Genomic DNA, 55,221 nt, shown 5'->3' on the forward strand with positions numbered 1-55,221 from the left:
ATCGTCCCCGGCGCCGCGGCCGTTCCCGGCGCACCCCCGGACCCGGGCCCGGGCCTCCGGGTTCGGGACGGGGCCGCCGGGTTCGTGGCCGGGCCGGGGATTTGAGACACTGGTGACCATGCGCCCCATCGGATCCTCCACCACGTCCCGCCCGTCCGACCCCGGGACCGGCAGCCGCACGACCCTCTGGGGCACGGTGATCGGCCTGGCCGTGCTCGTGGTGATCTTCGTGGTGGCGCTGCTGCAGGCCGCGAACGCCAACTCCTGGCTCGGCTGGGCGCTCGCGGGCATCGCGCTCGGGTGGCTGCTGCTCGCCACCTGGGTGGTGCTCATGGTCCGCAGGGCCGCCCGCTTCGGCCGCCGCCAGGTCGAGGAGGCCCAGGAGCAGCTGCGGACCGGCGCCGGACGGGCCCCCGCCGCCGCCCCGTCCGGCGCCACCCGCTCCCTGCGGGACGAGAAGCTCTCCCACAGCTTCCAGATCGTCCTCGTCCAGTCGAAGGTGATCAAGCAGGAGCTCGCCGGGCTGCCCGCCGAGGGCGTGGACCGCGAGGCCCTGGACCGGGCGCTGGACACGATCGACATCACCGCCGGCAACGGGATGAGCATGCTGCGCCAGGAGCCGCTCAGCGGCACCGTCGTCGACTGACCCGCGGCCCGCCCGCCCCCGCACCCCCGAACACGCCCCCCGTCCCGAAGGCCAGGTGTCCCTGCATGTCCCGCCCCGAGAACGTCCTGCGCGTCGCCACCGTCAACGTCAACGGCATCCGCGCCGCCTACAAGCGCGGCATGGCCGACTGGCTCGCCGGGCGCGACGTCGACATCCTGTGCCTGCAGGAGGTCCGGGCCCCGGACAAGGTCGTCCGGGAGCTGCTCGACGAGCAGGCCTGGGACGTCCACCACGCCGAGGCGGCGGACAAGGGCCGGGCGGGCGTGGCGGTCGCGACCCGCCGCGACGCCCGCGCCGGGGCGCTGCTGCCGGTGGCCCGGCGCGACTCCATCGGCCACGAGCACTTCGCGGCCTCGGGGCGGTGGGTCGAGACCGACCACGCCCTCGCCGACGGCGGCACGCTCACCGTGGTCTCCGCCTACGTGCACTCCGGGGAGGTCGGCACGGTCCGCCAGGACGACAAGTACCGGTTCCTCGACGTCATGACCGAGCGGCTGCCCGAGCTGGCCCGCACCCGGGAGCACGTCCTCGTGGTCGGCGACCTCAACGTGGGGCACACCGAGCTCGACATCAAGAACTGGAAGGGCAACGTCAAGAACGCCGGGTTCCTGCCCGAGGAGCGGGCCTACTTCGACCGCTTCTTCGGGGAGCACGGGTACAAGGACGTCGCCCGGGAGCTGGCCGGGCCCGTCCCGGGCCCGTACACGTGGTGGTCCTACCGCGGCAAGGCCTTCGACACCGACGCGGGGTGGCGCATCGACTACCACATGGCCACCCCGGGGCTGGCGGCCGCCGCCGTCTCCGCCGTGGTCGACCGCGCCCCCAGCTACGACACCCGCTTCTCCGACCACGCGCCCGTGGTGGTCGACTACCAGCTCTGACCCGCCCCACCCTCCCGCGCCCATCCGGCCCGACCGAAGGACCCCACACCGTGACCGCTGACCCCGCGCCGTTCGACGTCCGTTCCGCCTCCGGCAGGCCCCGAGTCGTGTCGGGGGTGCAGCCCTCGGCGGACTCCCTGCACCTGGGCAACTACGTGGGCGCGGTGCGCAACTGGGTGGACATGCAGGACGACAACGAGTGCGTGTTCTTCGTCGCGGACCTGCACGCCGTGACCACGGACCAGGACCCTGCGACCCTGGCCCAGCGCACCCGCGTCACGGCCGCCCAGTACATCGCGGCGGGCATCGACCCGGAGCGCTCCACGCTGCTCGTGCAGTCCCACGTCCCGGAGCACGCCCAGCTCGCGTGGGCGCTGAACTGCATCACCGGCTTCGGGGAGGCGTCCCGGATGACCCAGTTCAAGGACAAGTCCGCCAAGCAGGGCGCCGAGAACGCGACCGTGGGCCTGTTCGCCTACCCGGTGCTGATGGCCGCGGACATCCTGATCTACCAGGCGCACCAGGTCCCGGTCGGCGAGGACCAGCGCCAGCACCTCGAGCTGACCCGCAACCTCGCGCAGCGCTTCAACGCCCGCTACGGGGACACCTTCGTCGTCCCCGAGACCAAGATCCTCGCTGAGTCGGCGAAGGTCTACGACCTGCAGAACCCCACGGCCAAGATGTCCAAGTCCGCGGCCGCGGAGAACGGGCTCCTCCGGCTGCTGGACCCCGCGAAGCAGAACGCCAAGAAGATCAGGTCCGCCGTCACCGACGACGGCACCGAGATCCGCTTCGACCGCGAGGCCAAGCCCGGGATCTCCAATCTGCTCACCATCTACTCCGCGCTCACGGGCCGCCCGGTGGACGAGATCGTCGCGGAGTACGAGGGCCGGATGTACGGGCACCTCAAGGTCGGCCTGGCGGAGGTGGTCACCGAGACGCTCGAGCCCATCCGCACCCGTGCCCTCGAGCTGCTGGACGACCCCGCCGAGCTGGACCGCATCCTGGCCCGCGGCGCCGAGAAGGGCCGGGAGCTCAGCGTGGCGACCCTCGGCGCGGTCTACGACCGGATGGGCTTCCTGAGCCGGGCCGGGGGGCTGGGCTAGGCTGGGACCCGTCCTGTGAGGAGTTGACGTGATCCCGACGCACCAGTCTCCGACCATCCGCCCCGGCCAGGTCTACGCGGGCGTGGTCATCGAGCTGCCCGAGCCCGTGGGGCGGGAGCTGCAGGACTGGCGCGCGTCCTTCGGGGACCCGGCCTCCTACGCCGTGCCGGCGCACATCACCCTGATGATCGCCCCGCAGGCGGCGCACTGGGACGAGGTCGTCGAGCGGGTGCGGTCCGTGGCCCGGCACTGGCGGCCCTTCCGCCTGGAGATCAATGGCACGGGCACGTTCCGGCCGGTGAGCCCGGTGGTCTACCTGCGCGTCCTCGAGGGCGCGCAGCAGTGCCGCGCGCTGCACGAGGCCCTGCACGAGGAGCAGCTGGTCTCGGCGTCCCCCTTCGAGTTCCACCCGCACGTCACCATCGCCCAGGCCGTGGGGGAGGACGACCTCGACCGCGCCCAGGAGATGCTGCGGACCTACCGCGCCGGCTTCCTCGTGGACCGGATCGGCCTCTACGAGCTCGACGGCCACGGCGTCTGGCGGATCCGCGAGGAGTTCCCCTTCGCCGGCGCCGACCGCGACGCGCGCTGAACCGCCGGCCATGAGCACCCGCACGGGGCCCCGCACGGGCCCGGCGCCGCAGATGCCGCCTCGAGCGGCCGACCGACACGGGCTGCGCCGGGAGGCACTGCGCCAGGAGGCGCTGCTGCGCGAGCGGCGCGCCGCCGGCGCCGGTCCGGCGGCCCTGGCGGGCTCCGCGCTCGTGGTCGTGCTCTCCCGCTTCTTCACGCACCTGCCGGTGCGCGTGGTGATGCACTACCTCTTCCACGGCGGTCCCCTCATGGCGGCCGGGCTGTCCTTCGTGCTGATCTTCGCGTCCACCTCCCTGCTGGTCGGCGGCTTCGCCACGATCGGCATCTTCCTGGGCAACGACCCCGAGGTCCGCGACGCCGTGGTGCGCGCCGTCACCGAGCGGGTGCCGGGGCTGCTCGACACCGGCAGCGGGGGAGTGGTCCCCCTCGACCTGCTGGAGGACGCCCGCCCCTTCACCCTGGCCACGCTGATCGGCGCCGCCGTGCTGCTCTTCTCGGGCTGGCGCTGGGTCTCCGGGGTGCGCCTGGCGTTCCGCCGGATCTTCGAGGTGCCCCCGGCGCAGGGCATGCCCATCGCGGCCGTGCCGCGCGACCTCCTGGGCCTGCTCGTGCTCGGGGTGCTGCTGGCGCTGTCGGCCGTGGCCAACGGCGCCGCCTCGGGGCTGCTGGGCTTCCTGCTCGACGCCGCCGGCGAGCTGGGCTGGGGCCGGGGCCCCGAGTGGCTGCGCACCGGGCTGACCTGGGCGCTGAGCACCCTCGTGGTGGTCGTCCTGGACGCCCTGTTCGCCCTCGAGCTCGTCCGGGGGGTGGCCGGCCTCCGGCTGACCCGCCGGGCGCTGCTGGCCACGGTGCTCGCCGCGGCCGCCGGCAACTTCGCCCTGCGCTACGCCGGGGGAGCCCTGATCTCCGGGGCCACCGCGAACCCCTATCTGCTGTCCGTGGCCCTGGTGGTCGGGGTGCTCGTGTGGTTCTACCTGTTCAGCCAGGTCCTGCTCTTCGCCGCGGCGCTCGGGGCGATCGTGCAGGCGGACCAGCACGGCGGCCGGGTGCACCCCTCGGGGGAGGCGGTGGCCGTCACCGTGCTCCCGATGAGCTCGGTGCCCGGCCCCGGCCGCTGACTCCCTGCCGCCCCCCCCGAGGACGCCCGACGGCGCCCCGGAGGCATCCTGGGCAACCTTGGGGCGCCTGGAAGCACCACGGACGACGGCGGCCCGCCCCGTCGTCGGGGCGGGCCGCCGTCGGGGCCGTCGGGTCGCTCACATGGAGCGGCTGAGGATGGCGTTCTTGACCTCGGAGATGGCCTTGGTGACCTGGATGCCGCGGGGGCAGGCCTCGGTGCAGTTGAAGGTCGTGCGGCAGCGCCACACGCCCTCCTTGTCGTTGAGGATCTCCAGGCGCAGGTCCCCGGCGTCGTCGCGGGAGTCGAAGATGAACCGGTGCGCGTTGACGATCGCGGCCGGGCCGAAGTACTGGCCGTCGGTCCAGAACACCGGGCAGGACGACGTGCACGCGGCGCAGAGGATGCACTTGGTGGTGTCGTCGAAGCGCGCCCGGTCCTCCGGGGACTGGTAGCGCTCCATGGTCGGCTCGTTGCCGCCGGCCACCAGGAAGGGCATGATCTCGCGGTAGGACTGGAAGAACGGCTCCATGTCCACGATCAGGTCCTTCTCGCACGGCAGGCCCTTGATGGGCTCCACGGTGACGGGCTTGGACAGGTCCAGGTCCTTGAGCAGCACCTTGCAGGCGAGGCGGTTCTGGCCGTTGATGCGCATGGCGTCGGAGCCGCACACGCCGTGGGCGCAGGAGCGGCGGAAGACCAGCGTGCCGTCGATCTCCCACTTGACCTTGTGCAGGGCGTCCAGCACGCGGTCCGTGCCGTACATGGTGAGCTTGAACTCGTCCCAGCGCACCTCGTCGGAGACCTCCGGGTTGTACCGGCGGACCCGCAGGGTGAGGTCGAACGTGGGGATCTCCTGGTTGGCCTGCTGCTCCTCGGGCAGGTCCACCTGCGAGGCGGGCTCACCGCCCTCGGCGTTCGCGGCGGCGGGGTCCACGGCCGGGGCCGCGGCCTCGTTGCGCTCGTCGACGGACCCGGCGTCCGCGTCGGTCTTGTAGCCCGCGCGGTCGTCCTGGTCGTGGCCCGGCGCGCGGCCGTGCTCGGGGGCCCGGTCCTGCGGGTCGGCGTTGCGCCCGTCCTCGGGGCGGTCGGGAGTGTGTGCGGTGGACATCAGTACTTACGCTCCATGGGCTCGTAGCGGGTGAAGATGACGGGCTTCGTCTCCTGCCGGATGCCCCCGGTGGGGGAGGAGGGGTCGAGGTAGACCATCGAGTGCTTCATGAAGTTCTCGTCGTCGCGCTCCGGGAAGTCCTCCCGGAAGTGCCCGCCGCGGGACTCGTTGCGGTGCAGGGCCGCGACGGTCATGACCTTCGCGAGCTGCAGCAGGAAGCCGAGCTCCACGGCCTCGAGCAGGTCCAGGTTGAAGCGCTTGCCCTGGTCCTGGATCGAGATGTTCGCGTAGCGGGCCTCGAGGGCGGCGATGTCGTCCAGCGCCGTCTGCAGGGTCTCCGCGGTGCGGAACACCTGGACGTTGAGGTCCATGGTGTCCTGCAGGTCCTTGCGGATCGCGGCGACCTTCTCGGTGCCGGTGCCGTTGCGGGCGTTGTCGAGCAGCGCCACGGTGCTGTCCAGGGCGGTGTCCGGGACGGGCACGAACTCGGCCTGCTGCGCGTACTCGGCCGCGTAGATCCCGGCCCGCTTGCCGAAGACGTTGATGTCCAGCAGCGAGTTGGTGCCCAGGCGGTTGGAGCCGTGCACGGACACGCAGGCGACCTCGCCGGCGGCGTACAGGCCGGGGACCACGGTCTCGTTGTCCTGCAGCACCTCGGCCTTGATGTTGGTCGGGATCCCGCCCATCGCGTAGTGGCACGTGGGGAACACCGGGACCGGCTCGGTGTAGGGCTCCACGCCCAGGTAGGTGCGGGCGAACTCCGTGATGTCGGGCAGCTTCGCGTCGATGTGCGCCGGCTCCAGGTGCGTGAGGTCGAGCAGGACGTAGTCCTTGTTCGGCCCGGCGCCGCGGCCCTCGCGCACCTCGTTGGCCATGGAGCGGGCCACGATGTCACGGGGGGCGAGGTCCTTGATGGTGGGGGCGTAGCGCTCCATGAACCGCTCGCCGTCCGCGTTGCGCAGGATCCCGCCCTCGCCGCGGGCGGCCTCGGAGACGAGGATGCCCAGCCCGGCCAGGCCGGTCGGGTGGAACTGGATGAACTCCATGTCCTCGAGCGGCAGCCCGTTGCGGAACGCGATGGCCATGCCGTCGCCGGTGAGGGTGTGCGCGTTGGAGGTGGTCTTGAACACCTTGCCGGCCCCGCCGGAGGCGAAGACCACGGACTTCGCCTGGAAGACGTGCAGCTCGCCGGTGGCCAGCTCGTAGGAGACCACGCCCGCGACGCGCCGCTGGCCGTCGACCTCGGTCATGACCAGGTCCAGGACGTAGTACTCGTTGAAGAACTCCACGTTGTGCTTGATGCAGTTCTGGTAGAGCGTCTGCAGGATCATGTGCCCGGTGCGGTCCGCGGCGTAGCAGGCCCGGCGCACGGGCGCCTTGCCGTGGTCGCGGGTGTGGCCGCCGAAGCGGCGCTGGTCGATCTTGCCCTCGGGGGTGCGGTTGAAGGGCAGCCCCATCTTCTCCAGGTCCAGGACCGCGTCGATGGCCTCCTTGGCCATGACCTCCGCGGCGTCCTGGTCGACGAGGTAGTCACCACCCTTGATGGTGTCGAACGTGTGCCACTCCCAGTTGTCCTCCTCGACGTTGGCGAGTGCTGCGCACATGCCGCCCTGCGCCGCGCCGGTGTGGGAGCGGGTGGGGTACAGCTTGGTCAGTACGGCAGTACGAGAGCGCTGGCCGGCCTCGATGGCGGCGCGCATACCGGCACCACCGGCACCGATGATGACCACGTCGTACTTGTGAACCTGCATACCGGTTGTTCTTTCTGTTGGATGTTCAGTCAGATGTTCTCGGGCCCGGTCGCCTGCGGCCGGACGGCACGTGACGGCCCGCCGGGGAGCGGGCCGTCATGCGAGGGGTCTCAGCCCGCGGTGCAGAAGGACGCCAGCAGGGCCGGGTCCGCGCCGGTGGGGCAGGGCTCGAAGGTGAAGATCACCAGGGTGCCCAGCAGGATCACGAAGGCGGAGGTGGTGAAGAGGAAGACCTTCAGCCAGAACCGGGTGCGGTCCTTCTCGGCGTAGTCGTCGATGATCACGCGCAGGCCGTTGGTGCCGTGCAGCATCGCGAGCCACAGCAGGAGCATGTCGAAGACCTGCCAGAACGGGCTGGCCCACTTGCCGGCGACGAACGCGAAGTCCACCGCCTCGACCCCGCCCTCGGGGGAGACCAGGTTCACCCACAGGTGGACGAAGACCAGCACGAGCAGGACCACGCCGGAGAAGCGCATGAACAGCCACGCGAACATCTCGAAGTTGTTGCGCCGGGAGGAGGAGCGGTTGTACTTGACGCCGTTGACCTCGAGGTCCTTGCTCCGGGGGACCGAGATGCGTGCCTTGAGCGGAGTGCTCATTGTTTAACCCCCGAAGATGGAGAGGTGGAAGATGTTGGACAGGTGCCGGGCCAGGAACGGGACCATCACCACGAGCCACAGCCCGAGGACGCCCCAGAGCATCTGCTTCTGGTAGCGGGTGCCCTTCGACCAGAAGTCCACGAGGATGATGCGCAGGCCGTTGAAGGCGTGGAAGACGATGGCCGCCACCAGGCCGGCCTCGCCGAGGCCCATGACCGGGTTCTTGTAGGTCTCCATGACCGCGTTGTAGGCCTCGGGCGAGACCCGCACGAGCGCGGTGTCCAGGACGTGGACCAGAAGAAAGAAGAAGATGGCCACGCCGGTGATGCGGTGGGCGACCCAGGACCACTGGCCATGGGCCTGGCCGCGGTACAAGGTGCCCTTGGATGTCTTCGCCACTGAAAAACCTCCCTGAGTCGCTCGCCGTCGTGCGCTCTTGAAAACCGGGAATTCGCACTGCGCACGACGTGAGCGGAGCCCTCCGGCTCTGTGTCGGATGTTGCGCGAGTTCCTTTCCACGATACCAGCACGGGAGACGTTTACTGACAGCCTGTCCCCCGCCAGGACACGGATCTCGCCGTGGGCGGACGTGGTTTTCCGTGCCGCCCGGCTCGGCGTCGTATGGTGATGCGTGTGACCTCTCCCCTCGCGCACTTCCACCCCTTCATCCCGGCCGGAGGGGTCGGCTCCCGGCTCTGGCCGCTCTCCCGGGCCGACGCCCCGAAGTTCCTGCTGGACCTCACCGGGTCCGGCTCGTCGCTGCTGCGGGCTACCTACGACCGGCTGGCCGGGCTCAGCGGCGGCCGCGTCATGGTCGTCACCGGGCGCACCCACGCCCCCGCGGTCTGCCGGCAGCTGCCGGAGCTCTCCCCGGGCGACCTCGTGCTGGAGCCGTCCCCCAAGGACTCGGCGGCGGCCATCGGCCTCGCCTGCATGCTCATCGCGGCCCAGGACCCGGACGCCATCGTCGGCTCCTTCGCGGCGGACCACGTCATCGAGCCCGCCGAGGCGTTCCAGGACGTGGTCCGGGAGGCCGTGGCGGCCGCGGCCTCGGGGCGGATCGTGACCATCGGCATCCCGCCGAGCTCCCCGGCCACCGGCTTCGGCTACATCCGCGCCGGCGCGCAGCTGGGGCTGCCGGACGCCCCGCACGCCCTGCAGGTCGAGCAGTTCGTGGAGAAGCCGGACGAGACCACCGCGCGCGCCTACGTGCACAGCGGCAACTACACGTGGAACGCCGGCATGTTCGTGGCCCCCGCCTCCCTGCTGCTGCGCCACCTCGCCGCCAGCGAGCCCGCGCTGCACGCCGGGCTGGCCGAGATCGCCGGCGCGTGGGGCACGCCCGCGCAGGACGCGGTGGTCGACCGGGTCTGGCCCGGGCTGCCGAAGACGGCCATCGACTACGCCGTGGCCGAGCCCGCGGCGGCGGCCGGGGACGTGGCCATGGTGCCCGCGACCTTCACCTGGGACGACGTGGGGGACTTCGCCGCGATCAGCCGGCTCAACCACGTCGGCCCGCACGGGGACCCGCACGTGACCGTGCTGGGCGACAACAGCCGGGTGCTCGCCGACAGCTCCACCGGCATCGTCGTCTCCGACACCGGCCGGATGATCGCGCTGATCGGCGTGGAGGACATCGTCGTCGTCGACACCCCCGACGCGCTGCTGGTGACCACCCAGGAGCACGCCCAGCGGGTCAAGGACGCCGTGGCCTCGCTGAAGCAGAGCGGCAACACGGACGTGCTGTGAGCGTCCCGGGCCGCGCGCGGCCGGGAGTACCCTGGACAGATGCCTGACGCGCCATCCCCTGCCGCGGCCGTGGAGGCCGGCCTCCCGCCGGCCATCGGCCCCCTCCTCAAGCGGTACCTGCCGGACCTGATCGCCTTCCGGCGGGACCTGCACCGGCACCCGGAGCTGTCCTACCAGGAGTTCCGCACCACGGACCGGATCGTCGCCGCCCTGGAGGGCATGGGCCTGAGCCCCGTGCGGCTGGCCGACACCGGGTGCTACGTGGACATCGGGCACGGGCCCCTGGCCGTGGGCCTGCGCGCGGACATCGACGCGCTGCCCATCCAGGAGGCCACCGGCCTGGACTGCTCCTCCGTCAACGACGGCGTGGCCCACTCCTGCGGCCACGACATCCACGCGACCGTGATGGTGGGCGTGGCCCGGGTGCTCGCGGACCTGCACCGCACCGCGCACATCGCCGGCACCGTGCGGATCGTCTTCCAGCCCGCCGAGGAGCAGCTGCCCGGCGGCGCCCTCACGGTGATCCGCCAGGGCGTGCTCGAGGGCGTGCCGCGGATGTTCGCCCTGCACTGCGAGCCCAAGGTCGACGTGGGGCAGGTCGGGACCCGGATCGGGGCGATCACCTCCGCCTCGGACACCGTGCGGATCGAGTTCACCGGCCGCGGCGGGCACACCTCCCGCCCGCACCTGACGCAGGACCTCGTCTACGCGATGGCCCAGATCGCCGTGAACGTCCCCGCCGTGCTCTCCCGCCGGATCGACGTCCGCTCCGGGGTCGCGGTGGTCTGGGGACAGATGCACGCCGGGGTGGCGCCCAACGCGATCCCCGCCACGGGGTTCATGTCCGGGACCATGCGCTGCCTCGACGCCGACGCCTGGCACCGCGCCGGCACCCTGCTCGACGAGGTCGTGCACCAGGTCGCGGCGCCCTACGGGGTGGACGTGCAGCTGGAGCACATCCGCGGCGTGCCGCCCGTGGTGAACGGGGAGGTCGAGACCACCCTCATCGAGAACGCCGCGCGCGCGGAGCTCGGCGAGGACGCCGTGGTGCTGGTGCACCAGTCGATGGGCGGGGAGGACTTCGCGTGGTTCCTGCAGGAGGTTCCCGGGGCCATGATGCGCCTGGGCACCCGGACCCGGGGCGGGCACACCTACGACCTGCACCAGTCGGACTACGTGGCGGACGAGGCGGCCATCGGCTGCGGCGTCCAGGTCATGGCCAACACCGCCCTGCGGGCCGTCCGGCTGCACTCCCGGGAATCGCGCCCCGACGTCACGACCAATTAACGCCGGCCTCCGTCCACCGCGTTTACCCGTGGGTAGAATGACACCACGTCACGCCACCCCGCGTGGACGGGACCCGTTGCCCGCGGCCGGGTCACGCCTGTCTCCTGGAGGAACCATGACCTTCTCACCCCGGACGTCCCGAGGATCCCGCCCGCTCTCCGCCGCCGCGCTGCTCGGCGTCTCCGCCCTGGTCCTCGCCGGCTGCGGGGCCGCGCCCGAGGAGGGCGGGGAGGCGCAGGAGCAGGCCACCGACTTCACGGGCTGCATCGTCTCCGACTCGGGGGGCTTCCAGGACCGCTCGTTCAACCAGAACTCCTACGAGGGCCTGCAGGCCGCGCAGGAGTCCATGGGCATCGAGGTGCAGCAGGCCGAGTCCCAGGCCGAGACCGACTTCGTGCCCAACCTCAACTCCATGGTCCAGCAGGGCTGCGACCTGACCGTCTCCGTCGGCTTCCTCCTCGCCGACGCCACCCGCGAGGCCGCCGAGGCCAACCCGGAGTCGAACTTCGCGATCGTGGACGACGCCTCGATCGAGCTCGACAACGTCAAGCCGCTGGTCTACAACACGGCCGAGGCCGCGTTCCTCGCCGGCTACGTCGCCGCCGGCACCACCCAGACCGGCAAGGTCGCCGCCTACGGCGGCATGGACATCCCCACGGTGACGGTGTTCATGGACGGCTTCGCCGACGGCGTCGCCCACTACAACGAGACCAAGGGCGAGAACGTCGAGCTGCTGGGCTGGGACAAGGACGCCCAGGACGGCACCTTCGTCAACAGCTTCACCGACACCTCCGCGGCGAAGACCACCACGCAGAACTTCATCAACGAGGGCGCCGACATCGTCATGCCCGTGGCGGGCCAGGCGGCGCTGGGCACCCTCGACGCCGTGGTCGCCGCCAACGACGGCGGCGACGAGGTCCGCTTCGTGTGGGTCGACGCCGACGGCTACGAGACCCTGGACCAGGGCCAGCAGTACCAGCTCACCTCGGTGCTCAAGCAGATGAGCACCTCCGTGCAGGACGTCGTCGAGACGGCGGCGGAGGGCCAGTTCAGCAACGAGCCCTACATCGGCACCCTGGAGAACGACGGGGTGGGCATCGCGCCCTACCACGACCAGGAGGAGGCCGTGGGCGAGGAGCTCGCCGCCGAGGTCGAGCAGCTCAGGCAGGACATCATCGACGGCACCGTCACCGTCGAGTCCGAGAACTCGCCGCAGGCCTGATCCCGGACGTCGGCGACCACCGCACCCACCGCCGCCAGCCCGGCCCCCGGCCGCAGCTGGCGGCGGTGGCGTGCCCGCCCGGGGCCGCGCACGGCCCAGGAGGAGGACCACCATGAAGCTCGAGCTGCAGTCCATCACCAAGCGGTTCGGCGCCTTCGCGGCCAACGAGGACATCGACCTCGTCGTCGAGCCCGGGCAGATCCACTGCCTGCTCGGGGAGAACGGGGCCGGGAAGTCGACCCTGATGAACGTCCTGTACGGGCTCTACCGGCCCACCGCGGGGCGCATCCTCGTGGACGGGACCGAGGTGTCCTTCAAGGGCCCCGGCGACGCCATGGCCGCCGGCATCGGCATGGTGCACCAGCACTTCATGCTCGTGCCCGTGTTCACGGTCGCCGAGAACGTCGCCCTGGGGGCGGAGAGCACGAGGGGCGCGGCCCTGGACCTGGAGACCACCCGCCGCCGGATCCGGGAGATCTCCGACCGCTACGGCTTCCACGTGGACCCGGACGCCGTCGTCGAGGACCTGCCCGTGGGCGTCCAGCAGCGCGTCGAGATCATCAAGGCCCTCGTGCGGGAGGCCCAGGTGCTCATCCTCGACGAGCCCACCGCCGTGCTCACCCCGCGCGAGACCGACGAGCTGCTCGAGATCATGCGCCAGCTGCGCAGCTCGGGACGCTCCATCCTGTTCATCTCGCACAAGCTGCGCGAGGTCAAGGAGATCTCCGACGTGATCACCGTGGTCCGCCGCGGCCGGGTGGTGGGGCAGACCACCCCGGAGGCCTCGACCTCCGAGCTCGCCGCGCTGATGGTGGGCCGCGACGTCTCCCTCACGGTGGCCAAGGACCAGGCCGAGCCGGGGGAGCGGGCCCTCGAGGTCAGCGGGCTCACCGTGGTCGGCGACAACGGCGTGAAGCTGCTCGACGACGTCAGCTTCGACGTGGCCCGCGGCGAGATCCTCGCGGTGGCCGGGGTGCAGGGCAACGGCCAGACGGAGCTCGCCGAGGCGATCCTGGGCCTGCGGGAGCGGGCCACCGGCTCGATCCGGCTGGCCGGCACGGAGCTGCTGGGCCGGTCGGTGCGCCAGGTGCTCGACGCCGGGGTGGGCTTCGTCCCGGAGGACCGCTCCACGGACGGGCTCGTGGGGCCCTTCACCGTCGCGGAGAACCTGGTGCTGGACCTCTACGGCGACGACCGCTTCTCCCGCGGGCCCTCCCTGCGCCTGGGCGAGGTCCAGGCCAACGCCCGCCGCGCCGTCGAGCAGTTCGACGTGCGCACCCCGTCGGTGGACGCCCCGGTCCAGACCCTCTCCGGCGGCAACCAGCAGAAGGTCGTGATCGCCCGGGAGCTGTCCCGGCCCCTCCGGCTCTTCCTCGCCTCCCAGCCCACCCGCGGGGTGGACGTCGGGTCGATCGAGTTCATCCACGAGCAGATCGTGGCCGAGCGGGACAAGGGCGTGCCCGTGCTCATCGTCTCCACCGAGCTCGACGAGGTCTACGCGCTCGCGGACCGCATCGCCGTGTTCTTCCACGGCCGCATCATGGGCATCGTCGGCCCGGACACCCCGCGCGACGTCCTGGGCCAGATGATGGCCGGGGCCACCGCCGAGGAGGCCCGCGCCTCCGCCGCCCAGCACGGCGCCCAGCACGACCCGCAGCACACCGCCCAGCACACGAAGGAGCAGGCATGAGCGCCACCGGAGCGGCCCCCGCGGCCGCCGACCAGCAGAGCGCACCGCCGCCCACGGCCACCACCCCCGACGCGCAGCGGCGCACCTGGCTGGGCTCGGCGCTGCAGTCGGTGCTCGCGATCGTCGCGGCGCTGGTGCTGGGCGGGCTGCTGGTCGCCGTGACCGACGAGCGCGTCGCCGACGCCGCGGGCTACTTCTTCGCCCGCCCCGGGGACACCCTCGGGGCGATGTGGGCCGCCGCGTCCTCCGCCTACGAGGCCATGTTCTACGGCGCCGTCTACAACCCCAACGGCTCGACCTTCGCCCAGCGGATCTACCCGCTCACCGAGACCCTGACCGTGGCCACCCCGCTGGTCCTCGCCGGCCTCGGCGTGGCCGTGGCCTTCCGGGCGGGGCTGTTCAACATCGGCGCCCAGGGCCAGCTGCTGATCGGCGCGGCCGTGGCCGCGTGGGTGGGCTTCGCCTGGCAGCTGCCGGTGGGCGTGCACCTGCTGGCCGTGGTCCTCGCCGGCGCCGCGGGCGGGGCCCTGTGGGGCGGGATCGTCGGGCTGCTCAAGGCCCGCACCGGCGCCCACGAGGTGATCCTCACGATCATGCTCAACTACATCGCGCTGAACCTGGTGGCCTACCTGCTGACCCGGCCCGCGTTCCTGCGCCCCGGCTCCTCGAACCCGGTCAGCCCCCAGGTCGCCGAGACCGCGATGTTCCCGCGGCTGCTGGGGGAGCAGTTCCGCCTGCACTGGGGCTTCGTGCTCGCGATCCTCGCCACCGTGCTCGTGGCGTGGCTGCTCCACCGCTCCACGGTGGGCTTCGAGCTGCGCGCCGTCGGCGCCAACCCGCGCGCGGCCCGCACGGCCGGCATCTCCGTCACGCGCGGCTACGTCGTCGTCATGCTGCTCGCGGGCGCCCTGGCCGGCCTCGCGGGCGTCGCCCAGGTCGCCGGCACCGAGCGTGCCCTGACCTCCGGGATCGCCGCGTCCTTCGGCTTCGACGCGATCACGGTGGCCCTGCTGGGCCGGTCGAGGCCGTGGGGGACGTTCTTCGCCGGCCTGCTCTACGGCGCCTTCCGCGCCGGGGGCGTCACGATGCAGTCGATGACCGGCACGAACATCGACATCGTGCTGGTCGTGCAGTCGCTGATCGTGCTGTTCATCGCCCTGCCGCCGCTGCTGCGGACCGGTCAGGACCGGGCCCGCGCCCGGCGCGGACGGGGCACCACCACCACCGCCACCGAGGGGGCCCGGGCATGAGCTCGCAGGAACCGAACCCGCAGCACGAGAGCGCCCCGTGGGCCGGCGGCAGCACCGCCGCCGCCGGGACCGCCACCGACACCGCCCCCGCCGAGTCCGAGCTGTCCACGGCGGCGGCCAACGAGGTCGTGGGGGTGACCAGCTGGCGCACCCCGGTGGTCCTGGCCCTGCTGAGCGCCGTGGCCCTCGTCCTGTTCGCGCTCAACGCCCCGGACAACCGGGTCGCCTTCCGCGTCTCCGAGGACGGCGACCTCTTCCGGGTGCCGGACCTCGCGGTCAACGGCGTGGTGTGGGGCTGGCTCACCGTGGCCGTGCTCCTCGCCCTGACGGCCCTGGCCTTCGTGCGCGCCCGCGCCCGCGCGCAGCTGCCCCGCTGGGCGGTGCTGGTCTTCGGCTTCTTCTTCGTCAGCGGCTTCCTCGTGTGGGTCGTGGGCAGCTCGCGCACCCCGGACGTGTCCCTGTCGGGGCTGCTGGCCGGGTCCGTGGCCCTGGCCATCCCGCTGATCTTCGGCTCCCTGGGCGGGCTGCTGTGCGAGCGCTCCGGGGTCGTGAACATCGCCATCGAGGGCCAGCTGCTGTTCGGCGCCTTCTCCGCGGCGGTGGCCGGGTCCCTGTCCGGCAGCGCCTGGGTGGGGCTGCTGGCCGCCGTGGTCGGCGCGGGGCTGGTCTCCCTGGTGCTCGCCGTCTTCTCCATCACCTACAAGGTGAACCAGGTGATCGTGGGCGTGGTGCTCAACGTCCTGGTCTCCGGGCTGACCGGCTTCCTCTTCGCCACGGTCCTGGAGGCCAACGCGAGCGTGTTCAACTCCCCGCCGCGGCTGCCGCGCTTCGCCGTGCCCGTGCTCTCCGAGATCCCCGTGGTCGGTCCCATCCTCTTCGACCAGTCCGTGATCGGGTACCTGATGTACGTGGCGGTGGCCGTGGTGTGGTTCGCCCTGTACCGCACCCGCTGGGGGCTGCGCACCCGCGCGGTGGGCGAGCACCCCAAGGCCGCGGACACGCTGGGGGTGAAGGTCAACGCCCTGCGCTTCCGCAACGTCCTGCTCGGCGGCATGGTCGCCGGGATCGGCGGGGCGTTCTACACCCTGGTCTCCGTGTCCGCGTTCACCCGGGACATGACCTCCGGCGCCGGGTACATCGCCCTGGCCGCGCTGATCTTCGGCCGGTGGAACCCCATCGGGGCGCTGCTCGCGTCCCTGCTGTTCGGCTTCGCGTCCAACCTGCAGTCCATCCTGTCCTTCCTGGGCACCCCCGTGCCCAGCCAGTTCCTGGCGATGCTCCCGTACGTCGTGACGATCCTGGCCGTGGCCGGGCTCGTCGGCGCCTCCCGCGCCCCCGCGGCCTCGGGCCAGCCCTACACCAAGGAGTGAGCCGACCGTGACCGAGCACCAGCCCCCGGCGGGGACCGGGGCCGCCGCCCACGCCGTCCCGGAGGACGCCGCAGGGGAGGACGCCGCGGCGGGCGCCGTGGACTGGGCGCGGCTGCGCGCGGCCGCCGTCGCCGCCCGCGAGCACGCCTACGTGCCGTACTCGCGCTTCCCCGTGGGCGCGGCCGCCCTGACCGAGGACGGGCGGGTGGTCTCCGGGTGCAACGTGGAGAACGCCTCCTACGGGCTGACCCTGTGCGCGGAGTGCGCCCTGGTCTCGGCGCTGCACATGTCCGGCGGCGGCCGGCTCGCCGCCTTCGTCTGCGTGGACGCCCACGGGGACGTCCTGATGCCCTGCGGGCGCTGCCGGCAGCTGCTGTACGAGCACCGCGCACCCGGCCTGCGGCTGCTCACCGTCTCCGGGGTGCGGACCATGGCGGAGGTCCTGCCCGACGCCTTCGGCCCCGAGCACCTCTGACGGGCCGCGGGCGCCTCCGACGAGGCCCCGGACGAGCCCCCGGCGGCTCGCCGCGCCGCCGCCCCGAAACCCCCTCCCGAAAGGACCCCTCCATGACCGAGCAGTTCGACGCCGTCGACGTCATCCGCACCAAGCGCGACGGCGAGGCGCTCTCGCCCGCCCAGATCGCCTGGGTGGTGGACGCCTACACCCGCGGGGTCGTGGCCGAGGAGCAGATGAGCGCGCTGGCCATGGCGATCTACCTGCGCGGCATGGACCGGGACGAGATCGCGGGCTGGACCCGGGCGATGATCGCCTCGGGGGAGCGGATGGACTTCTCGCGCCTCGTGCGCTCCGGGGCCCGCTCGGCGACCAGCGACAAGCACTCGACCGGCGGGGTGGGGGACAAGATCACGCTGCCGCTGGCGCCGCTCGTGGCGGTCTACGGGGTGGCCGTCCCGCAGCTGTCGGGCCGCGGCCTCGGCCACACCGGCGGCACCCTGGACAAGCTGGAGTCGATCCCCGGGTGGCGCGCCGCGCTGAGCAACGCGGAGATGATGGACCAGCTGCGCGACGTCGGCGCGGTGATCTGCGCCGCCGGCTCCGGCCTGGCCCCGGCCGACAAGAAGCTCTACGCGCTGCGCGACGTCACCGGCACGGTGGAGTCCATCCCGCTCATCGCGTCCTCCATCATGTCCAAGAAGATTGCCGAGGGCACCCAGTCCCTGGTGCTCGACGTCAAGGTCGGCTCCGGCGCGTTCATGAAGGACCTCGCGTCCGCCCGCGAGCTGGCCCGCACCATGGTGGACCTCGGCACGGACGCCGGCGTCACGACCACCGCGCTGCTCACCGACATGTCCACGCCCCTGGGCCTGGCGGTCGGCAACGCCGTGGAGGTCCAGGAGTCCGTGGACGTGCTCGCCGGAGGAGGCCCGGACGACGTCGTGGAACTCACCGTGGCGCTCGCCGCGGAGATGCTGGCCGCCTCCGGGATCCCGGACGCCGACCCCGCCCAGGCCCTCCGGGACGGCCGGGCGATGGACGTGTGGCGGGCCATGGTCTCCGCCCAGGGCGGGGACCCCGACGCCCCGCTGCCGCAGGCCCGGGAGTCCGAGACCGTCACGGCCGAGGCCGACGGGGTGCTCACCGAGCTCGACGCCTACAAGGTCGGGGTGGCCTCCTGGCGCCTCGGCGCGGGCCGGGCCCGCCGGGAGGACCCGGTCCAGGCCGGTGCCGGGGTCCTGCTGCACGCCAAGCCGGGCGACGCCGTCCGGGCGGGCCAGCCGCTGCTGACGCTGCGCACCGACACCCCCGAGCGCTTCGCCCGGGCCCGGGAGGCCCTGGAGGGCGCGGCCGTGGTCCGGCCCGCGGCCCCGGAGGACCGTCCGGCCCGCGGGGTGGTCCTCGAGACCGTGCGCTGAGACCGCCGGGAGGGGTCCCGGCGGTCCCGCCTATACTGCGGAGAGAACCAGCGCGAAACGAGAACCGAGGGCGTGCGCACGCGCTCAGAAGGGTGGGTCCAGTTGGGTCTGCGAGGCATCTTCCGGAAGAACAGCGGTGACGGCACGGCGCCGGAGACGGCCCCGGAGGGCCGTCCGGCCGCTCCGCCCGCCGGGCAGACCGGTCCCGGCGACGCCGAGGGGCTCGCGGGCGCACCCGTCGCCCCGGGGCGGGAGCACGCGGCGCACGGCGCCGGGGAGGCCCGCCCGGTGCCGCCGGAGGGCCCGCTGGCCCTCCTCGTGGAGCGGCTGACGTCCCGCGGCGCCGACCGCGCCGTGCTCACCCTGGTCCAGCGCGGCAACACCATGACGCACCAGACGGAGCAGTCCGTGGGGGACGTGGCCCCGTCCGTGGAGTCGGGCACCGTGGACCAGGACTCGCCGCTCTTCGACCCCGTCGCCGACCTCTACAGCGAGGCCATGTCCTCCCCGCGGGGCGCGTGGCAGAACGCCCGCATCGAGGTGGGCCCCGCGCAGGACGGGGTCCGACCCGTCGTGACGACCTACGGCTTCGCCGACGGGGCCGAGGACGTGCAGACCTGGCGGTCGGGCCGGCCGACCCCGCCGCCCCCGGCGAGCGCCGTGGGCACGGACGGCGACGAGCACTCCGGTGACCCGGGCGCCGCGGGCGCCCCGGTGCAGGAGCCGCGGCCCCAGGAGCGGTGGGCCGAGGATCCCGCGGCCCGTCCCGGGACCGGCGCCGCCGGGTCCGCGGGGCAGGACGACACGGCCCCGGACCGCCCGGCGCCCGCCGAGCCCGCTCCGGTGACCAGCGGCACGCCGGTGATCACCGAGGTCGACGGCCCCGCCGGCTCCTCCGCCGCACCGGCCGCGGCCGGACCGGCACCGGGGACCGTCCCCGGGACCGAGGACGCGCAGCGCGTCCCCGACCACGTCGACCACGAGGAGTGGCACGAGGACGTCGAGCCGCCGGCCCCCACCGGTGCCGGCGCCGCCGCTGCCGCCGCGGTCGCGGCCGGCACCTCGGCCGGGGAGGACCAGGACACCTCGGCGCCGGAGACCGCCGTCTCCACGGACGTCGCCCCGTCCTACCGCGCCCCCTCCGGGGCCACGGACCGTCCCTCGCAGGACGCCCTCGCCCAGGGGAACCTCGTGCTCAAGGAGGCCGACGTCCTGCGCCGGCTCGCGGCGGCCCAGCGGCGCCTGTTCGGCCCGGACGGCTCGGCCATGGACGTCTCCACCGTCCTGGTGCGGATCCGCGCCCTCGGCACCTACTACGACGCCCTCACGCACGTGCGCAAGAACGGCTTCTGGGACCAGCGCCGCACCTTCGACCTGATCCCCGAGGACCTGCTGCACGTGCAGGAGTTCAAGGACGAGTCCTACGTGGAGGGCACCGGCGCGCCGCTGGCCATGATGTTCCGCTTCCGCCCGGGCATCCCCCCGGAGGTGTCCTTCGACTACGCGGACGAGGAGGCCTTCGTGCGCTACGAGGAGCGGCTGCCCGCCCAGAACTACCTCGAGGAGCTGCGCATGTACCCGCGGACCGGGGCGAACATCCCGCAGCACATGAACGAGGCCCTGCAGGACTGGAACTACTGAGCCCGTGATGCTGACGTCCGCCGAACGCGGTCCGGCCCGGGTGCCGGACCGCGTGCTCCGCGACCTGCCCAAGGTCTGCCTGCACGACCACCTCGACGGCGCCCTGCGCCCGGCCACGGTGGTCGAGCTGGCCGCCGCCGCCGGGCACCGCCTGCCGGCCGAGGAGCCCGAGGCCCTCGGCCGGTGGATCCGCGCCAGCGCCGACTCCGGCTCGCTGGTGCGCTACCTGGAGACCTTCGAGCACACCGTAGCCGTGATGCAGACCCCCGAGGCGCTCGTGCGCTGCGCCCGGGAGTACGTCGAGGACCTCGTGGCCGACGGCGTCGTGCACGCCGAGGTCCGCTGGGCGCCCGAGCAGCACACCGCGGGCGGGCTGTCGATGGCCGAGGCCGTCGAGGCCGTGCGGCTGGGGCTCTCCGAGGGGGTGCTCGCCGCGGAGGACGCCGGGCACATCGTCTCCGTCTCCCAGATCCTGTGCGCCATGCGCCACGCCGACCGCTCCCTCGAGGTCGCCCGCCTGGTGGTCGACAACCGGGACCGCGGCGTCGTGGCCTTCGACCTCGCCGGGCCCGAGGACGGCTTCCCGCCGGTGCGCCACCGCGCGGCCCTCGAGCTGCTCGCGGACGAGCTCGTGCCCGTGACCCTGCACGCCGGGGAGGCGGCGGGCATCGGGTCCATCCGGGACGCGCTGGCCACGGGCCGCGCCCTGCGGCTGGGCCACGGGGTGCGCATCGCGGAGGACATCGAGATCGAGGAGGAGGACGGCGTCGCCGTCGTCACGCTCGGCCGCACCGCGGAGTGGGTGCGGGACCGAGGCATCGCGCTCGAGATCTGCCCCACGTCCAATCTGCAGACCGGCGCGGTGGCCGCCTTCGGCGACGCCCCCGAGCGGCACCCGGTGGACATGCTCTACCGCACGGGCTTCACCGTGACCATCTCCCCGGACAACCGGCTGATGAGCGGCACGTCGGTCACCGGGGAGCTCGCCGCCCTCGTGGCGCACTTCGGCTACGGGCTCGAGGACCTGGAGCAGCTGCAGCGCAACGCGGCGGCCGCCGCGTTCCTGCCGCTGGAGGACCGCAGCGCCCTGGAGGGGATCATCACGGAGGGCTTCGACGGGATGCACGGATGAGCCAGGGACACGGCACGGACGACGTCCCCGCAGGACTGGGCGTGCCCGAGCGCACCGCGCAGCGCTTCGCGGAGCTCGTGGCGGTCATGGACCGGCTGCGCTCCCCGGGCGGCTGCGCCTGGGACGGCCAGCAGACCCACGAGTCCCTCGTGCGCTATCTCGTGGAGGAGGCCTACGAGGTGGTCGAGGCCGTCGAGGCCGAGGGCGGCCCGGCGGCGCACGCCGCGCTGCTGGTCGAGGAGCTCGGCGACGTCCTGCTGCAGGTGGTCTTCCACGCGCGCGTCGCCCAGGAGCGCCCGCGCGCCGAGGGCGGGTTCGACGTCTCCGACGTGCTGGAGGCGATCACCGCCAAGCTGGTGCGCCGCCACCCGCACGTCTTCGGCCCCGGGGCGTCCGGGGACGTGGCGGGGGAGCAGACCCTCGAGCAGCTGCACTCCCGCTGGGAGGACCTCAAGAAGGCGGAGAAGCCGGAGCGGACCGGGCCCTTCGACGGCATCCCGCCGCACCTGCCCGCCCTGGCCCTGGCGGAGAAGACCCTCGCCCGGGCCCGCAAGCACGACCTCGAACCGCCGGCCCCCGACGGGGCGGAGGGCGCCGGCCCCCGCACCGAGGAGGAACTGGGGGAGGCCCTGTTCGCGCTCGTGCGCACCGCCTCCTCCCGCGGCCTGGACGCCGAGCGGGCCCTGCGCGGGGCCGCCCGGGCCTACGCCGCCGCGCGGGACGGCGGCTGAGGCCGACCCGGACCGCCGCCGGCAGGGACCGGGCCGCCACAAGTCGCTAGGCTGGATCCGGCAGGGGCGCCCGGCCGTGACGGGGACGTGCCCCGGCCGGTGCCCGGCACCGGTCTCCCGCCCGCCCCGCACGTCCCACGCCCGCACCACCGCCAGCACGAACGCCAGCACCAACGTCAGGAGCACCACATGGCCATGATCACCGCAGTGCACGCCCGTCAGATCCTCGACTCCCGCGGCAACCCGACCGTGGAGGTCGAGGTCCTCCTGGAGGACGGCAGCTACGGCCGCGCGGCCGTTCCCTCGGGCGCCTCGACCGGCGCCTTCGAGGCCGTCGAGCGCCGCGACGGCGACAAGAAGGTGTACCTCGGCAAGGGCGTCCTCGACGCCGTGAAGGCCGTGGACGAGGAGATCGCCGAGGCCGTGATCGGCCTCGACGCCACCGACCAGCGCCTGGTCGACCGGACCATGCTCGACCTCGACGGCACGGACAACAAGGGCGGCCTCGGCGCCAACGCGATCCTCGGCGTCTCCCTCGCCGTGGCCCGCGCGGCCGCGAACGCCTCCGACCTGGAGCTCTACAAGTACCTGGGCGGGCCCAACGCCCACGTCCTGCCGGTGCCGATGATGAACATCCTCAACGGCGGCTCCCACGCGGACTCCAACGTGGACATCCAGGAGTTCATGATCGCCCCGATCGGCGCCGCCACCTTCTCCGAGGCCCTGCGCACCGGTGTGGAGGTCTACCACTCCCTCAAGGCCGTGCTCAAGGAGCGCGGGCTGGCCACCGGCCTGGGCGACGAGGGCGGCTTCGCCCCGAACCTGGAGTCCAACCGCGCCGCCCTGGACCTGATCTCCGAGGCGATCGAGAAGGCCGGCTACACCGTGGGCACCGACGTGGCGCTCGCCCTGGACGTGGCCTCCTCCGAGTTCTTCGAGAACGGCTCGTACACCTTCGAGGGCAAGCAGCTGAGCTCCGCGGAGATGACCGCCTACTACGAGGAGCTCGTGCGGGACTACCCGATCGTCTCCATCGAGGACCCGCTGGACGAGGACGACTGGGAGGGCTGGCAGGCCCTGACCGCCTCCGTGGGCACCCAGGTGCAGATCGTCGGCGACGACCTGTTCGTCACCAACCCGGAGCGGCTCGGCCGCGGCATCGCGGAGGGCGCCGGCAACGCCCTGCTCGTGAAGGTCAACCAGATCGGCTCCCTGACGGAGACCTTCGACGCCATCTCCCTGGCCCAGCGGCACATGTTCCACTGCATGATCTCCCACCGCTCGGGCGAGACCGAGGACACCACGATCGCCGACATCGCGGTGGCCACCAACGCCGGGCAGATCAAGACCGGCGCGCCGGCCCGCTCCGAGCGCGTGGCCAAGTACAACCAGCTGCTGCGCATCGAGGAGGAGCTGGGCGACGCCGCACGCTACGCGGGGGCCTCGGCGTTCCCGCGCTACACCGCGAAGTGAGCCGCCGCGGCGGCCGGGCCGGCGGGTCCGGCCGCCGCGAGGGCGGTCCGTCCCCGGACGGCCGCCCGCCGAGCGCTAGACTGGTCCCCGTCCCCGCCCGTTCCCCGTGAGGTCCCCATGCCCGCTCCCCGTCCCCGCACCACCCGCCTGCTCGGCGGCCGGGACGCCGCGCCGGGGACCCGCGGACCGGGCGGCGGCTCCAGCGCCGTGGGAGCGCCCACCCCCGCCCGCACCTTCAGCGGCCGTTTCCTGCTCCTGACGCTCGTGACCGTGCTCATCGTCTTCCTGGCGGCCCCGACCACCAAGATCTGGCTCGAGCAGCGCGCCGAGATCGCGGCCCTCGAGCAGTCCATCGCCGACATGGAGGCCGAGCAGGCGTCCCTGCAGGACCGGGTGGACCAGTGGTCGGACGAGACCTACGTCAAGCAGCAGGCACGGGACCGGCTCCTCTACGTCATGCCGGGGGAGCGGTCCTACCTCGTGGTGGGCGCCGAGGAGATGGAGGGCGCCGTGGTGGACTCCTCGGCGGCCCAGGTGGAGGCCGAGAAGCCCGCCTGGGTGGACGCCCTCTGGCAGTCCGTGGTCGCCTCCGCCTACGAGGACGCCCCGGCCGCACCGGAGGCGCTGGGCACCGAGGACACGAGCGGGTCCGGCGACCCGGACCCCACCGACGGGGCCGGCGCCACCGGTGCCGCCGAGGACGCCGGCGGGGCCGAGGACGCCGGGACCCCCGTCCCGGCGGACGGCGCCGCCGAGGGGAGCCCCGCCCCGACGGGCGGGACCGACGAGCCGCAGGACGCGGCGACGGACAGCCGCGGCACGGCCGCGGAGTGAGGAACGGCGTGAACATCCAGCACGGACACGAACCCGGCGGGACGACAGGCGGGCCGCGCGCCCCGCGGGGGCTCGGGGTGACGGCCGGGACGGTCGAGCCCACGGACCTGGACCTGCAGGTCCTCTCCCGCCAGCTCGGGCGCCCGGTCCGCGACGTCGTCGAGATCCCGGCGCGCTGCACCTGCGGCAACCCGCTCGTGGCGGCCACGGCGCCGCGCCTGGCCAACGGGACGCCGTTCCCCACCGTGTTCTACCTGGCCCACCCGGTGATCACGGCCGCGGTGTCCCGGCTGGAGGCCGGCGGACTGATGTACGCGATGTCCGACCGGATCGTGCAGGACGAGGAGCTCGCCGCCGCCCACCGCGCCGCGCACGAGGACTACCTCGCCGAGCGGGCCCGGATCGGGGACCGGGCGGGCACCGGTCCCGTCCCCGAGATCGAGGGCATCTCCGCCGGGGGCATGCCCGTGCGCGTCAAGTGCCTGCACGTGCTCGCCGGCCACGCCCTGGCGGCCGGCCGCGGCGTGAACGTGCTCGGCGACGAGACCCTGGACGCGATCGCCGAGTGGTGGACCCCCGGGACCTGCCGCTGCGACCCGGCCTGGCGCGAGGCCTGACCCCCCCTTCCGGGTCCGCTCCCGCGGCCCGGCCCTTCCCCCGCCCCCACCACCCCGAGGACGACCCATGCGCGTAGGCGCCATCGACTGCGGCACCAACTCCATCCGCCTGCTCATCGCCGACACCCGGGAGGAGGACGGCCGCACGGTCCTCGACGACCTGGTGCGGGAGATGCGCGTGGTCCGGCTGGGCCAGGGCGTGGACGCCACCGGCTGGCTGGCGGAGGCGGCCCTGGAGCGCACCTTCGCGGCCGCCGACGACTACGCCCGGCTCCTGGCGGAGCACGGCGTGGAGCAGCTGCGCTTCGTCGCCACGAGCGCCACCCGGGACGCCGGCAACCGGGACGTCTTCCTCGCCGGGATCCGCGAGCGGCTGGGCGTGAGCCCCGAGGTGATCACCGGGGACGAGGAGGCGGAGCTGTCCTTCCTCGGCGCGTCCGCGGCCGTGCCCGGGGCCGACCCGCGAGACCGGGTGCTCGTGGTCGACCTCGGCGGGGGCTCCACCGAGTTCGTGCTCGGCAACTCCCGGGGCGTGCGCGCCGAGCGCAGCGTGGACATCGGCTGCGTCCGGCTCACCGAGCGCCACCTCGGCGCCAACCCGCCCACGCCGGAGCAGCAGGCGGCCGTCCTGCGCGACGTCGACCACGCCGTGGACGTGGTCGAGCAGAGCGTGCCCCTGGCCGAGGCCACCCACCTGGTGGGGGTGGCCGGCACGATCACGACCGTCACCGCGCACGCGCTGGGGCTGCCCGGCTACGACCCCGAGGCGATCGACGGGGCCGAGCTCACGGCCGAGCGGATCGACCGGTCCTGCCGGGAGCTCACGGCCATGACCCGCCGGGAGCGGGCCGCCCTGCCCTACATGCACGAGGGGCGGGTCGACGTCATCGGCGGCGGAGCCCTCGTGTGGCGCCGGATCGTGGAGCGCGTCGGGGCCGCCACCGGCGGCCGGGTGCGCACGGCGATCGCCAGCGAGCACGATATTTTGGACGGGATCGCCCTGTCCCAGACCGGCTGACCGCCCCGACCCGGAAGGACCCATGGCCTCCACCCCCGCCCGCCCTGCGCGCCCGCGCGTGCCCGCGCGGTGGACGGCCGCGGCGGCGGCGTGCGCCGTGGCCGGCACCGCGGTGGCCGGGCCGGCCCATGCCCGGCCGCCCGCCCCGGCCCCCAGCATCCCGATCGAGGACCCCGTCACCCCGGCGCCCGGCGAGACCCCCGCTCCGGACACCTCCCGGATCGCCGAGGACGGGATCCGCCCCCTGCAGTACTGGCTGGACGAGTACGGGGTGCGCGAGGCCTGGAAGGAGTCGACGGGCGAGGGCGCACGGATCGCGGTCATCGACACCGGGGTGGACGGCTCCCACCAGGACCTGGAGGGCGCCGTCGTCGGCGGCACCGACGTCTCGGGCGGGGGCGCCGCCGACGGCCAGGAGGGCCTCGGCACGGAGCCCGAGCACGGGACCCTCGTGGCCTCCGTGGCCGCGGGCCGGGGCCACGCGGCCCCGGGCGGGCGCGACGACGCCGGACCGGGCCGCCCCGCCGGGGTGGTCGGCGTGGCCCCCGACGCCGAGGTGCTCGCCGTGTCCACGTGGCTGGGCGGCGAGACCGCGGAGGTCCGCAGCGTGGACGAGCAGCTCCCGGACGCCGTCCGGTGGGCCGTGGACCAGGGCGCGGACGTCATCAACATGTCCGTGGGCTCCAACACCACCTCCTGGCCCGAGAGCTGGGACGAGGCGTTCCTCTACGCCGAGGAGAAGGACGTGCTGATCGTCGCCTCCGCCGGCAACCGGGGCTCCGGGCTCGTCCAGGTGGGCGCCCCGGCCACCATCCCCGGCGTGCTCACGGTGGGCGGCGTCGGCCGCACCGGGGAGGCGAGCTGGGAGTCCTCCTCGCAGGGCATCTCCATCGCCGTCGCCGGTCCCTCCGAGGACATGGTGGGCGCCATCCCGGGGGACCGCTACGCCTCCTGGGCGGGGACCTCCGCGTCCGCGCCCGTGGTCGCGGGCACCGCCGCGCTGATCCGGGCGAAGTGGCCGGAGATGAGCTCCGCCCAGGTCGCCAACCGGATCATCTCCACCGCCCGGGACACCGGGGCCCCGGGCAAGGACCCGCTCTACGGCTACGGGGTGCTCGACGTCGAGGCCGCGCTGACCGAGGACGTTCCCGAGGTGGAGGCGAACCCGCTGGGCAGCATGCAGCAGTGGGTGCGGGTCCACCGGCGCAGCGCCGGGTCGAGTCCGGGCGCCACCCCGTCCGCGAGCTCCGCGCCCGCCACCGAGGAGGTCGAGGCCGAGGTCGCCCCGCCCGCACCGGTCGCCCCGATCGACGAGACCGGTCTGCTGCCCGTGGTGGTGCTCACAGGGTTCGGGCTGCTGGTGCTGGGGCTGACCGCCGGCGCCGTGGTGCACATCCGCCGCATCGTGCGCGAGGACGCGGACGGCGGGGCCTGAGCCGGTGCCGCACGCCCGGCCGGACACGGGGCGGGGCGTCCCGCCGGGGGACCGGGGCGGACAGCTTTCTGAGTAGACTCGGGGGCATGTCTTTCACTCAACTGGCCAAGGATCGTCCGCGCCTTCTGATCGTCGGCGGCGGCTACGTCGGCTTCACGGTGGCGCAGGAGCTGCAGAAGCGGATCAAGGAGTCCGGCGGGGTCGTGACCGTCGTCGACCCCAACCCGTACATGACCTACCTGCCCTTCCTCCCGGAGGTGGCCGCCGGCAACATCGAGGGGCGCCACGCCGTCGTCCCGCACCGTCAGCACCTGCGCGACTGCGAGCTCGTCGGCGGTCGCGTGATCGGCGTCGACCACGCCAACCGCACCGCGACCGTCCAGGGCGTCGACGAGGGCGAGACCTTCGAGCTGGCCTACGACGAGATCGTGGTCTCCGGCGGGTCCGTCACCCGTGCCTTCCCGATCGAGGGCCTCGCCGAGAACGGCATCGGCCTGAAGTCCGTCGAGGAGGCCGTCGCGCTGCGCGACTGGGTCCTCGAGCGCATCGAGTTCGCGTCCCTGACCTCCGACGAGGACGAGCGCCGCCGCGCGCTGACCTTCGTCGTGGTCGGCGGCGGGTACGCCGGCACGGAGGGCCTCGCCGAGATCGAGGACATGGCCCGCACCGCCGTGGAGCGCAACGAGCGCCTGCAGCCCTCCGACCTGCGCTTCGTGCTGATCGAGGCCATGGGCCGGATCATGCCGGAGGTCTCCGAGGAGCGGGCCGAGAAGGTCGTGGCCCACCTGCGCAGCCGCGGCATCGAGGTGCTGCTCAACACCTCCCTCGACTCCGCCGTGGACAAGCACCTGAAGCTGATCAACATGCAGGACAAGTCCCCGGCCGGCGAGATCGACACGGACACCCTCGTGTGGACCGCCGGCGTGCAGGCCAACCCCCTGGTGAAGAACACCGACTTCCCGCTGGACCAGCGCGGCCGCGTGCGCGCCGGGGCCGACCTGCGGATCACCGGCGACGACGGGCCCCTCGAGGGCGCCTGGGCCGCCGGCGACGTCGCGGCCGTCCCCGACCTGACCGGCGGCGGCGTCGGCGGCTTCTGCGTGCCGAACGCCCAGCACGCCGTGCGCCAGGCCCACGTCCTGGCGAAGAACGTCCTGGCCGCCCGTGCGGGCAAGCCGCTGGAGGACTACTACCACGAGAACCTCGGCGCGGTCGCCGGCCTGGGCCTGTACAAGGGCGTGGCCAGCATCAAGAACCTGCCGGGCATCAAGGGCAACGGCATCGAGTTCTCCGGCTTCCCGGCCTGGATGATGCACCGCCTCTACCACGGCTATGCGATCCCCACCGTGGAGCGCAAGGTGCGGGTGTTCTCCGAGTACGTGCTCAACGCCGTGTTCGGCCGCGACACCGCGCCGATCCGGCACGCGCGCGAGCCCCGGCTGAACTTCCAGGAGGCCACCGGCACCGCCCCGGCCGCCAGCAAGGCCAGCCTCTGAACACCGTCGTCCCACCCGCTCGACCCCGCCCCGGCACCGGCCGGCGGCGGGGTCGAGCCGTTCCCGGGCCCCTCGGCCGGCGGCGGGGTGGTCCGCAATGCGCACGCCTGCTGGTGGGGGCCCGCCGCGCTCCCTAGGCTGGCTCGACCGCAGGACACCGTCCCGCGGCCAGCGCACGCGACGAAGGGTGCACCCCCATGAACCACCACGTCTCCGTCCTCGTCCAGGTCGACCGGCAGAGCGCCGCCGTGCGCCTGGTCGTCGGCGGATGCCTGACCGAGCACAACCACCAGGCCGTGCGCCCGCTCGTCCTCCGGGCGCGCACGCTGATGCCCCCGGCGAGCGTCACGGTGGACCTGACCTGCGCCGAGCACGTGGAGGCCGCCGCGGTGGACCTGCTGCGCTGGGCCCTCGACGAGGACGCCATGCTGGAGCGGATCGGGCGGGTCGATCTCCTGCTCCCGGATCCGCTGCCCGAGCACCGGACCGCGCCGTCCGGCGGACGCGGCGGCCGGGACGCGGTGCCCGGGCTCGCCGCCTGAGCGGAGGGCTTCCGCCGAGAAGGACGTGCGCGAGCCGGGTGCCGGCCGAGCTGGTCACCCGGCAGCAGGGCCACGTCGAGCTCGAGCGCCTGCTCCAGCGGGCCGGCGCACGTCGGCGCGACACCGCCCGGCACGTCGAGCACGTCGCGGTCGTGCGCCAGGGTGAGCCCGGGGCCGCGCGCTCCTCGCGCGGCGGAGCGGGGCGCGCCGGGAACGGCCCGCCGGCCGGTTCAGGCGGCGAGCCATCCGGGAGCCCGCAGATGGTGGGTCATTCGTGCGGGCGCGTCCGGGTGTTCCGGCAGGACGCCGGACAGCAGCAGCTCCACCGGGCTCGTCCCCTCCAGCGTGGGATCGTCGTCGAGCGCTGAGCGCAGCTGCTCGACCGCATTCCTCTCGACGTGCTCGGCGGCGGTGAGGTCCACGCTGACCGTCACCGGCGGGATCAGGGTCCGGGCGCGGCGGACGAGCGGGTGCAGGGCGTGCTGATTGGCCTCGGTCAGGCACCCGGTCACCAGCAGCCGCACGTAGCGGCCCTCGAGGTCCACCTGGACGAGGACAGAGAGCTTGTGGTCCATGGGAGCATCCTTCTTCGCATGCATTCCGACGGCCGCCTGCTGGACCGTTGCCCAGCCTAGACAGGATGTGCCGGACGTCACAAGAAGCCTGTCCACAAAACGCCGGACAAGCTCCTGGCGCTGCGGCGACCGGCGCACACGGGCGGTCGGGACCGGTCGGACGCGCAGTGCCGGACCGCGGCGGCATGCCGCCGCGGTCCGGCGTCCCGGGGCCGTCCGCCGGTGCCCGTCCCGGCCCGAGCGCCGGCGACTAGGCTCGAGGCAGGTCGGCGGTTCCCCGGGCGCCGCGGCGGCCCGACGATGCGCCCGCGGCACTGCATCGTCCTCGGGAGCCCGGACGACGGTGGGCGGAGCCGGGCGCGCGACGAGAGGGGACGGCGATGCCGACGACGACGGTGGGGATCATGGCCGACCCGGGACTGCCGGAGAAGGTCGCGCGACGGGTCGCGGAGGACCTGCCCGGGGTGCTGTCGGCCCGCTCCGGCCCGGCCGTCGCCTGGACGGTGGAGGTCAGCCGGGAGACGCTGCCCCTGACGGAGGAGGGCAACATCCCGCTGCTGGCCCGGGCGGGACAGCTGCGGGAGCGTCACGGCTGGGACGTCGTCGTCTACCTGACGGACCTGCCCCGCTCCCACGGCGGGGCCCCGATGCTGTGCGAGCTCGGTACCGAGGCCGCCGCGGCCCTCGTCTCCCTGCCCGCCCTGGGCGTCGACCACTTCTCGCACAAGACGCGCCGGCTGCTGGGGGCGCTGGTCGACGCGCTGCAGCAGGGCACCGCCCAGTGCCCCTCCGCCCCGGAGGTCGTGGAGGCGCTCGGGCACGGGCAGGTCCGCTGCATGCCGCCGGACGGTCCCGGGGACGCCTCCTACATCGTGCTGCCCGGGAGGGTGAACCGGGTGCGGCTGCTGGCCGGCATGGTGCTGAGCAACCGCCCCGGACGGCTCCTCCCGGCGCTGTCCAGCTGCGTGGCCGCGGCGGCGGCCACCGGCGCCTTCGGCATCTTCTACGCCTCCATCTGGAACATGTCCGACGTCCTGCACCCGGCGCGGCTGGCGATGATCAGCGTGGTGGTCACGGCGGCGCTCAGCGGGTGGCTCATCGTGCACAACAACCTGTGGAGCCGCAGGAGGGACCCCGACGCGCCCTGGCAGGTCAGGTCGGACAACGCCTCCACCGTCCTCACCGTGTGGCTGAGCGTGGCGATGATGTACACGGTGCTCTGGACGCTGCTGTTCGGCGTGTCCCTGGCGGTGATCGCGGCCGGCTACCTCGAGAGCCAGCTCGGCCACCCGGTCACCGTCCTCGACTACGCACACCTGTCCTGGCTGGCCGCGTCCCTGGGCACCCTGGCCGGTGCCCTGGGCTCGAACTTCGACAGCGACGACGCCATCCGCGAGGCCACCTACAGCCGGCGGGAACACCAGCGGCGGCAGCTCGCGGACACCTACGACGGCTGAGACCGGAGCACGTCCGCGGCGCCGCGGGCGGCATGGATCTCCCGGGCGTCGAGCTCCACGGTGATCTCCTGGCACCGCTCCAGGGTCAGGGGGTGCGCCCCGCCCGGGACGGTGAGGTACTCCTGCTCGAGCTGGCGGGAGACCTTGCTGTGGAGCACGTGCAGCTCCGCCGCCGCCAGCTCGGTCAGATCCGCCGGGAACGCCGCCTCCGGCGGGAGGTAGGTGCTCGGCGCCGGGTCGCCCGGCGCACGGCCGTCGTCCCCGCCGTCGCTCATGCTGCGCGCCGGATGCCGGCGGCGCGCCCGGGACCGGGCGCCCCGGGGCGGCGCTGCGCCGGGGACGTCCGGGCGGTGGGTTCGAGAGGTGGGTGGGGCACGGCGGCAGCCTCCTGCGGGGTCGACGACGACGCGGCCGGCTGCTCGACCACCGTCGAAGGATACTCGATCCCGCCGGGTGGCGCCGCTCCGTCCGGCCGCGAGCCGGGGTAGGGTGGTGCGGCGCCCAGGAGGGCGTCACCGGCCCCCATAGCCCAATCGGCAGAGGCAGCGGACTTAAAATCCGCTCAGTGTCAGTTCGAGTCTGACTGGGGGCACTGGAGTCCGGGGACCGGGCTCGACGCATGAGTCGCATCGTGTACCTCCCGGACGGTCACCGCACCATTTGTGAACAGGAACGCTTGCCCGGGGGAGGGCAGTGCACCGGTGGTGTCTCGGCATCCAGGACGAGCCGGTCGGTCCGGCACGACCCGGCACGGGGAGGAAGAGGACAGCAGCACCGCAGCCTCCGGTCCACACCGACGCAGTCGGTGGGTGCGCGCGCCAGATCCCGGATCGCCGGACAGCTCGGTCAGTGGGTGCGTTCGTGGGCGTCCAGAGCCTGCAGGTAGCGCCAGCTGCGTCGGGCGCGAAGCACGGGGACCACGGCGATCAGCATCAGCAGGGCGGCGGTCACCGCCCACCAGCTCTCCGGGCGGACGAACCAGATGCCGATGATCCCTCCAACGGCGCCCCCGGTCAGCACCGCTGTCTCCAACTGTCCGCACGCCAGCGCGCCGGCGGCGGTCCGGGCGGACGGGTCCTCGGGGACGCGGCCCGAGCCTGCGGTGTATCCGATCCACCGCCGCAGGACCCTCTGGTCGGCGTGCTGATCGAGCCGCGGCCGCCGCGCCCGGGCACGATGCTGCACGACCAGAGCGAGTCCCATCAGCAGGGCCGGGGCGAACGGGATCCATCCGCCGCGCGCGTCCCCGGCGCCGTCCGGCTCCCAGTACGTCAGCAACGGCAGGCCCACCGTCAGGACCGCGGCCGCCGGCACCGTGTGGAGGAGGACCCGGCCGGGGGTGGGCACGGGGACGTTCCGGTGCGGCGGGACGTCGGAGGTCGCGGGGTGTGCGGGGTCGTCCATGCTCGAACGCTACCGATGACGGGACCGCGTTGGCGAAGCACATGAGGGGTAGTGACGGCGATGCGGTGACCGTGCCACGATACGAGCACGGGGAGGGGGCTGCCATGCTGAGAAGAGGTCGCAGGCCACTCGACGTCCTGGGACTGGTCCGTGACAGCACGGGTCGGCGGGGTGCTCGACGGTGAACGCGAGGGCACCGCGGCGCCGGTCACGACCGGAGACGGAGGCGCACGCGCGGAAGTTCTGGTTGGCGGCTGCGCTGCTGGGCTACCTGGCCGGCGTCGTGCTGATCGTGATGCTCGTCATGTCGTGGGACCGCTCGGGGTGGGCGATCGTCGTGCTGGTCATCCTTCTCGTCGGGGCCGGCGTGACGTGGTGGCAGCAGAGGCGCCGGCGCCGAGAACCGGTGGAGCCGCGGTGAGGAGCGGGCTCCGCCGGTTGCTTCTTCTCGTGGCGGGGGTGCTCTTCGTCCACGGGACGCTGGTCGCCTCGGACGGCAGCGGGACCGGCGTGGTGCTCCTCCTCGGGGCTGTGCTGATCCTCTCGGGCCTGGTCCTCGACCGCCGCAGCACGCGCGGTGGCCGCCAATAGGCGTGCGAGCGCCACGACGAGGGGGAGCAACGCGATGAGACCACTGCGGTATTCGATCAACATCACGCTCGACGGCTGCTGCCACCACGAGGCGGGTCTCCCGCCGGACGAGGAGTCGATGCGCTACTGGACCGCTGAGATGGAGCGAGCCGATGCCCTGCTCCTCGGCCGGGTGACCTACGAGATGATGGAGTCGGCGTGGCGGAGGCCCGCCACGGGCACGTGGCCCGACTGGATGGACGAGTGGGAGATCCCGTTCGCCGAGGCCATCGACCGGGCGAAGAAGTACGTCGTGTCGAGCACGCTGAGCAAGGTCGACTGGAATGCCGAGCTGGTGCGGGGCGACCTGGGACCAGAGGTCCAGCGGCTCAAGCAGGAGCCGGGCGAGGGCCTGTGGGTGGGCGGCGTGACGCTCCCCCGGGCATTGGCGGACCTGGGACTCATCGACGAGTACGAGTTCGTCGTGCAGCCGGTCCTGGCCGGGCACGGGCCGACGCTGCTCGCCGGTCTGCGCGAGCGCACCCAGCTCGAGCTCGTGGACCGCCACGAGTTCCGGTCGGGGGCGGTCGCCCTGCGCTACCGGCCCCCGCGAGTCGCGCCGTGACGTGACGCGTCCCGGCGCGCCGGCCGCTCCCCTCACGACGCGAGGACGGCTCGGGACCTCGTTGCCCCGCGCCGGGGCCCAGCTGCCGGCCTGCCGTCCCGGCGCGTCGGTGCGTGGCCGGCGCAGGGAGCAGGTCAGGACTCGGGCCGGTCCTGTCCGGTGCGGGCCGTCGCGCGGGCTCCGGCGACGTCGATGCCCAGCGACGCCGCCACGGCCAGAGCGGCCATCCACCGTCGCGGGTGCTTCGCTCCGAGCCGGACGACGCCGCGCTCGAGGGCGGCGTCGATCCGCAGCGAGGCCGCCTGGCCCACGGCACAGGCCACGCCCAGGGCCAGTGGCACCGTCACGCGCACCGTCACGGGATGGCGCTGGGGAAACGGGCGGGCGGCCTCACCTGCGGCCTCCGGCGCCGGCACGTCCCCGGCGGCGGCTGCTGCCGCGTGCCGGTCGGCGAGCCTGCTCAGGTAGAAGGAGCTGCCGCCGGCGAGCAGCACGCTGGGCACCACGACGTAGGCCCAGCGCACCCGGGGCGACCACCCGGACGGCGAGACGAGGACGAAGGCGCCGGTGGCCGCGGCCCCGGTCGCGGAGAGCAGGAGCTGGTTCATGACCCCACGCTACCCAGTGCCGCGGCGCAGCGGGTCGTCAGCCGGTGCGCCCGGCGGTGGTCCCGGTCCAGCTCGGGGATCCGGGCCCTCAGCCGGCCGGGGACCCACTGCTCGGCATCCCGGTCCGGGGCTCGCGCCAGCATCGCCTCGCGGGTTTCCCGGGAGGCGAGAAGACGCCCGGCTGGGTGGAAAGCTCCTCGACCATTCGGTGCACCCTGCGTGAATGCTCGTGGGCGATCGTCTCGTGCATCCCGACGTCGGAGGCCCGGGCTCGGTCATGGGGCACCCCCCGGTGGCGCCGCCGTCCACCCGGCCGTCGATGGAGCGGCGGTGGTGTGCCGACCTGCTCCCGCTGCGCAGCAGCCCTCCGGTGCCGGACGGGCACCTCCCGGGTTCGACTCAGGTGCGGCACAGGAGCCGGTGGCAGGCTCGGGGACCATGAGCACTCCGACGACGCGCAGCCCGTACGAGAAGGCCACGGCGGCCCGCACGACCACCCGCGCGGGCCTGGCCCTGCTGACCACCGTCCTGTTCTGCGCGGCCGTCTACTTCGCCGAGATCGAGTTCATCACCGCCGCCCTGCTGACCGGGGTCGCCGGCATCGCCGTCGACCTGCGGCAGACGGAGCAGCTGGCGCGGGTGAGGGCGACGCCCTAGCTCGGACGGAAGAGTTTCCGGCCGCGCGGGGCGTCAGCGCGGCAGGTGGCGCTGCAGCCACAGGGTGCACCACAGCTTCAGGCGCAGCTCGTCCCAGTCGGGGACGTCGACGACCAGGGCGGCGGGCCCGTAGCGGTGGACGGACCTGACGCCGTCCCGGGCGCACAGTTCGTCGATCAGCTGCGGCACGATCCCGGGGTGCGAGGCGGGAATGTCCTCGCGCAGCCCGACGTCGAAGCAGCCGACCTCGGCGACCACCGTCACCAGGGGCTCCTCGATGGCGGCCGCCTCCGGGCCCTCCCCGTGCAGGGCGTCGATCGTGCGGCGGATGTGGGCGAGCATCTCCGTCCCGCTCATGGCGGACCGGCCGTGGGCGGACTGGTAGGCGCTGTAGAGGGGGAGGGCCGGCAGGAAGACCTGGTGGTGGTCGGTGGCGAGCACCGGGTAGTTCAGCAGAGGATGGTCGGCGATCAGGTGCTCGCCGACCTGCCAGGCCGCCTCCGGTGCCTCGGTGCCGATGATCCGCCCGAGGTAGGACGCGAACCCGTCGACCAGCGCGATCGTCTCGGCCGGCGGGTGCGGGTCCACGAGCCGCCCGTGCCGTGCCCAGGACGGCCAGCCGGGACGGGTCGGGTCGTCGGCGAGCGTGCGCGGGTCCACCCCGAGCTCGGTGATCCGCGCGGTGATCCAGGCCCACAGCGGGGAGACGGAGTAGACCGACCCGTCGAGCGTGTCGCCGGGATCGAGGCCTCCGTCCGCCAGGGCGCCGCGCAGGCGCCGCAGCGCCGGGTCGCGCTCGGCCAGGTAGGCGTCGAGCGCGTCGGCGGCCTGTCGCGCGTCCATCAACTCGTACGGCTGGTCACCCATGGGGGTGACCCTACTGCGGATCGGCGTGTTCCGCTCCCCGATGGTGCGCGGCTCGCCGCTGCTGTGGTCGGGACCGTTCCCGCCGGGACGGGCGGGGCGCGGGGTCCGCCGCCGCCCGCCACCGGGCGCAGGGAGCCGCCGGGTGCCCGTCGTCGGTCCCGGACGCACCACGGCCCCGCTCCCGTGGGACGGAAGCGGGGCCGCCGTGGGACCGGACGGGGGTCAGCGGTAGTCGATGCGGATCGAGCCGCCGGGACGCCAGGTGATCGTCCCGCCCTCGAAGTACTGCACCACGGAGCGGTCGGCGCGGGAGACCTCACCCGTGCGGGGGAAGCCCAGCCGGCCCTTCGTCCCGCCCAGGGCGAGGTAGGCGCTGCCGATCGAGCCCTTGATCTGCTGCGCGTAGGTGGTCGGGCTCCAGTAGATGCGGCCCTTCTGGAAGACCTGGTACGCCCCGCCGGTGCCGGTCGACGCCTCGTCGGTGGTGGGGTAGCCCAGGACCCCGGCGGTGCCGCCCGACTGGGTGTGGCGTCCGGCGATCGACCCCTGGAGGGGGTGTGCCCCGGTGGCGGCGGTCCACACGATCCGGCCCTTCTGGAAGGTCTGCTGGACCCCGCCGGTGCCGTCGGACGTCTCCCCGGCCGTGGGGTAGCCCAGGGAGCCGTGCTCGGAGCCCTTGCGGGCGTAGGCGTTCTTGATCTCGCCCTTGACCGCGTGGGTCCCGGTCCGCGGGCCCTGCAGGATGGTGCCGCGCTGGAAGCGCTGGTAGTGGCCACCGGCGCCGTTGCTCAGCTTGTCCGAGGTCGGGTAGCCGAGGGCTCCCTTCTCGCTGCCCAGGGCGGCGTAGGTGGCGTCGACGGTGCCCTCGAGCGCGAAGGCGCCGTGGGCGGAGCCCCAGAGGATCCTGCCGTTCTGGAACAGCTGGTAGGCCCCGCCGATGCCGTTGGACTTCTCGTCCGAGCGGGGGAAGCGCAGCACCCCGTTGGCGGTGCCGTGGCGCTGGTAGGCGGTCTCCACGCCCCCGCGCACCCAGTAGGCCCCGGTGGCGGAGGACCAGTAGATGGTGCCCTTAGCGAAGGTCTGGTAGGAACCTCCGGCGATGGACCTCTCGTTGGAGGTGGGGGCCCCGGTCTGGCCCTTGAGCCGGGTGTAGAGGGACCCGATCGCGCCCTTGGTGGTGTAGCCGGGCGCCGGGGCGGCAGGGGTCGCGGTCGTGGCGGGCTTGGTGATGTAGAGCGCGTCGTGGGTGTTCAGCGTCTTGGCGCCGCCCAGGGACGCCTGGGGGTCGCCGGAGTCCAGGATCGCCTGTTTGTACTGGGCGGCGGTCAGCGTGGGGTTCTTCTGCTTCAGGAGAGCCAGGGTGCCGGCCACGTGCGGGGTGGCCATGGAAGTGCCGTAGTCGACGCGCGTATTGGCCGCGACCGGGCCTCTGGTACCGGTGTTGCCGGCGGAGTGGATGTAGTCACCGGGGGCGTAGATGTCCACGGCGGTGCCGACGTTGGAGTACGGAGCCCGGGGGTACCCGGCCCCGGTGTTGGTCTGGCCGTAGGCGCCCAGGTTGGCGATCGCGCCGGTGGTGATGACGTTGTAGCAGTTGCCGGGAGCGTAGTTCATCGCCGGGAGCGGATTGGTCGAGGTGGAGTTGTTCCCGGCGGCCACGGCGACGGGGATGCCGCGGTCCCAGGCGGTGTTGATGGCATCCTGCAGCAGCGGCGGGCAGGTGCCCCACATGGACAAGGACATGTTGATCACGTCGGCGCGGTCCGCGATCCGGCCGGGGCCGACCACGGACTCGCCGGCCAGCCAGTACACAGCCGCGGCCATGTCGGAGACGTAGCCGGTGCCGCAGGCGCCCAGCGCCCGGGCGTTGATGATCTTGGCGTCGGGGGCGATGCCGACGGTGCCGTAGGTGTTGCGCGCCGCGGCCGCGGAGCCGGCCACGTGGGTGCCGTGCCAGATGGAGTTCGTGGCCGCGGAGCCGGCGTAGCACTGCCCGTAGGAGGCGAAGGTGCCCGGGTCGCGCCCGTCGGCGTCGCGGCCGTCGCCGTCGTTGCTCAGCGCGGTGGAGGAGACGAAGTCGTAGTCGTTGATGACCTTCGCGTCCAGATCAGGGTGGCTGGCGAGGCCGGTGTCGACGACACCGATGTTCACGCCCTTGCCGGTGGCAGTGTCCCACGCCTCGTAGGCGCGCAGCTGCCGCAGCGCCCACATGCTGCCGGCCCACGGGTCGGAGGCGGTGGCGGCGGTCTGCGCCAGCTGCTCGGGCCGGTCGGTGGTCGCCCCCGGAATCGTGGCGGTGAACACTCGACGGTCCGGCTCGGCATAGGCGACCGAGGGGTCCTGGGAGATCTCCTGGGCCAGCTTCTCCACCTTCTCGGTGGAGGTCTCCTCGGCCAGCTCGACGACGGTGGCGCCGTCGACAACGGTGTTGACCTGTGTGGCCTCGGTGGCTTCGGGGACGTCGGCGACCTCGGCGGCCTCCTGGACGAGCTCCTCGACCGGCGCGGCCTGGGCGGTGGCGTCATCCTTGTACTTGACGATCACCCGGTCGGTGGTCTTGGCGGCCTCCGGCAGCGTACTGGGCTGCTCGGCGAGAACCTGCTGGGTGGACGGGGCGGATCCGGTCTCCTCCGGGGCGGCCGCTGCGGGGGTCAGCGGAGCCAGCACGAGGGCCAGGGCGAGGGCGGACACGGTGGGGGCGAGCGTGGCTCGTGGCATGGGCGTACTCCTGGGGGGTGGGGGGTCCCGAGACAGGTTCTCACATGCAAATACATGCGGAAAGATCTACGCGAAGATCACGAGTTCATCACGAAGTGTGACGCCACCGGCGGAGGACGGAGCCCGTGCGGCGTGGTGGCGAGGGGTCAGAGCGCCGAGAGCAGGGCGCCGAGCAGCTGCGCGTGGCTAAGGCCGAGGGGGAGGGCGGCGGTCGCCGCGGCCAGGCCCGCGCCGGCCGCGGCCCGGTCCAGGTGGGGGGCCACGGCCCGCCGCACGGCCGGGGCCCGGCGCCGTCCGGGACCGGCGAGACGGAGTGCGGCCTGGACGAGGCTCCACGCGGACGTGGCGACGCCGGCGGCCACGACGAGGCACCCGTAGAGCACGAGGACGGCGGGCAGCTGGACCACCGGGAGTGCCAGCCGCTCAGCCGGCGACCAGCGCCACGGCCAGCCCCAGGGTCAGGACGCCCGCGAGCTCCCACGTGCGGCGGTAGGCCCGGCGGTACTGCTGCTCCCCGCGCAGCTCCAGCCACGCCACCGTGGATGGGGCGAGGGCGGCCCGCGCCCCGCTGCCGGAGCGGTGCAGCCGGGTCAGCGTGCCGATGTAGCGGCTCCAGTGCAGGGCGGACAGGCCGCCGACCACGACCAGCACGGGGATCGCGGCCAGCAGCGCCCAGGAGACGAAGGAGTCGGGCATGGCGGGCCTCCGGCGGTGACGGTCGTTGGCCACCAGCATGTGTGCGCCGGCAAACAGCTGTCTGTCCGCAGATGTGGGGCGGCCCCGGCGGTCCGGGGACCGCCGGGGCGTGCCGCTCAGTCCAGGGCGATCGGCCCGAGCTCGTCGAGGAGGTCTCCCGGCCCCGGGTTGCCGGGGGCGCTGGACCCGCCCAGGTGCCGGACGACGCCCCACACGGCGTTCAGGCCGGTGGTCACCGCGCCCTCGGCCCAGCCGGCCGTGAAGGAGATGTCGTCGCCGGCCAGGAAGATCCCGCGCTGGTGCTCCGGCAGGTCCTCCTGGGCGAAGTGGGTGAACAGGCGCTGCTGGTAGCGGTAGTGACCGGGCAGGTTGGCCTTGAAGGCGCCCATGAAGTTGGGGTCGGCCTCCCAGGAGACGGTGATCGGCTCGCCGATGATGTGGGAGGCGATGTCGACGCCCGGGTAGATCTGCTTCAGGGAGTGCAGCATCAGCTCCACCCGCCCGTCGGCGTCGAGGGCGAGCCACTTCAGGGCGTCGTCGTTCCAGGTGTAGGACAGGAGGATCACGGCCGGCCGGTCCGGGCCGTCGTCGAGGAGGTACGTGGCGCGGGGCAGGCGGTCCGTCAGCGTCATGCTGAGGGTGTCCCGCCCCGTGGCGGGGTCCACGTCCTTCCAGAACGGGCGGTCCACCATGACGAACGTCTTCGAGGACTGCATGTAGTGCGAGCGCTCCATGGCGGTCCACAGCGGCGCGGGGAAGAGTCCCTCCTCGGTGTGGATCCGCGTGGACAGCAGCCAGGACTGGCAGGTGGCGACGACCGCGCGGTACTCGGCGGCGCGTCCCCACTTCTCCTCGATCCGCAGGTCCCCGACGCCGCCGCCGGCCGTGGCGGGGCGGGAGATCCGGGCCACGGCGCCCCGGGGGGAGCCGTGGTGCAGCGAGGCGAGGGACGTCCCGGCGGGCCAGTGCGCGATGTCCTCCGGCGCGTGGTGCCACAGCGCCTCGGGCAGCCGCTGGGCGCCGCCGACGATGCTGCGGTGACCGTCGTCGGCGTCGGTGTAGACCACCCGGAGGATCTCCAGGATGGAGTTGGGGAAGTCGGTGTCCCAGCCACCCGTGCCGAAGCCCACCTGGCCGAAGGCCTCCCGGTGCTCGAACCCGGCCTCCTTGAACGCCGTGCTGGCGGCGATGAACCCGTAGAAGGTCTGCTCGTCGAGGTCGCGGACCAGCTGGTTCCAGAGCTGTTTGATCCGGTGGGTGTCGCGGGCCTTGATCGCCTCCTGCATCTGCAGGAACTGGGCGCCGTCGTCGACCGCGCGGTGCCAGGCGTCGGCGACCTCCTGGAAGAACGGGGGCAGCTCGTCGGGGGTGCGGGCGTAGTGGGCCCGGCCGCCGAGCTCGATGACGGTGCTGGGGGTGACCTCGGAGAGGGGGTTGGGGAAGGCCTCGGTGCGCAGCCCCAGCTTGTCGACGTAGTGGTAGAAGGCCCGGCCGGAGACGGGGAACCGCATCCCGCCCAGGTCGGCGGTCACCGAGGGCGCGCCGGAGAACGAGGCCGTGCGGAGCCGCCCGCCGATCTCGCCGGCCTCGTACACCACGGGGTGCAGGCCCAGCTTCATCAGTTCGTAGGCGGTCACGAGCCCGGACAGGCCCGCCCCGATCACCGCGACCTTCGTGCCCAGCGCGGCCTCGGGCACGCTGCCGAGCCCCGCCGGGTGCCGGAGGTAGGTGTCGTAGCCGAACGGGAAGTCGGGGCTGAGCATGGTGATCGGCGCGGCGCCGGCGCCGGAGTGGTTGATGTCGGTCGCGATGGTCATGCGGGGTCCTTCACGGTCTCGTGGGTCGGGGTCACGGGGGCGGAGGCCTCCGCGTACTCCCGGTCGGTCAGGGCGGCCACGGCCGAGTGCCTGCGGCCGTAGCCCAGGTACACGCCGGCGCCGACGGCCATCCAGAGGGCGAACACCACCCAGGTGGAGCTTCCCAGGTTCAGCATGAGGAAGGCGCACATGAGCACGGCGAGGAGCGGCGTGACCGGGTAGAGCGGCACCCGGAAGGTCCGGGGCAGGTCGGGGCGGGTGCGGCGCAGGTGGATGACGGCGAGGCTGACCAGGCTGAAGGCGAAGAGGGTGCCGATGCTCGTGGCGTCGGCCAGCTCGCCGAGCGGCACGAGCCCCGCCGTGGCGGCGATGACGCCGCCGGTGATCAGCGTGTTGGCCACCGGGGTGCCCGTGCGGGCCGAGACCCGGGCGAAGACCGGCGGCACCAGGCCGTCCCGGGACATGGCCATCAGGATGCGCGTCTGCCCGTAGAGGACGACGAGCACGATGCTCACGATGGCGACGACGGCGCCCGTGGCGAAGACGAGCGAGACCCAGGGCCGGCCGGTGATCTCCTGCAGCACGCCCACGAGGGCGGCCTCCTGGCCGTCGAACCAGTGCCAGGGGCGGGCGCCGACGGCGGCCACCGCGACGAGGATGTACAGGGAGGTGATCAGGGCCATGGAGAGGATGATGGCCCGGGGCAGGTCCCGCTGCGGGTCGCGGGCCTCGTCCCCGGCGGTGGAGGCGGCGTCGAAGCCGATGTAGGAGAAGAACAGGCGGGACGCCGCGGCGGTGACGCCCGCGGTGCCCATCGGCAGCAGCGGGGCGAAGTTGCGGGAGTCGAAGGCCGTGAACGCCACGGCCACGAAGAACAGCAGGACGGCGATCTTCAGCACCACCAGCACCGTGTTCAGCCAGGCGCTCTCGCGCGAGCCCCGGATCAGGACCACCGTGGCGAGCAGCACCACGGCGACCGCGGGGACGTTGAAGACGCCGCCGTCCCCGGGGGGCTGCACGAACGCCTCCGGGAGGACGACGCCGAAGGCCGTGGCCATCTCGGTGAGGTACTCCCCGGCGCCGACGGCGATGGCGGCGACGGACACGGCGTACTCCAGCAGCAGGCACCAGCCGCAGACCCAGGCGAGGCCCTCGCCCATGGTGGCGTAGGTGTAGGAGTAGCTGGACCCGGAGACGGGCACGGCGCCGGCCATCTCCGCGTACGAGAGCGCCGAGAGCATGGCCGCGACACCGGCGACGACGAAGGAGATCCACACGGCCGGTCCCGCGAGGGGCACCGAGTCCCCGAGCACCACGAAGATGCCCGTGCCGAGCGTGGCGCCCACGCTGATCATGGTCAGCTGCAGCAGCCCGAAGCTGCGGATGAGCCCGGTGCTGGCGCTCTCGCACTCGCGCGCCATCTGGTGCAGCGGCTTGCGCCGCACCAGCTGCCTGCCGAGCGGCAGGCCCGGGCGTGCGCGCCGGTCCGGCAGTGTGGGTGACGTGGTCATGGTGGCGTCCCTTTCGACGAGCGACCTGAGGGGGCACCACACACCCTAGGGATGTGACGCGCATCTCAGGCGGGACGAAGTGCCCTATAGTTCCCTGGCATGAGCGGAAGTGCACCACTGCCGGAGCAGGTCGTCGCGACGGACGGCTGGGGAGGACTGACCCTGGACCGTCTGCTGGCGCAGATGCCGGCCGAGCTGGAACTGATGACCCCCTGGACGGGGGCGGCGGCCCCGCCGCTGCGCTGGGTGGCCACCAGCGAGCTGGAGGACCCCACGCCCTTCCTGCTGGGCGGGGAGCTGCTCCTCACCGCCGGGGTGCCGCTGGCCGGGTGCTCGCCGGCGGGAGTCGCCGACTACGTGGCGCGGCTGGCCGCGGCCGGGGTCACCGCCCTGGGGCTGGGCGTCTCCCCGGTGCACGACGCCCTTCCCGACGGCCTGCGCGCAGCACGGCCTGCCGCTGGTGCGGGTCGCGGAGCACACGCCGTTCGTCGCCGTGACCCGCCGGTTCGCCGCCGTGCTGGAGGCGGAGAACGACCGGATGGCGCGGCACCTGGTGCAGGCCAACCGCCGGATGCTGCGGGCCGTGCTCTCCGGCGCCCCGGAGAGCTCCCTCCTGGAGGTGCTGGCCGCGGAGGTCCGGGCGTGGGTCGTGCTGACCGGGGCCGACGGGCGGATCAGCGCCGCCGCCGGCCGCCCCGCCCTCGACGAGGAGCAGCTGCGCCCCCTCCAGGAGAAGATCTTCGCCGGGAGCGGGCCGCGGGTGGAGGTCGCCAGCTTCGCCGAGCCCGGGGCGGCCGTCGTGGTCGGGCACCCGCTGCGCAGCGAGCGTGACGTCAGTCTCGGCACGCTCGTCCTCGGGGCGCCCGCTGCGTTCACCCCGGCCCAGCACACCGCGGTCTCCGTCGCCGTCGGTCTGCTCGAGGTCCTCCTGCGTCAGCGCACGGTGGGCAACCTGGCCCCCAGCCGCCTCGCCACCGCCCTGCTGCTGGGGGCGGAGGAGCCCGGGGGAGAGCGCGCCGTGCTGCGGGCGCTGGCGCAGAGCGTCGCCGGGCCCGAGGGGGAGCCGGTGCGGGTGGTACAGGGCGTGCGCGGGTGGGGGCACGACGGGCCGTGGCCGCCCCGGGCCGCCGACGAGCTCCCGGAGCTGCTCCAGCTGCGCCGGCTGTTCGACACCCGGCTCGTGGAGCTCACCGGGTACGGCTTCGTCACCGTCACGCGCTCGCCGGTGCCCGGCCGGCTGGTCGCTGACCTGGAGTCGCGGGGATGGCTCGTGGCCGTCGGCCGGCCCGCGGAGCTCTCCGGTCTGCGGGCCGCCCAGGAGGAGGTCTCCGCCCTGCGCGGGAGGCTGCGCACCGGCGGCAGGAGCCTGCGTGTGGAGGACGTGCCGTGGTCGGTGGCGGGCCTGCTCGGCCCGGAGTCGGGGCGGCTGGTGGCGGACCGGCTCCTCGCGCCGCTCGAGGAGCTGCCCGCGCAGCGGCGGCAGCTGCTGCTCGGCACGCTGCGCTGCTGGCTGGACGCCCACGGCAACTGGGACGCGTGCGGGCGCCGGCTCGGGCTGCACCGCAACAGCGTGCGCCGGCACGTGCATCAGGTCGCCGAGCTGCTGGGGGTGGACCTCGACGACGCCCGGGTGCGCGCGGAGCTGCTGATCGCCCTGCAGTTCGTGCCCGGGGCGCCGTAGCGCCTCAGGCGGTGGCGTGCCCGCCCCAGCGCCCGTACAGGTCCGGGCGGCGGTCCCGCAGGTAGGGCACGCGCTCGCGGGCGGCGGCCACCAGGGCCGGGTCCACGACGGCGTGCACCAGGTCGGGGCCCGTGCCGGCGTGGGCGAGCAGGGTCCCGTCGGCGCCGGCGACCACGCTCTCCCCGCTGAACTCCAGCCCGCCCTCGGTGCCGCAGTGGTTGGCGTAGGCGATGACCACCTGGCTCTCGAGGGCCCGGGCCGGGAGGAGGACGTTCGGCACGGCGGCGAACCCGGCGCCGAGGGCGGTCGGGACCAGCAGCAGCTCCGCGCCCCGGTCCGAGGCGGCGCGCACGCTCTCCGGGAACTCCACGTCGTAGCAGATCAGCAGCGAGACGCGCAGACCGCCGTGCTCCACCACCCGCGGGGCGTCCTCGGCGGGGGCGAAGGCCCGCCGCTCCTCCTCCCCGAACAGGTGCACCTTGTCGTAGCGCAGCACGGCCCGCCCGGCGTCGTCGAGGAGCGTGGCGGAGATGTGCCAGCGCCCGCCGGCGGCCTGCCGGGGCGCGCTGTAGACCAGGGCGATCCCGTGGCGGCGGGCGATCGCCGCGGCGCGGTCGTCGATCAGGCGCAGGTCCTCGGCCGTGAGCCGCTGCCGGACCAGCTCGGGGCTGTAGCCGCACGGGAACAGCTCCGGGGTGAGCAGCAGGTCCGCGCCGTCCCGGCGCGCCCGCCCCGCGGCGGCGTCGACGGCGCGGAGGTTGGCCTCCAGGTCGAGGACCGTGGCCTCGGCCTGCAGCACGGCGATCTTCATGGGCGGCCTCTCTCGCGGGACTCGGCCCCGGTGGTGGTCCGCCGGCGCCGGGAGCTGTGATGACCGGCACAGTCTGCCAGCACGTTGTGCCGGGGGCAACAAATGTTGCCCGAGCGGTTCGGGCCGGTGCCGTCCCGGCCGCGTCCCCGGCCGTCCCCGGGACCGCGCCCGTCGCCGGGGTCGCGCCGTCACCGGGGCCGCGCCGTCGCCCGGAGCGGCACGATAGTCTCGGCGGCAGCGGCGCGGGCCGGCGCGCCGTGCCGGCCCGGGTGGGACGCCACCGCGGCCGTCGTCTCCCCGGCCGGCACGGAAGGACACAACAGTGATCACGGTCGCCCAGGTGCTGGGGCTCGGCGGACTCGGCCTGCGCATGGTCGTCGAGGGGGACACGGGCGCCCCCGTGAGCTGGGTGGCCACCAGCGAGCTGGCCGACCCCACCCCCTATCTCAACGGCGGGGAGATCGTCCTGTTCACCGGGCTCAACAGCCCCGTCGACCGGCCCTCCTGGGGGCGCTACGCCCGCCGCCTCGCCGAGAAGGGGGTCGTTGCCCTCGGCATGGGCGTCGGGCGCAGCCTGTCCCACCCCGAGGTGCCGGAGCACCTGGTCGAGGCGGCCCGGGACGCGGGCCTCACCCTGTTCAGCGTGCCGGAGGAGACGCCCTTCCTGGAGCTGATCCAGGCCGTGGCCGAGATGCGGGCCGCCCAGGAGCGCACCGCCCTGGAGGCCATGCTCAGCATGCAGCGCACGCTCACGCGGGCCGCCACGGGCGCCGACGGGTCCAGCCGGGTCCTGGAGTCCCTGGCCGGGCTCATCGAGGGCGGCTGGACGGCGATCTGCACCGCGGACGCCGAGATCACGCATCGGTCCGGGCCGGCGGTCCCCGAGCTGCCCACGGGGCGGAGCCTGGAGGAGCTCGTCGACCGGCTCCGCCCGGCGCGGCTGCGCGGGTCGCTGAGCGAGTCCGGGCCCGCGGGCAGCATCGTGATCCACCCGCTGGGCGTGCAGGGGGTGCCGCTCACCTACCTCGTCGTGGTCACGCCCCGGCCCGTGGAGCGGGCGCAGGCCGGGGCGATCACCACCGCCGTGGCGCTGCTCTCCCTGCACGCCGAGCGGGCGGGGGAGCGCGCCCTGTTCCGGCGCCGGGTCCGCGCCGGAGCGCTGGCCCTCGTCCTCGGGGGTGACGTGCGCTCCGGGGACGCCCTGCTCGCGGTCGCCGAGGACGGCGGCTGGGCCGGGTCGGCCCGGCGGGTGCGGGTGGCGCGGCTGCGCGGGGACGCCGAGCCGGTCCGGGAGGCGGCGCGGCGGATCGAGGGCTTCGCCGACCGCACCGGCCGCCGGGCGCTGGTGGGTGCGGCGGCGCAGGACGGGGCCGGCGAGGCGGACGTCGCGGTGCTGGTGGAGGACGACGTGGAGCTGCTCCGCGCCCTGCGCGAGGCCGTCGAGCGCTCCGGCGGGCGCGCGGGCATCGGCGGGGCCGCGCCGGTGGAGGCCGCCGGCACGAGCGAGCACCAGGCCCTCGACGTGCTGGGGCGCACCACGGCCCGGCACCGGGTGGGCGTCTGGGACGAGCTGGTGGCCGGCGGCTTCGCCGGGCTCCTGCCGCCCGAGGCGGCGCGGGCGTTCGCCCAGGACCTGCTGGCACCGGTCCGGGCGCGGGAGGGCGGCGATCAGCTGCTGGGCCTGCTCCGGACCTTCCTGGCCCACAACGGCAACCGGCGGCAGGCGGCGGCCGAGCTGGGGATCCACCGCAACACGATGCTGCAGCGGCTGCACAGCGTCGAGCAGGCCCTGGGCCGCTCCCTGGACGACCCGCAGCTGCGGGCCGATCTCTGGATCGCCCTCCGCGTCCACGCCGGCTAGGGCCCGCCGGCCCGGACCCTCTGGGCGCCGGCCCGCTGACCGCCGGGCCCGGGGCTTGTCGGCGCCGGTCCGTCCCGCGGTGCCCGGTCGACTCCAGCGGGCTGGGCACCGTGCACATCGGACGGATCGGGAGGCGGCACTGTGCCGTCGCGGTGTGAGCCTAGTCTCACCCTGTCGGGACGTGCGGGCACGGCTCCGCGGGGACCCTGCTCCCGCGTCGGCTCCCGCCCCGCGCCCCGGCGGACCGATCCGCGCGCCGCGCCCGGCCGTGACCCCGGGCCGCCGCCGGCTCCGGGCCGACCGCACCGGCCGGGCCGCGCCATCCGCACCGAAGGAGAACCCATGACCACCCCCGTCCTCGCACCCGCCCCCGACGCCCCGGGGGAGGCGGCGGCGGGCAGCGGCCCGCTGGCCGATGCCCAGGCCCAGCTGGCCGCGGCCGTGCGCACCCTCGGCTACGGGACCGGCCTGCACGCCCTGCTGGCCCGGCCGCGCCGGGAGATGACCGTGTCCATCCCGCTGCGCCGCGACGACGGGAGCGTGGAGGTGCTGACCGGTCACCGGGTGCAGCACAACTTCTCCCGCGGGCCCGCCAAGGGCGGGCTGCGCTTCTCCCCGGCCGTGGACCTGGACGAGGTGCGGGCCCTGGCGATGTGGATGACCTGGAAGTGCGCGCTCCTGGACGTGCCCTACGGCGGGGCCAAGGGCGGCATCACGATCGACCCGCGCCGCTACTCCCGGGACGAGCTGGAGCGGGTCACCCGCCGCTACACCTCCGAGATCCTGCCGATCATCGGCCCGGAGCGGGACATCCCCGCCCCGGACATCGGCACCGACGAGCAGACGATGGCCTGGATGATGGACACCTACTCCGTGTCCGTGGGCTACACCGTGCCCGGGGTGGTCACCGGCAAGCCGGTGTCCGTGGGCGGGTCCCTGGGCCGCTCCGCGGCGACCTCCCGCGGCGTGGTGCACATCGCCCTGGCCGCTCTGGCCCACCGGGGGACCGACCCGGCCGGGGCCACCGCCGCGGTGCAGGGCTTCGGCAAGGTCGGCGCCGGGGCCGCCCTGTTCCTCGCCGAGGCCGGGGTGCGGGTCGTCGCGGTCTCCGACCAGTACGGTGCCGTCCACCGCGCCGGCGGGCTGGACGTGCCCGCGCTGGCCCAGCACGTGGCCGCGACCGGCTCCGTCGTCGGCTTCGGGGGAGCGGACCCCCTCCCGGCCGAGCGGCTGCTGGGGCTTGAGGTGGACCTGCTGGTGCCGGCCGCCGTGGAGGGCGTGCTGCACGCCGGCAACGCGGCCGAGGTGGCCGCGTCGGTCGTGGTCGAGGGCGCGAACGGGCCGACCACCGCGGCGGCCGACGAGATCCTGGCCGCCAACGGCGTGCTCGTGGTCCCGGACATCCTCGCCAACGCCGGCGGGGTGATCGTCTCCTACTTCGAGTGGGTGCAGTCCAACCAGGCCTACTGGTGGTCCGCGGCCGAGGTCGACGCCCGCCTGGAGGCCCGGATGCTCGCGGCCTGGGGGAAGGTGCTCGAGGTCGCCGCCGAGCGCGGGCTGAGCCTGCGGGAGGCCGCCACCGTCACCGCGGTCCAGCGGGTCGCCGACGCCCACCTCACCCGCGGCCTCTACCCCTGAGCCGCGGCACCGCCCGGCCGCCGGCGCGCCGGCGGCCGGGCGGGGCGCGGGCGGGCCGGTGCCCCGCCCGGGCGTGCGCACACCGTGCCCCGGGCGCCACGCCCTCGGCATAAGCACAGCCGATGCCCTGCTTCTGTGAGGCCTGCGTTGCTACCCTGGAGGCACATCACGCACAGCAGTGCCAGGGAAGGACCGACACATGGCCGGCGGAAACCCGCTCCTCCGCGATTTCACCAAGCAGGGCGCAGGCAGCGCCCCGCAGCCCTACGGGACCCAGTACGGGCAGAGCTCCTACGGGACCCCCTACCAGCAGCCCGGATACGGTCAGCCCGGATACGGTCAGGCCGGTCCGTACTCCGCCGACCGGCTGGACTCGATGTACAACGCCCCGGCGGCGGGCACCAACCAGACCGGCCGGATGACCTACGACGACGTCATCATGCGCACCGCCACGGTGCTCGGCGCCGTGGTGGTCGGTGCGCTGGCCGGCTGGATCATGCCCGCGCTGGCCCTGCCGGGCGCCCTGATCGGGTTCGTCCTGGCCATGGTCAACGTCTTCAAGCGCCAGCCCTCGCCGGCGCTGATCCTGGCCTACGGCCTGTTCGAGGGCATGTTCCTCGGCGGCATCTCGGCGATCTTCGAGGTTCGGTACCCGGGCATCGTCGTCCAGGCCGTGATCGGCACCCTCGCGGTGTTCGGCTCCGTGCTCGTGCTCTTCCGCTCGGGCAAGCTGCGCGCCTCCGCCCGGGCGACCAAGATCTTCATGGTCGCCCTCATGGCCTACGCCGTGTTCGCGCTGGTCAACCTGGGTGCCGTCCTGCTCTTCGGCTTCGACATCCGCACCGAGAGCCCCGCGGGCCCCTGGCTGGGCCTGGCCATCGGCGCGATCGCCATCCTTCTGGCGGCCTACAGCTTCGTGCTGGACTTCGAGAACATCAAGCGCGGTGTCGAGGTCGGCGTCCCGGAGAAGATGGCCTGGTCCGCGGCCTTCGGCCTGACCGTCACCTTGGTGTGGCTCTACGTCGAGATCCTGCGCATCCTGGCGATCATCCGGGAGATGACCTCCAACTAGGTCCCCGGCGACGGCCCGGTCCCCTTACCGGGGGCCGGGCCGTCGCCGTGTCCGCCGCCCCCCGGCGCGGACGGCGGCTCAGTGGTAGGTGATCCGCGGGCCGGGCGCGGGCAGGGTGGCCGCGTGCTCCGCGGCGGCCCCCCGGGGCGGGCGTCCCACGAACAGCCAGCCGAGCACCTTCTCCCCGGGGGCCAGCCCGTAGAAGACGCGCAGCGCGTCCTCGTCCGCCCCGTCGCGGGGCGCCCACGCGGTGGCCCAGCCCGCGCCCCAGAAGGCGGCCTCCAGCAGGGGGCGGGCCCCGTGCGCGGCGGCGAGCTGGTCCTTGCGCGGCACCCCCAGGGCGTCGTCGGGACTGAACACCAGCGCGCAGCCCAGCCCTCCGGTGCTCGCCCACTGCAGGGACCCGCGGAACGTCGCCAGCCGCCGCAGCTGCTTGCCCTTGAGGCGGGGGAACGGCGTGCTCATGGTGGGTACGCGCCGCATGCCCGCGGCCGCCGCCGCCAGCTCGGGCGCGGAGCGGCGCGTGGTCACGGCCACCCGCCAGCTCAGCCCCGGGTCCGCGGCGGCCGGGCCGGCGGCCGCGCGCAGCACGGCCTCCAGCTCCTCCCGCGGTGGAGCGTCCGGGGTCAGAGCGGGGGCGGGACGCCGCTGGGCGAGGATCCGGAGGAACGCACGTGACATGGCGTCAGTCTGTCACCGCGGGCGCCCCGGCGGCGATCCGCCCGGCCGCCGCGTCGGCCGGTCCTCCCCGGGGCGGCGCGGCCCCGGCCCCCGGGCGGGTGCGGCCGCCCGCGTCGGGTCCGCGTCACCTGCCGGTCGCCCGGCCGTGGAAGGATGATGCCATGCCTTCTCCTGCGCACGACGCCGGGCGTCCCCCGGCCCCGGGGCCCGGCAGCGAGCTCCCGCCGCTGCACGGCAACGCCGCCGGGGGCGTCGCCGTCTCCGTGCGGGTCGCCGCGGCCTGGTCGTGGCGGCTGCTCATCATCCTCGCGGCCGTGGGCCTGTTCGGCTACATGCTCTCCACGGTCACGGTGGTCATCATCCCCGTGCTCATCGCCGGGCTGCTCGCCGGCCTGCTGTTCCCCCTGGTGAAGGGGATGCGGGCCCAGCACGTGCCCGCCGGCCTGGCCGCGGGCCTCGCCGTCCTGGGCCTCATCGGACTCGTGGTCGGCCTGCTCGTGCTGGCCGGCCGGCAGATCGTGCTCGGCTTCGCCCAGCTCTCCGAGAACGTGGTGGTCGGCACCCAGCAGCTGCTGGGCTGGCTGGAGGACGGGCCGCTGAACCTCAGCGCGGACAGCGTGAACGACTGGATCGACGACCTCGGCACCACGGTGGAGGACAACAGCCAGGCCATCCTGAACGGGGCCATGTCCTTCGGCTCCACGGCCGGCAACGTGCTGACCGGCATCATCATCATGCTGTTCACGCTGCTGTTCTTCCTCATGGACGGGGAGCGCATCTGGCTCTTCCTGGTCCGGCTCTTCCCGGTCAGCGCCCGGCACGCGGTCAACGGCGCCGGCCGGCGGGGCTGGCACTCCCTCGTGCAGTACGCCCGGATCCAGGGCTTCGTGGCGTTCGTGGACGCCGTGGGCATCGGTCTCGGCGCCGCCCTGCTCGGGGTGCCCCTGGCGCTGCCCATCGGCATCCTCGTCTTCCTCGGCTCCTTCATCCCCATCGTCGGCGCCGTGCTGACCGGTGCCGTCGCCGTGCTGGTCGCACTCGTGGCCAACGGCTTCGGCAACGCCCTGGCCATGCTGGCGGTGGTGCTGCTGGTGCAGCAGATCGAGTCCAACGTCCTGCAGCCCCTCGTCATGGGCCGGGCCGTGTCCCTGCACCCGCTGGCCGTGTTCCTCGCCGTGGCCTCCGGCACCATCCTCTTCGGCATCGCGGGCGCACTGTTCGCGGTGCCCGTGATGGCCTTCCTCAACACGGTGGTGCGCTACCTCGTGGGCGGGACCTGGCGCCAGGACGACGAGATCCCGTGGGAGCCCTACTACTTCCCCTGGGAGATCAAGAAGCACGCCAGCCGGAACGAGCTGACCCGGGACCAGATCATGGCCCAGCTCCAGCGCTTCCGCCGGACCCGGGCCCAGGAGCGCCTCCAGGCGGCGCTCAAGCGCGGGCGCAAGGCCGACCGCACCCGGGCCGCGGCCGGGAGCGCCGGACGGCCGGACGGCGGCGGGCGGCCGGACGGGGCCGGCGCCGGGGACGCCCCGGGGCGGCCTCCGGGCACCGACTAGGATGGAGACCGCGCCCGCCGCCGGCGGGCGCGAGCCGTGCCCCGCCCCCGGGTCCCGCGCACGCACCGACCGGTAAGGAAGACGCACCGTGAGCCTGGCCGCCCTGCCCGTCCGCCTCGCCGACATCGAGGACGCCGCCGCACTGCTCGACGGGGTGATCGACCGGACGCCGGTGGCCCACTCGCGGGCGCTGTCCCGCCTGGTCGGCACCGAGGTGAACCTCAAGGCCGAGAACCTCCAGCGCGCGGGCTCCTTCAAGGTCCGCGGCGCCTACGTGCGGATGGCCAAGCTCACCGCCGAGGAGAAGGCGCGCGGGGTGGTGGCCGCCTCCGCCGGCAACCACGCCCAGGGGGTGGCCCTCGCCGCCGACCGGCTGGGCATCACCGCCCGGATCTACATGCCCGTGGGTGCGGCCCTGCCCAAGATCGCCGCGACCCGGGACCACGGCGCCGAGGTCGTGCTGCACGGCAACGCCGTGGACGAGGCGCTCGCCGAGGCGCAGCGCCACGCCGAGCTGACCGGGGCGGTGTTCGTCCACCCCTTCGACCACCCGGACATCGTGGCCGGCCAGGGCACCCTGGGCCTGGAGCTCCTCGACCAGATCCCCGACGTCGACACCGTGATCACCGGTGTGGGCGGCGGCGGCCTGCTCGCCGGGGTGGCCGTGGCCGTGAAGGCCCGTGCGGAGCAGCTGGGCCGGCCGATCCGGCTGATCGGCGTGCAGGCGGAGAACGCCGCCGCCTATCCGCCGTCCCTCGCCGGGGACGCCCTGGTGACCCTCGAGCGGGTCTCGACCATCGCCGACGGCATCGCCGTGGGGAAGCCGGGACAGCTGCCGTTCAGCATCATCAAGGAGCTCGTCGACGACGTCGTGACGGTCTCCGAGGACTCCCTCGCCCAGGCGCTGATCTTCCTGCTGGAGCGGAACAAGCTCGTGGTCGAGCCGGCCGGCGCCGTGGGGGTCGCCGCCCTGCTGGACGGCCGGCTGCAGGAGCGGTACCCGGACCTGGGCAGCACCGCGGTGGTGCTCTCCGGCGGCAACATCGATCCCATGCTGATGCTCAAGGTCATCCAGCGCGGCCTCTCCGCCGCCGGCCGGTACATGACGATCAAGATGATGCTCACCGACCGGCCGGGCGAGCTGGCGCTGATCTCCAAGGTCATCGCCGTGCAGGACGCCAATGTCACCGGCGTGGACCACACCCGCATCGGCGGCGCGCTCAGCATGGGCGACGTCTCCATCACGATCGACATGGAGACCAAGGGCCACGAGCACTGCCGCCAGGTCCTCCGGGCGCTCGAGGCGGAGGGGTTCCACCCCGTCGTCGTGCACTGAGCGCCCCGCCGGCGCACCGCGCCCGGCACGGCGACGGCGCCGGTCCTCGCGGGGACCGGCGCCGTCGTCGTGTGCGCGGGCGGTGGCGTCGTGTGCGCGGGCGGTGGCGTCAGGAGCGGCGCCGCCCGGTGAGGTAGGTGGCGAAGCCGCTGACGAACGTCGCGAACACGGCGACGTTGCGCAGGCTGCCGGGGGCGCTCGCCGCCGGGTCGCCCTGACCGGCGACGTGCAGGACCACGGCGACGACCGCGAGCACCGCGGTGAGCACCATGAGCGCCCGGGTGGCGGGCCCGGGGTCGCGCAGCCAGTGGCTCGTCACGGCGCGCTCAGCCCTGGAACGGCTTGGCGTCCAGGATCTTGACCGGGATCTGCTTGCCGTTGGGCGCGGTGTAGGACAGCTCGTCGCCGACCTGGTGGCCGGAGATCGCCGAGCCCATCGGGGACTTCTCGGAGAACACCTCCAGCTCGCTGCCGGCGGCCAGGTCCTCGGCCACCTCGCGGGAGCCGATGAGGAAGGTCATCGGCTCCCCGGCGATCTCCGCGGTGACGACCATGCCGGCCTCGACGATCCCGTCGTCCGCGGGGGCCTCGCCGACCTGGGCGCTCTCCAGCAGGGCCTTGAGGTGGGCGATGCGCCCCTCGTTCTTGCCCTGCTCCTCGCGGGCCGCGTGGTAGCCGCCGTTCTCCTTGAGGTCGCCCTCCGAGCGGGCCTGGTCGATGCGCTCCACGATCTCGTTGCGGTACGGCCCGGAGATGTAGTCGAGCTCCTTCTTCAGACGGTCGTAGGCCTCCTGGGTCAGCCAGGCGCCCTGGTTGCTGGTCTTGGTCACAATCTCTCCTCGGTGGACGGACGGCCGGGCCGCCGGTGCCCGCCCGGGGCGACCCGGGCGGCGGCGGACCGGAACGACGGCGCGGGCGCCGTCGGCGGTGCGGGGATCCGCATCATGCAAAGTCCCCGCCCCGGTGCCGGGCCGTCCGTGCGGACGGTTCCCGGTGGCCGGGGACGGGGAGTCCTGGTCCCCAGTCTAGGCGGGCCCGGGGGAAGGCCCAAAGCAGGGTGAGGGTTACGACACATCCGCGGCGGCCGCGGGGTCCTCGACCCAGCAGGAGTCGACGACCGCGGTGGTGGCCAGGTTGGTGGTGCGCACGGACGCCCGGTGGGTGCTCGTCCCGCCCTCGCCGAGCCGCTCCTCGGCCACTGCCCCGACGGTCACCTCGGCCCAGCCCACCACGGCGTACTCCTCGTTGAGGGCGTTCACCGCGCAGGTCACCACGTCGCCGGGACGCTTGGTGAGGTCGAAGTCCGCCGTCACCCGCGCCTCGGAGACGACGTGGAAGCCGATGTCCTTGAACGTGGGCGCCGCGGACCGGGCGGTGACCACCCACACGACGAACCCGGCCGCCAGCAGGGTCGCCAGCGCCAGCAGGCCCAGCCAGCCGCGCGGGCCGAGCCGGCGGGCACGGGCGGGGCGTCCGTAGCGGTCGCGGAGCAGGGCGGGGGAGTCGGTGGACACGGCGGCCTCGGGTCTCGGCAACGGGGAAGGCGGCGCCGGGCCCGGCGACCGCCCGTCCACTGTAGCCGAGCCCGCTGGGAGCATCCCGGGCGCGGCGCGGCCCCGCGGACGCGTAAAATGGAGGGCGGCCCGTGCCCGCAGCGGTCGCGCCGCACCACCCCCGACCGATCCCGAGAGGACCTCCCGAGTGACCTCCCTGTCCCAGATGCGCCTGCTGGCCGTCCACGCCCACCCCGACGACGAGTCGAGCAAGGGTGCCGCGACCATGGCCCACTACGTCCGGCAGGGGGTCGAGGTGATGGTGGCCACGTGCACCGGCGGTGAGCGCGGGTCCATCCTCAACGGGGAGATGGAGGGCCACCCCCACGCCGAGCG

The 55,221-nt window shown here is 73.9% G+C and carries 54 protein-coding genes, 1 tRNA gene and 1 pseudogene (1 of these 56 only partly in view); 37 read left to right on the forward strand and 19 right to left on the reverse strand.

Features of this window, described 5'->3' with window-relative positions:
• Positions 1 to 118: 118 nt before the first annotated feature.
• The 5 genes from ACWCOM_RS13325 to ACWCOM_RS13345 all read left to right on the forward strand — a co-directional run bounded on the left by ACWCOM_RS13325 (position 119) and on the right by ACWCOM_RS13345 (position 4,366).
• Complete coding sequence (locus tag ACWCOM_RS13325; protein WP_454549223.1) at positions 119 to 646, forward strand: hypothetical protein; 528 nt, start codon at positions 119 to 121, stop codon at positions 644 to 646.
• A gap of 65 nt (positions 647 to 711) precedes the next feature.
• Positions 712 to 1,548, forward strand: coding sequence for an exodeoxyribonuclease III (locus ACWCOM_RS13330; protein WP_454549224.1), 837 nt, complete (start codon positions 712 to 714; stop codon positions 1,546 to 1,548).
• Between the two features lie 50 nt (positions 1,549 to 1,598).
• The gene (gene trpS, locus ACWCOM_RS13335) at positions 1,599 to 2,654 is read left to right on the forward strand and encodes a tryptophan--tRNA ligase (protein ID WP_454549225.1); all 1,056 of its coding nucleotides are present in this window, start codon (positions 1,599 to 1,601) and stop codon (positions 2,652 to 2,654) included.
• A gap of 28 nt (positions 2,655 to 2,682) precedes the next feature.
• A complete protein-coding gene (locus ACWCOM_RS13340) occupies positions 2,683 to 3,246 on the forward strand; it encodes a 2'-5' RNA ligase family protein (protein ID WP_454549226.1) in 564 nt (187 codons plus the stop codon).
• A gap of 10 nt (positions 3,247 to 3,256) precedes the next feature.
• A complete protein-coding gene (locus ACWCOM_RS13345) occupies positions 3,257 to 4,366 on the forward strand; it encodes a YhjD/YihY/BrkB family envelope integrity protein (RefSeq protein ID WP_454549227.1) in 1,110 nt (369 codons plus the stop codon).
• A 138-nt stretch (positions 4,367 to 4,504) separates the two neighbouring features.
• Here ACWCOM_RS13345 and ACWCOM_RS13350 read toward each other — a convergent pair whose 3' ends face one another.
• The 4 genes from ACWCOM_RS13350 to sdhC all read right to left on the reverse strand — a co-directional run bounded on the left by ACWCOM_RS13350 (position 4,505) and on the right by sdhC (position 8,225).
• Positions 4,505 to 5,476 carry a succinate dehydrogenase iron-sulfur subunit gene (locus tag ACWCOM_RS13350; protein ID WP_454549228.1) on the reverse strand — a complete coding sequence of 324 codons (972 nt, stop codon included), beginning with the start codon at positions 5,474 to 5,476 and terminating at the stop codon, positions 4,505 to 4,507.
• On the reverse strand, positions 5,476 to 7,227 hold the full coding sequence (sdhA, locus tag ACWCOM_RS13355; RefSeq protein ID WP_454549230.1) for a succinate dehydrogenase flavoprotein subunit: 1,752 nt from the start codon (positions 7,225 to 7,227) through the stop codon (positions 5,476 to 5,478). The genes ACWCOM_RS13350 and sdhA overlap by 1 nt, the downstream gene beginning before the upstream one ends.
• Positions 7,228 to 7,337: 110 nt before the next feature.
• Complete coding sequence (locus ACWCOM_RS13360) at positions 7,338 to 7,826, reverse strand: succinate dehydrogenase hydrophobic membrane anchor subunit (protein ID WP_454549231.1); 489 nt, start codon at positions 7,824 to 7,826, stop codon at positions 7,338 to 7,340.
• A gap of 3 nt (positions 7,827 to 7,829) precedes the next feature.
• Positions 7,830 to 8,225 (reverse strand): succinate dehydrogenase, cytochrome b556 subunit, encoded by a 396-nt coding sequence (gene sdhC / locus ACWCOM_RS13365; RefSeq protein WP_454549232.1) that lies wholly within the window; start codon positions 8,223 to 8,225, stop codon positions 7,830 to 7,832.
• 228 nt (positions 8,226 to 8,453) lie between these two features.
• Between sdhC and ACWCOM_RS13370 the strand changes: the two genes are divergently transcribed.
• From ACWCOM_RS13370 to ACWCOM_RS13455, 18 genes are all read left to right on the forward strand, one after another.
• Positions 8,454 to 9,575 carry a mannose-1-phosphate guanylyltransferase gene (locus ACWCOM_RS13370; RefSeq protein ID WP_454549233.1) on the forward strand — a complete coding sequence of 374 codons (1,122 nt, stop codon included), beginning with the start codon at positions 8,454 to 8,456 and terminating at the stop codon, positions 9,573 to 9,575.
• Between the two features lie 39 nt (positions 9,576 to 9,614).
• A complete protein-coding gene (locus tag ACWCOM_RS13375; RefSeq protein WP_454549234.1) occupies positions 9,615 to 10,862 on the forward strand; it encodes an amidohydrolase in 1,248 nt (415 codons plus the stop codon).
• A gap of 115 nt (positions 10,863 to 10,977) precedes the next feature.
• A complete protein-coding gene (locus tag ACWCOM_RS13380) occupies positions 10,978 to 12,084 on the forward strand; it encodes a BMP family lipoprotein (protein ID WP_454549235.1) in 1,107 nt (368 codons plus the stop codon).
• A 112-nt stretch (positions 12,085 to 12,196) separates the two neighbouring features.
• Complete coding sequence (locus ACWCOM_RS13385; protein WP_454549236.1) at positions 12,197 to 13,774, forward strand: ABC transporter ATP-binding protein; 1,578 nt, start codon at positions 12,197 to 12,199, stop codon at positions 13,772 to 13,774.
• Positions 13,771 to 15,024 carry an ABC transporter permease gene (locus ACWCOM_RS13390; RefSeq protein WP_454549237.1) on the forward strand — a complete coding sequence of 418 codons (1,254 nt, stop codon included), beginning with the start codon at positions 13,771 to 13,773 and terminating at the stop codon, positions 15,022 to 15,024. Before ACWCOM_RS13385 ends, ACWCOM_RS13390 begins: the two co-directional genes overlap by 4 nt.
• Positions 15,021 to 16,394 carry an ABC transporter permease gene (locus ACWCOM_RS13395; protein WP_454549238.1) on the forward strand — a complete coding sequence of 458 codons (1,374 nt, stop codon included), beginning with the start codon at positions 15,021 to 15,023 and terminating at the stop codon, positions 16,392 to 16,394. The genes ACWCOM_RS13390 and ACWCOM_RS13395 overlap by 4 nt, the downstream gene beginning before the upstream one ends.
• A 97-nt stretch (positions 16,395 to 16,491) precedes the next feature.
• Positions 16,492 to 16,869: a cytidine deaminase gene (locus tag ACWCOM_RS13400; protein WP_454549295.1), complete on the forward strand. Its 378-nt coding sequence runs from the start codon at positions 16,492 to 16,494 to the stop codon at positions 16,867 to 16,869.
• A 92-nt stretch (positions 16,870 to 16,961) separates the two neighbouring features.
• Complete coding sequence (locus ACWCOM_RS13405; RefSeq protein WP_454549239.1) at positions 16,962 to 18,269, forward strand: thymidine phosphorylase; 1,308 nt, start codon at positions 16,962 to 16,964, stop codon at positions 18,267 to 18,269.
• A 72-nt stretch (positions 18,270 to 18,341) separates the two neighbouring features.
• Positions 18,342 to 19,910: a hypothetical protein gene (locus ACWCOM_RS13410; RefSeq protein ID WP_454549240.1), complete on the forward strand. Its 1,569-nt coding sequence runs from the start codon at positions 18,342 to 18,344 to the stop codon at positions 19,908 to 19,910.
• A 7-nt stretch (positions 19,911 to 19,917) separates the two neighbouring features.
• On the forward strand, positions 19,918 to 21,042 hold the full coding sequence (locus ACWCOM_RS13415) for an adenosine deaminase (RefSeq protein WP_454549296.1): 1,125 nt from the start codon (positions 19,918 to 19,920) through the stop codon (positions 21,040 to 21,042).
• Entirely contained in the window at positions 21,039 to 21,773 is a 735-nt protein-coding gene (locus ACWCOM_RS13420; protein WP_454549241.1) for a MazG nucleotide pyrophosphohydrolase domain-containing protein, read from the forward strand. The genes ACWCOM_RS13415 and ACWCOM_RS13420 overlap by 4 nt, the downstream gene beginning before the upstream one ends.
• 189 nt (positions 21,774 to 21,962) lie before the next feature.
• A complete protein-coding gene (gene eno / locus ACWCOM_RS13425) occupies positions 21,963 to 23,246 on the forward strand; it encodes a phosphopyruvate hydratase (RefSeq protein WP_454549242.1) in 1,284 nt (427 codons plus the stop codon).
• Between the two features lie 117 nt (positions 23,247 to 23,363).
• A complete protein-coding gene (locus ACWCOM_RS13430) occupies positions 23,364 to 24,080 on the forward strand; it encodes an FtsB family cell division protein (protein WP_454549243.1) in 717 nt (238 codons plus the stop codon).
• 8 nt (positions 24,081 to 24,088) lie between these two features.
• Positions 24,089 to 24,697, forward strand: coding sequence for a DUF501 domain-containing protein (locus ACWCOM_RS13435; RefSeq protein WP_454549244.1), 609 nt, complete (start codon positions 24,089 to 24,091; stop codon positions 24,695 to 24,697).
• 67 nt (positions 24,698 to 24,764) lie between these two features.
• Positions 24,765 to 25,715 (forward strand): Ppx/GppA phosphatase family protein, encoded by a 951-nt coding sequence (locus tag ACWCOM_RS13440; RefSeq protein WP_454549245.1) that lies wholly within the window; start codon positions 24,765 to 24,767, stop codon positions 25,713 to 25,715.
• Positions 25,716 to 25,737: 22 nt separating this feature from the next.
• Positions 25,738 to 27,150: a S8 family serine peptidase gene (locus tag ACWCOM_RS13445; protein ID WP_454549246.1), complete on the forward strand. Its 1,413-nt coding sequence runs from the start codon at positions 25,738 to 25,740 to the stop codon at positions 27,148 to 27,150.
• 86 nt (positions 27,151 to 27,236) lie between these two features.
• Positions 27,237 to 28,646, forward strand: a complete 1,410-nt coding sequence (locus tag ACWCOM_RS13450) for an NAD(P)/FAD-dependent oxidoreductase (protein WP_454549247.1) — start codon at positions 27,237 to 27,239, stop codon at positions 28,644 to 28,646.
• Between the two features lie 197 nt (positions 28,647 to 28,843).
• Complete coding sequence (locus ACWCOM_RS13455; protein ID WP_454549248.1) at positions 28,844 to 29,188, forward strand: hypothetical protein; 345 nt, start codon at positions 28,844 to 28,846, stop codon at positions 29,186 to 29,188.
• A gap of 230 nt (positions 29,189 to 29,418) precedes the next feature.
• On the opposite strand, the gene ACWCOM_RS13460 is transcribed toward ACWCOM_RS13455, so the two are convergent.
• A complete protein-coding gene (locus ACWCOM_RS13460) occupies positions 29,419 to 29,763 on the reverse strand; it encodes a hypothetical protein (protein WP_454549249.1) in 345 nt (114 codons plus the stop codon).
• Positions 29,764 to 30,143: 380 nt separating this feature from the next.
• Between ACWCOM_RS13460 and ACWCOM_RS13465 the strand changes: the two genes are divergently transcribed.
• Entirely contained in the window at positions 30,144 to 31,220 is a 1,077-nt protein-coding gene (locus tag ACWCOM_RS13465) for a hypothetical protein (RefSeq protein WP_454549250.1), read from the forward strand.
• On the opposite strand, the gene ACWCOM_RS13470 is transcribed toward ACWCOM_RS13465, so the two are convergent.
• On the reverse strand, positions 31,208 to 31,495 hold the full coding sequence (locus ACWCOM_RS13470; protein WP_454549251.1) for a hypothetical protein: 288 nt from the start codon (positions 31,493 to 31,495) through the stop codon (positions 31,208 to 31,210). The two genes, ACWCOM_RS13465 and ACWCOM_RS13470, sit on opposite strands and share 13 nt — an antisense overlap.
• A gap of 243 nt (positions 31,496 to 31,738) precedes the next feature.
• On the opposite strand from ACWCOM_RS13470, the gene ACWCOM_RS13475 reads away from it, so the two are divergent.
• A tRNA-Leu gene (locus tag ACWCOM_RS13475) sits at positions 31,739 to 31,812 on the forward strand.
• Positions 31,813 to 32,066: 254 nt separating this feature from the next.
• On the opposite strand, the gene ACWCOM_RS13480 is transcribed toward ACWCOM_RS13475, so the two are convergent.
• Positions 32,067 to 32,624: a hypothetical protein gene (locus ACWCOM_RS13480; protein WP_454549252.1), complete on the reverse strand. Its 558-nt coding sequence runs from the start codon at positions 32,622 to 32,624 to the stop codon at positions 32,067 to 32,069.
• Between the two features lie 247 nt (positions 32,625 to 32,871).
• Here ACWCOM_RS13480 and ACWCOM_RS13485 point away from each other — a divergent pair, with 247 nt between their 5' ends.
• Genes ACWCOM_RS13485 through ACWCOM_RS13495 form a run of 3 tightly spaced genes read left to right on the forward strand, consistent with a single transcriptional unit; the run spans position 32,872 to position 33,819 of the window.
• Positions 32,872 to 33,045 carry a hypothetical protein gene (locus tag ACWCOM_RS13485; protein ID WP_454549253.1) on the forward strand — a complete coding sequence of 58 codons (174 nt, stop codon included), beginning with the start codon at positions 32,872 to 32,874 and terminating at the stop codon, positions 33,043 to 33,045.
• Positions 33,042 to 33,215, forward strand: a complete 174-nt coding sequence (locus ACWCOM_RS13490) for a hypothetical protein (RefSeq protein WP_454549254.1) — start codon at positions 33,042 to 33,044, stop codon at positions 33,213 to 33,215. Before ACWCOM_RS13485 ends, ACWCOM_RS13490 begins: the two co-directional genes overlap by 4 nt.
• Before the next feature lie 34 nt (positions 33,216 to 33,249).
• Positions 33,250 to 33,819, forward strand: coding sequence for a dihydrofolate reductase family protein (locus ACWCOM_RS13495; protein WP_454549255.1), 570 nt, complete (start codon positions 33,250 to 33,252; stop codon positions 33,817 to 33,819).
• Positions 33,820 to 33,953: 134 nt separating this feature from the next.
• On the opposite strand, the gene ACWCOM_RS13500 is transcribed toward ACWCOM_RS13495, so the two are convergent.
• Positions 33,954 to 34,427, reverse strand: a complete 474-nt coding sequence (locus ACWCOM_RS13500) for a hypothetical protein (RefSeq protein ID WP_454549256.1) — start codon at positions 34,425 to 34,427, stop codon at positions 33,954 to 33,956.
• Positions 34,428 to 34,865: 438 nt separating this feature from the next.
• Here ACWCOM_RS13500 and ACWCOM_RS13505 point away from each other — a divergent pair, with 438 nt between their 5' ends.
• Positions 34,866 to 35,084 carry a hypothetical protein gene (locus ACWCOM_RS13505; protein WP_454549257.1) on the forward strand — a complete coding sequence of 73 codons (219 nt, stop codon included), beginning with the start codon at positions 34,866 to 34,868 and terminating at the stop codon, positions 35,082 to 35,084.
• A 33-nt stretch (positions 35,085 to 35,117) separates the two neighbouring features.
• Here ACWCOM_RS13505 and ACWCOM_RS13510 read toward each other — a convergent pair whose 3' ends face one another.
• From ACWCOM_RS13510 to ACWCOM_RS13535, 6 genes are all read right to left on the reverse strand, one after another.
• The gene (locus tag ACWCOM_RS13510; protein WP_454549258.1) at positions 35,118 to 35,951 is read right to left on the reverse strand and encodes a hypothetical protein; all 834 of its coding nucleotides are present in this window, start codon (positions 35,949 to 35,951) and stop codon (positions 35,118 to 35,120) included.
• 222 nt (positions 35,952 to 36,173) lie between these two features.
• The gene (locus ACWCOM_RS13515; protein ID WP_454549259.1) at positions 36,174 to 38,669 is read right to left on the reverse strand and encodes a S8 family serine peptidase; all 2,496 of its coding nucleotides are present in this window, start codon (positions 38,667 to 38,669) and stop codon (positions 36,174 to 36,176) included.
• A gap of 146 nt (positions 38,670 to 38,815) precedes the next feature.
• Positions 38,816 to 39,076, reverse strand: coding sequence for a hypothetical protein (locus ACWCOM_RS13520; protein WP_454549260.1), 261 nt, complete (start codon positions 39,074 to 39,076; stop codon positions 38,816 to 38,818).
• Between the two features lie 16 nt (positions 39,077 to 39,092).
• Positions 39,093 to 39,365 carry a hypothetical protein gene (locus tag ACWCOM_RS13525; protein WP_454549261.1) on the reverse strand — a complete coding sequence of 91 codons (273 nt, stop codon included), beginning with the start codon at positions 39,363 to 39,365 and terminating at the stop codon, positions 39,093 to 39,095.
• Positions 39,366 to 39,481: 116 nt separating this feature from the next.
• Positions 39,482 to 41,182, reverse strand: coding sequence for a flavin monoamine oxidase family protein (locus tag ACWCOM_RS13530; RefSeq protein WP_454549262.1), 1,701 nt, complete (start codon positions 41,180 to 41,182; stop codon positions 39,482 to 39,484).
• Entirely contained in the window at positions 41,179 to 42,693 is a 1,515-nt protein-coding gene (locus ACWCOM_RS13535) for an APC family permease (RefSeq protein WP_454549263.1), read from the reverse strand. Before ACWCOM_RS13535 ends, ACWCOM_RS13530 begins: the two co-directional genes overlap by 4 nt.
• Before the next feature lie 204 nt (positions 42,694 to 42,897).
• On the opposite strand from ACWCOM_RS13535, the pseudogene ACWCOM_RS13540 reads away from it, so the two are divergent.
• Together ACWCOM_RS13540 and ACWCOM_RS13545 are read left to right on the forward strand one after the other, a co-directional pair.
• Positions 42,898 to 43,077: pseudogene (locus ACWCOM_RS13540) on the forward strand (PucR family transcriptional regulator ligand-binding domain-containing protein); the annotation flags it as partial.
• 76 nt (positions 43,078 to 43,153) lie between these two features.
• Complete coding sequence (locus ACWCOM_RS13545) at positions 43,154 to 44,374, forward strand: PucR family transcriptional regulator (protein WP_454549264.1); 1,221 nt, start codon at positions 43,154 to 43,156, stop codon at positions 44,372 to 44,374.
• Between the two features lie 4 nt (positions 44,375 to 44,378).
• Here the strand turns inward: ACWCOM_RS13545 and ACWCOM_RS13550 are convergent, their stop codons facing one another.
• Positions 44,379 to 45,185: a carbon-nitrogen hydrolase family protein gene (locus tag ACWCOM_RS13550; protein ID WP_454549265.1), complete on the reverse strand. Its 807-nt coding sequence runs from the start codon at positions 45,183 to 45,185 to the stop codon at positions 44,379 to 44,381.
• A gap of 322 nt (positions 45,186 to 45,507) precedes the next feature.
• Between ACWCOM_RS13550 and ACWCOM_RS13555 the strand changes: the two genes are divergently transcribed.
• From ACWCOM_RS13555 to ACWCOM_RS13565, 3 genes are all read left to right on the forward strand, one after another.
• A complete protein-coding gene (locus tag ACWCOM_RS13555) occupies positions 45,508 to 47,046 on the forward strand; it encodes a PucR family transcriptional regulator (RefSeq protein ID WP_454549266.1) in 1,539 nt (512 codons plus the stop codon).
• A gap of 342 nt (positions 47,047 to 47,388) precedes the next feature.
• The gene (locus ACWCOM_RS13560) at positions 47,389 to 48,684 is read left to right on the forward strand and encodes a Glu/Leu/Phe/Val family dehydrogenase (RefSeq protein WP_454549267.1); all 1,296 of its coding nucleotides are present in this window, start codon (positions 47,389 to 47,391) and stop codon (positions 48,682 to 48,684) included.
• 199 nt (positions 48,685 to 48,883) lie between these two features.
• Positions 48,884 to 49,756, forward strand: a complete 873-nt coding sequence (locus ACWCOM_RS13565; RefSeq protein ID WP_454549268.1) for a Bax inhibitor-1/YccA family membrane protein — start codon at positions 48,884 to 48,886, stop codon at positions 49,754 to 49,756.
• A gap of 78 nt (positions 49,757 to 49,834) precedes the next feature.
• On the opposite strand, the gene ACWCOM_RS13570 is transcribed toward ACWCOM_RS13565, so the two are convergent.
• Complete coding sequence (locus ACWCOM_RS13570; RefSeq protein WP_454549269.1) at positions 49,835 to 50,437, reverse strand: hypothetical protein; 603 nt, start codon at positions 50,435 to 50,437, stop codon at positions 49,835 to 49,837.
• A gap of 161 nt (positions 50,438 to 50,598) precedes the next feature.
• Between ACWCOM_RS13570 and ACWCOM_RS13575 the strand changes: the two genes are divergently transcribed.
• A complete protein-coding gene (locus tag ACWCOM_RS13575) occupies positions 50,599 to 51,996 on the forward strand; it encodes an AI-2E family transporter (RefSeq protein WP_454549270.1) in 1,398 nt (465 codons plus the stop codon).
• An 88-nt stretch (positions 51,997 to 52,084) separates the two neighbouring features.
• Positions 52,085 to 53,332: a threonine ammonia-lyase gene (gene ilvA / locus ACWCOM_RS13580; protein WP_454549271.1), complete on the forward strand. Its 1,248-nt coding sequence runs from the start codon at positions 52,085 to 52,087 to the stop codon at positions 53,330 to 53,332.
• A 109-nt stretch (positions 53,333 to 53,441) separates the two neighbouring features.
• On the opposite strand, the gene ACWCOM_RS13585 is transcribed toward ilvA, so the two are convergent.
• The 3 genes from ACWCOM_RS13585 to ACWCOM_RS13595 form a co-directional block, all read right to left on the reverse strand.
• The gene (locus tag ACWCOM_RS13585) at positions 53,442 to 53,651 is read right to left on the reverse strand and encodes a hypothetical protein (protein ID WP_454549272.1); all 210 of its coding nucleotides are present in this window, start codon (positions 53,649 to 53,651) and stop codon (positions 53,442 to 53,444) included.
• Positions 53,652 to 53,658: 7 nt separating this feature from the next.
• Complete coding sequence (gene greA / locus ACWCOM_RS13590; RefSeq protein ID WP_454549273.1) at positions 53,659 to 54,162, reverse strand: transcription elongation factor GreA; 504 nt, start codon at positions 54,160 to 54,162, stop codon at positions 53,659 to 53,661.
• A 234-nt stretch (positions 54,163 to 54,396) separates the two neighbouring features.
• A complete protein-coding gene (locus ACWCOM_RS13595; RefSeq protein ID WP_454549274.1) occupies positions 54,397 to 54,846 on the reverse strand; it encodes a DUF4307 domain-containing protein in 450 nt (149 codons plus the stop codon).
• Positions 54,847 to 55,051: 205 nt separating this feature from the next.
• Between ACWCOM_RS13595 and mca the strand changes: the two genes are divergently transcribed.
• Positions 55,052 to 55,221 carry the 5' portion of a mycothiol conjugate amidase Mca gene (mca, locus tag ACWCOM_RS13600; RefSeq protein WP_454549297.1) on the forward strand. It continues 709 nt past the right edge of the window, so only the first 170 of its 879 coding nucleotides appear in the window; the start codon lies at positions 55,052 to 55,054; the stop codon falls past the right edge of the window.

The organism is Kocuria sp. KH4 (genome assembly GCF_053711175.1).

Bases quoted from the DNA above. Each gene is read 5' to 3' on its own strand.
- ACWCOM_RS13325 (WP_454549223.1), top strand. From the start codon at position 119: ATGCGCCCCATCGGATCCTCCACCACGTCCCGCCCGTCCGACCCCGGG.
- ACWCOM_RS13330 (WP_454549224.1), top strand. From the start codon at position 712: ATGTCCCGCCCCGAGAACGTCCTGCGCGTCGCCACCGTCAACGTCAAC.
- ACWCOM_RS13345 (WP_454549227.1), top strand. From the start codon at position 3,257: ATGAGCACCCGCACGGGGCCCCGCACGGGCCCGGCGCCGCAGATGCCG.
- ACWCOM_RS13350 (WP_454549228.1), bottom strand. From the start codon at position 5,476: ATGTCCACCGCACACACTCCCGACCGCCCCGAGGACGGGCGCAACGCC.
- sdhA (WP_454549230.1), bottom strand. From the start codon at position 7,227: ATGCAGGTTCACAAGTACGACGTGGTCATCATCGGTGCCGGTGGTGCC.
- ACWCOM_RS13360 (WP_454549231.1), bottom strand. From the start codon at position 7,826: ATGAGCACTCCGCTCAAGGCACGCATCTCGGTCCCCCGGAGCAAGGAC.
- ACWCOM_RS13370 (WP_454549233.1), top strand. From the start codon at position 8,454: ATGCGTGTGACCTCTCCCCTCGCGCACTTCCACCCCTTCATCCCGGCC.
- ACWCOM_RS13375 (WP_454549234.1), top strand. From the start codon at position 9,615: ATGCCTGACGCGCCATCCCCTGCCGCGGCCGTGGAGGCCGGCCTCCCG.
- ACWCOM_RS13380 (WP_454549235.1), top strand. From the start codon at position 10,978: ATGACCTTCTCACCCCGGACGTCCCGAGGATCCCGCCCGCTCTCCGCC.
- ACWCOM_RS13385 (WP_454549236.1), top strand. From the start codon at position 12,197: ATGAAGCTCGAGCTGCAGTCCATCACCAAGCGGTTCGGCGCCTTCGCG.
- ACWCOM_RS13390 (WP_454549237.1), top strand. From the start codon at position 13,771: ATGAGCGCCACCGGAGCGGCCCCCGCGGCCGCCGACCAGCAGAGCGCA.
- ACWCOM_RS13395 (WP_454549238.1), top strand. From the start codon at position 15,021: ATGAGCTCGCAGGAACCGAACCCGCAGCACGAGAGCGCCCCGTGGGCC.
- ACWCOM_RS13405 (WP_454549239.1), top strand. From the start codon at position 16,962: ATGACCGAGCAGTTCGACGCCGTCGACGTCATCCGCACCAAGCGCGAC.
- ACWCOM_RS13415 (WP_454549296.1), top strand. From the start codon at position 19,918: ATGCTGACGTCCGCCGAACGCGGTCCGGCCCGGGTGCCGGACCGCGTG.
- ACWCOM_RS13420 (WP_454549241.1), top strand. From the start codon at position 21,039: ATGAGCCAGGGACACGGCACGGACGACGTCCCCGCAGGACTGGGCGTG.
- eno (WP_454549242.1), top strand. From the start codon at position 21,963: ATGGCCATGATCACCGCAGTGCACGCCCGTCAGATCCTCGACTCCCGC.
- ACWCOM_RS13430 (WP_454549243.1), top strand. From the start codon at position 23,364: ATGCCCGCTCCCCGTCCCCGCACCACCCGCCTGCTCGGCGGCCGGGAC.
- ACWCOM_RS13440 (WP_454549245.1), top strand. From the start codon at position 24,765: ATGCGCGTAGGCGCCATCGACTGCGGCACCAACTCCATCCGCCTGCTC.
- ACWCOM_RS13445 (WP_454549246.1), top strand. From the start codon at position 25,738: ATGGCCTCCACCCCCGCCCGCCCTGCGCGCCCGCGCGTGCCCGCGCGG.
- ACWCOM_RS13450 (WP_454549247.1), top strand. From the start codon at position 27,237: ATGTCTTTCACTCAACTGGCCAAGGATCGTCCGCGCCTTCTGATCGTC.
- ACWCOM_RS13455 (WP_454549248.1), top strand. From the start codon at position 28,844: ATGAACCACCACGTCTCCGTCCTCGTCCAGGTCGACCGGCAGAGCGCC.
- ACWCOM_RS13460 (WP_454549249.1), bottom strand. From the start codon at position 29,763: ATGGACCACAAGCTCTCTGTCCTCGTCCAGGTGGACCTCGAGGGCCGC.
- ACWCOM_RS13465 (WP_454549250.1), top strand. From the start codon at position 30,144: ATGCCGACGACGACGGTGGGGATCATGGCCGACCCGGGACTGCCGGAG.
- ACWCOM_RS13470 (WP_454549251.1), bottom strand. From the start codon at position 31,495: ATGAGCGACGGCGGGGACGACGGCCGTGCGCCGGGCGACCCGGCGCCG.
- ACWCOM_RS13480 (WP_454549252.1), bottom strand. From the start codon at position 32,624: ATGGACGACCCCGCACACCCCGCGACCTCCGACGTCCCGCCGCACCGG.
- ACWCOM_RS13495 (WP_454549255.1), top strand. From the start codon at position 33,250: ATGAGACCACTGCGGTATTCGATCAACATCACGCTCGACGGCTGCTGC.
- ACWCOM_RS13500 (WP_454549256.1), bottom strand. From the start codon at position 34,427: ATGAACCAGCTCCTGCTCTCCGCGACCGGGGCCGCGGCCACCGGCGCC.
- ACWCOM_RS13505 (WP_454549257.1), top strand. From the start codon at position 34,866: ATGAGCACTCCGACGACGCGCAGCCCGTACGAGAAGGCCACGGCGGCC.
- ACWCOM_RS13510 (WP_454549258.1), bottom strand. From the start codon at position 35,951: ATGGGTGACCAGCCGTACGAGTTGATGGACGCGCGACAGGCCGCCGAC.
- ACWCOM_RS13515 (WP_454549259.1), bottom strand. From the start codon at position 38,669: ATGCCACGAGCCACGCTCGCCCCCACCGTGTCCGCCCTCGCCCTGGCC.
- ACWCOM_RS13525 (WP_454549261.1), bottom strand. From the start codon at position 39,365: ATGCCCGACTCCTTCGTCTCCTGGGCGCTGCTGGCCGCGATCCCCGTG.
- ACWCOM_RS13530 (WP_454549262.1), bottom strand. From the start codon at position 41,182: ATGACCATCGCGACCGACATCAACCACTCCGGCGCCGGCGCCGCGCCG.
- ACWCOM_RS13535 (WP_454549263.1), bottom strand. From the start codon at position 42,693: ATGACCACGTCACCCACACTGCCGGACCGGCGCGCACGCCCGGGCCTG.
- ACWCOM_RS13550 (WP_454549265.1), bottom strand. From the start codon at position 45,185: ATGAAGATCGCCGTGCTGCAGGCCGAGGCCACGGTCCTCGACCTGGAG.
- ACWCOM_RS13560 (WP_454549267.1), top strand. From the start codon at position 47,389: ATGACCACCCCCGTCCTCGCACCCGCCCCCGACGCCCCGGGGGAGGCG.
- ACWCOM_RS13565 (WP_454549268.1), top strand. From the start codon at position 48,884: ATGGCCGGCGGAAACCCGCTCCTCCGCGATTTCACCAAGCAGGGCGCA.
- ACWCOM_RS13570 (WP_454549269.1), bottom strand. From the start codon at position 50,437: ATGTCACGTGCGTTCCTCCGGATCCTCGCCCAGCGGCGTCCCGCCCCC.
- ACWCOM_RS13575 (WP_454549270.1), top strand. From the start codon at position 50,599: ATGCCTTCTCCTGCGCACGACGCCGGGCGTCCCCCGGCCCCGGGGCCC.